The 57,671-nt window shown below is 35.0% G+C and carries 49 protein-coding genes, 1 tRNA gene and 5 pseudogenes (1 of these 55 cut by a window edge); 26 read left to right on the forward strand and 29 right to left on the reverse strand.

Annotated features, from left to right (window positions below):
• Together ABWU47_RS00565 and murJ are read right to left on the reverse strand one after the other, a co-directional pair.
• Nucleotides 1–2,317 carry the 5' portion of an AsmA-like C-terminal region-containing protein gene (locus ABWU47_RS00565; RefSeq protein ID WP_077188342.1) on the reverse strand. The gene continues 227 nt to the left of window position 1, outside the view, so 2,317 of the gene's 2,544 nt are visible here — the first part of the coding sequence; it begins with the start codon at nt 2,315–2,317; the stop codon falls past the left edge of the window.
• A 3-nt stretch (nt 2,318–2,320) separates the two neighbouring features.
• On the reverse strand, nt 2,321–3,808 hold the full coding sequence (gene murJ / locus ABWU47_RS00570) for a murein biosynthesis integral membrane protein MurJ (protein ID WP_353285699.1): 1,488 nt from the start codon (nt 3,806–3,808) through the stop codon (nt 2,321–2,323).
• Between the two features lie 150 nt (nt 3,809–3,958).
• Here murJ and ABWU47_RS00575 point away from each other — a divergent pair.
• From ABWU47_RS00575 to ABWU47_RS00590, 4 genes are all read left to right on the forward strand, one after another.
• A tRNA-His gene (locus ABWU47_RS00575) sits at nt 3,959–4,034 on the forward strand.
• Between the two features lie 187 nt (nt 4,035–4,221).
• Nucleotides 4,222–6,144, forward strand: a complete 1,923-nt coding sequence (gene mnmG / locus ABWU47_RS00580) for a tRNA uridine-5-carboxymethylaminomethyl(34) synthesis enzyme MnmG (protein WP_353285701.1) — start codon at nt 4,222–4,224, stop codon at nt 6,142–6,144.
• A gap of 8 nt (nt 6,145–6,152) precedes the next feature.
• Nucleotides 6,153–7,820, forward strand: coding sequence for an aminopeptidase P family protein (locus ABWU47_RS00585; RefSeq protein ID WP_353285702.1), 1,668 nt, complete (start codon nt 6,153–6,155; stop codon nt 7,818–7,820).
• Nucleotides 7,821–7,941: 121 nt separating this feature from the next.
• Entirely contained in the window at nt 7,942–8,307 is a 366-nt protein-coding gene (locus ABWU47_RS00590) for a hypothetical protein (RefSeq protein WP_353285703.1), read from the forward strand.
• Between the two features lie 37 nt (nt 8,308–8,344).
• On the opposite strand, the gene ABWU47_RS00595 is transcribed toward ABWU47_RS00590, so the two are convergent.
• Entirely contained in the window at nt 8,345–8,506 is a 162-nt protein-coding gene (locus tag ABWU47_RS00595; RefSeq protein ID WP_353285704.1) for a hypothetical protein, read from the reverse strand.
• Nucleotides 8,507–8,540: 34 nt separating this feature from the next.
• On the opposite strand from ABWU47_RS00595, the gene ABWU47_RS00600 reads away from it, so the two are divergent.
• The 6 genes from ABWU47_RS00600 to dnaN all read left to right on the forward strand — a co-directional run bounded on the left by ABWU47_RS00600 (nt 8,541) and on the right by dnaN (nt 12,435).
• Nucleotides 8,541–8,870, forward strand: coding sequence for a transposase (locus ABWU47_RS00600; RefSeq protein ID WP_049973609.1), 330 nt, complete (start codon nt 8,541–8,543; stop codon nt 8,868–8,870).
• Nucleotides 8,854–9,489, forward strand: coding sequence for a transposase (locus ABWU47_RS00605; protein ID WP_082246250.1), 636 nt, complete (start codon nt 8,854–8,856; stop codon nt 9,487–9,489). Before ABWU47_RS00600 ends, ABWU47_RS00605 begins: the two co-directional genes overlap by 17 nt.
• The gene (locus tag ABWU47_RS00610) at nt 9,486–9,632 is read left to right on the forward strand and encodes a hypothetical protein (RefSeq protein ID WP_353285705.1); all 147 of its coding nucleotides are present in this window, start codon (nt 9,486–9,488) and stop codon (nt 9,630–9,632) included. Before ABWU47_RS00605 ends, ABWU47_RS00610 begins: the two co-directional genes overlap by 4 nt.
• A 138-nt stretch (nt 9,633–9,770) precedes the next feature.
• Nucleotides 9,771–10,664: an RNA polymerase factor sigma-32 gene (locus tag ABWU47_RS00615; protein ID WP_010963019.1), complete on the forward strand. Its 894-nt coding sequence runs from the start codon at nt 9,771–9,773 to the stop codon at nt 10,662–10,664.
• Complete coding sequence (locus ABWU47_RS00620) at nt 10,657–11,154, forward strand: invasion associated locus B family protein (RefSeq protein WP_006279310.1); 498 nt, start codon at nt 10,657–10,659, stop codon at nt 11,152–11,154. The genes ABWU47_RS00615 and ABWU47_RS00620 overlap by 8 nt, the downstream gene beginning before the upstream one ends.
• A 123-nt stretch (nt 11,155–11,277) precedes the next feature.
• Nucleotides 11,278–12,435 carry a DNA polymerase III subunit beta gene (gene dnaN, locus ABWU47_RS00625; protein WP_077188385.1) on the forward strand — a complete coding sequence of 386 codons (1,158 nt, stop codon included), beginning with the start codon at nt 11,278–11,280 and terminating at the stop codon, nt 12,433–12,435.
• A gap of 79 nt (nt 12,436–12,514) precedes the next feature.
• On the opposite strand, the gene truA is transcribed toward dnaN, so the two are convergent.
• Both truA and ABWU47_RS00635 read right to left on the reverse strand, forming a co-directional pair.
• On the reverse strand, nt 12,515–13,252 hold the full coding sequence (gene truA / locus ABWU47_RS00630; RefSeq protein WP_010963021.1) for a tRNA pseudouridine(38-40) synthase TruA: 738 nt from the start codon (nt 13,250–13,252) through the stop codon (nt 12,515–12,517).
• A gap of 71 nt (nt 13,253–13,323) precedes the next feature.
• Nucleotides 13,324–13,446: pseudogene (locus ABWU47_RS00635) on the reverse strand (IS630 transposase-related protein); the annotation flags it as partial.
• A gap of 167 nt (nt 13,447–13,613) precedes the next feature.
• Between ABWU47_RS00635 and ABWU47_RS00640 the strand changes: the two are divergent.
• Together ABWU47_RS00640 and ABWU47_RS00645 are read left to right on the forward strand one after the other, a co-directional pair.
• Nucleotides 13,614–14,398, forward strand: a protein-coding gene (locus ABWU47_RS00640; protein ID WP_238513981.1) for an IS5 family transposase whose coding sequence is annotated in 2 segments (ribosomal slippage) — nt 13,614–13,935 and nt 13,935–14,398 — 786 coding nt in all. Because the reading frame shifts where the segments join, the coding sequence is not laid out codon by codon here.
• Nucleotides 14,391–14,636 (forward strand): hypothetical protein, encoded by a 246-nt coding sequence (locus ABWU47_RS00645; protein WP_353285706.1) that lies wholly within the window; start codon nt 14,391–14,393, stop codon nt 14,634–14,636. Before ABWU47_RS00640 ends, ABWU47_RS00645 begins: the two co-directional genes overlap by 8 nt.
• 69 nt (nt 14,637–14,705) lie before the next feature.
• On the opposite strand, the pseudogene ABWU47_RS00650 reads toward ABWU47_RS00645, so the two are convergent.
• Nucleotides 14,706–16,000, reverse strand: a pseudogene (locus tag ABWU47_RS00650) (IS4 family transposase).
• Between the two features lie 119 nt (nt 16,001–16,119).
• On the opposite strand from ABWU47_RS00650, the gene ABWU47_RS00655 reads away from it, so the two are divergent.
• Nucleotides 16,120–16,446, forward strand: coding sequence for a transposase (locus tag ABWU47_RS00655; protein ID WP_338482649.1), 327 nt, complete (start codon nt 16,120–16,122; stop codon nt 16,444–16,446).
• Between the two features lie 116 nt (nt 16,447–16,562).
• On the opposite strand, the gene ABWU47_RS00660 is transcribed toward ABWU47_RS00655, so the two are convergent.
• Complete coding sequence (locus ABWU47_RS00660; protein ID WP_353285707.1) at nt 16,563–19,379, reverse strand: WPE palindromic element domain-containing protein; 2,817 nt, start codon at nt 19,377–19,379, stop codon at nt 16,563–16,565.
• A gap of 108 nt (nt 19,380–19,487) precedes the next feature.
• Here ABWU47_RS00660 and ABWU47_RS07055 point away from each other — a divergent pair, with 108 nt between their 5' ends.
• From ABWU47_RS07055 to ABWU47_RS00695, 5 genes are all read left to right on the forward strand, one after another.
• Nucleotides 19,488–22,595, forward strand: coding sequence for an AIR synthase-related protein (locus ABWU47_RS07055; RefSeq protein ID WP_006279732.1), 3,108 nt, complete (start codon nt 19,488–19,490; stop codon nt 22,593–22,595).
• Nucleotides 22,596–23,828: 1,233 nt separating this feature from the next.
• Nucleotides 23,829–26,624, forward strand: coding sequence for an excinuclease ABC subunit UvrA (gene uvrA / locus ABWU47_RS00680; protein WP_006279734.1), 2,796 nt, complete (start codon nt 23,829–23,831; stop codon nt 26,622–26,624).
• A gap of 54 nt (nt 26,625–26,678) precedes the next feature.
• On the forward strand, nt 26,679–26,891 hold the full coding sequence (locus tag ABWU47_RS00685; RefSeq protein WP_006279735.1) for a hypothetical protein: 213 nt from the start codon (nt 26,679–26,681) through the stop codon (nt 26,889–26,891).
• A 329-nt stretch (nt 26,892–27,220) separates the two neighbouring features.
• Nucleotides 27,221–27,946 (forward strand): ComF family protein, encoded by a 726-nt coding sequence (locus tag ABWU47_RS00690; protein WP_006279736.1) that lies wholly within the window; start codon nt 27,221–27,223, stop codon nt 27,944–27,946.
• A 64-nt stretch (nt 27,947–28,010) separates the two neighbouring features.
• Nucleotides 28,011–28,904, forward strand: a complete 894-nt coding sequence (locus ABWU47_RS00695; protein WP_077188329.1) for an ankyrin repeat domain-containing protein — start codon at nt 28,011–28,013, stop codon at nt 28,902–28,904.
• A 1-nt stretch (nt 28,905) separates the two neighbouring features.
• Here the strand turns inward: ABWU47_RS00695 and ABWU47_RS00700 are convergent, their stop codons facing one another.
• The 5 genes and pseudogenes from ABWU47_RS00700 to ABWU47_RS00720 all read right to left on the reverse strand — a co-directional run bounded on the left by ABWU47_RS00700 (nt 28,906) and on the right by ABWU47_RS00720 (nt 35,793).
• Nucleotides 28,906–30,450: a UDP-N-acetylmuramoyl-L-alanyl-D-glutamate--2,6-diaminopimelate ligase gene (locus ABWU47_RS00700; protein ID WP_077188330.1), complete on the reverse strand. Its 1,545-nt coding sequence runs from the start codon at nt 30,448–30,450 to the stop codon at nt 28,906–28,908.
• A pseudogene (metC, locus tag ABWU47_RS00705) lies at nt 30,425–31,658 on the reverse strand (cystathionine beta-lyase). The gene ABWU47_RS00700 and the pseudogene metC overlap by 26 nt, the downstream one beginning before the upstream one ends.
• 7 nt (nt 31,659–31,665) lie before the next feature.
• Nucleotides 31,666–31,950, reverse strand: coding sequence for a BolA family protein (locus ABWU47_RS00710; RefSeq protein WP_077188332.1), 285 nt, complete (start codon nt 31,948–31,950; stop codon nt 31,666–31,668).
• Between the two features lie 70 nt (nt 31,951–32,020).
• Nucleotides 32,021–33,943, reverse strand: coding sequence for a molecular chaperone DnaK (gene dnaK / locus ABWU47_RS00715; protein ID WP_077188333.1), 1,923 nt, complete (start codon nt 33,941–33,943; stop codon nt 32,021–32,023).
• Between the two features lie 86 nt (nt 33,944–34,029).
• Nucleotides 34,030–35,793: a ribonuclease E/G gene (locus tag ABWU47_RS00720; RefSeq protein ID WP_353285708.1), complete on the reverse strand. Its 1,764-nt coding sequence runs from the start codon at nt 35,791–35,793 to the stop codon at nt 34,030–34,032.
• 149 nt (nt 35,794–35,942) lie between these two features.
• Here ABWU47_RS00720 and rpmG point away from each other — a divergent pair, with 149 nt between their 5' ends.
• Together rpmG and ABWU47_RS00730 are read left to right on the forward strand one after the other, a co-directional pair.
• A complete protein-coding gene (gene rpmG, locus ABWU47_RS00725; protein ID WP_006279743.1) occupies nt 35,943–36,143 on the forward strand; it encodes a 50S ribosomal protein L33 in 201 nt (66 codons plus the stop codon).
• 25 nt (nt 36,144–36,168) lie between these two features.
• A complete protein-coding gene (locus ABWU47_RS00730) occupies nt 36,169–36,444 on the forward strand; it encodes a helix-turn-helix domain-containing protein (protein ID WP_077188335.1) in 276 nt (91 codons plus the stop codon).
• A 56-nt stretch (nt 36,445–36,500) separates the two neighbouring features.
• Here the strand turns inward: ABWU47_RS00730 and ABWU47_RS00735 are convergent, their stop codons facing one another.
• Nucleotides 36,501–37,382: a zinc ABC transporter substrate-binding protein gene (locus ABWU47_RS00735; RefSeq protein WP_012673303.1), complete on the reverse strand. Its 882-nt coding sequence runs from the start codon at nt 37,380–37,382 to the stop codon at nt 36,501–36,503.
• Here ABWU47_RS00735 and ABWU47_RS00740 point away from each other — a divergent pair.
• Nucleotides 37,374–38,114, forward strand: a complete 741-nt coding sequence (locus ABWU47_RS00740; protein ID WP_006279528.1) for a metal ABC transporter ATP-binding protein — start codon at nt 37,374–37,376, stop codon at nt 38,112–38,114. The genes ABWU47_RS00735 and ABWU47_RS00740 overlap by 9 nt on opposite strands.
• Complete coding sequence (gene ubiB, locus ABWU47_RS00745) at nt 38,111–39,541, forward strand: 2-polyprenylphenol 6-hydroxylase (protein WP_077188336.1); 1,431 nt, start codon at nt 38,111–38,113, stop codon at nt 39,539–39,541. Before ABWU47_RS00740 ends, ubiB begins: the two co-directional genes overlap by 4 nt.
• A gap of 416 nt (nt 39,542–39,957) precedes the next feature.
• Here the strand turns inward: ubiB and ABWU47_RS00750 are convergent, their stop codons facing one another.
• From ABWU47_RS00750 to ABWU47_RS00765, 4 genes and pseudogenes are all read right to left on the reverse strand, one after another.
• Nucleotides 39,958–40,293, reverse strand: a complete 336-nt coding sequence (locus tag ABWU47_RS00750) for a transposase (RefSeq protein ID WP_049973597.1) — start codon at nt 40,291–40,293, stop codon at nt 39,958–39,960.
• A gap of 167 nt (nt 40,294–40,460) precedes the next feature.
• Nucleotides 40,461–40,808: an IS630 transposase-related protein gene (locus ABWU47_RS00755; protein WP_022626382.1), complete on the reverse strand. Its 348-nt coding sequence runs from the start codon at nt 40,806–40,808 to the stop codon at nt 40,461–40,463.
• Nucleotides 40,809–40,985: 177 nt separating this feature from the next.
• A complete protein-coding gene (locus ABWU47_RS00760; protein ID WP_010962938.1) occupies nt 40,986–42,599 on the reverse strand; it encodes a hypothetical protein in 1,614 nt (537 codons plus the stop codon).
• 157 nt (nt 42,600–42,756) lie between these two features.
• Nucleotides 42,757–43,164 (reverse strand): annotated as a pseudogene (locus ABWU47_RS00765) (IS4 family transposase); the annotation flags it as partial.
• Between the two features lie 216 nt (nt 43,165–43,380).
• Between ABWU47_RS00765 and ABWU47_RS00770 the strand changes: the two are divergent.
• Nucleotides 43,381–44,328, forward strand: a complete 948-nt coding sequence (locus tag ABWU47_RS00770) for an IS110 family transposase (protein WP_209472550.1) — start codon at nt 43,381–43,383, stop codon at nt 44,326–44,328.
• Nucleotides 44,329–44,536: 208 nt separating this feature from the next.
• On the opposite strand, the pseudogene ABWU47_RS00775 reads toward ABWU47_RS00770, so the two are convergent.
• The 4 genes and pseudogenes from ABWU47_RS00775 to ABWU47_RS00790 all read right to left on the reverse strand — a co-directional run.
• Nucleotides 44,537–45,519, reverse strand: a pseudogene (locus tag ABWU47_RS00775) (IS4 family transposase); the annotation flags it as partial.
• A gap of 26 nt (nt 45,520–45,545) precedes the next feature.
• A complete protein-coding gene (locus ABWU47_RS00780) occupies nt 45,546–45,698 on the reverse strand; it encodes a hypothetical protein (protein ID WP_353285709.1) in 153 nt (50 codons plus the stop codon).
• Between the two features lies 1 nt (nt 45,699).
• A complete protein-coding gene (locus ABWU47_RS00785; protein WP_353285710.1) occupies nt 45,700–46,605 on the reverse strand; it encodes a transposase in 906 nt (301 codons plus the stop codon).
• 12 nt (nt 46,606–46,617) lie between these two features.
• Nucleotides 46,618–47,629, reverse strand: a protein-coding gene (locus ABWU47_RS00790; RefSeq protein WP_410530063.1) for an IS630 family transposase whose coding sequence is annotated in 2 segments (ribosomal slippage) — nt 46,618–47,148 and nt 47,150–47,629 — 1,011 coding nt in all. Because the reading frame shifts where the segments join, the coding sequence is not laid out codon by codon here.
• A 192-nt stretch (nt 47,630–47,821) separates the two neighbouring features.
• Between ABWU47_RS00790 and ABWU47_RS00795 the strand changes: the two genes are divergently transcribed.
• Nucleotides 47,822–48,606, forward strand: a protein-coding gene (locus ABWU47_RS00795) for an IS5 family transposase (protein WP_238513981.1) whose coding sequence is annotated in 2 segments (ribosomal slippage) — nt 47,822–48,143 and nt 48,143–48,606 — 786 coding nt in all. Because the reading frame shifts where the segments join, the coding sequence is not laid out codon by codon here.
• A gap of 100 nt (nt 48,607–48,706) precedes the next feature.
• On the opposite strand, the gene ABWU47_RS00800 is transcribed toward ABWU47_RS00795, so the two are convergent.
• The 4 genes from ABWU47_RS00800 to ABWU47_RS00815 all read right to left on the reverse strand — a co-directional run bounded on the left by ABWU47_RS00800 (nt 48,707) and on the right by ABWU47_RS00815 (nt 52,046).
• Nucleotides 48,707–48,910 carry a hypothetical protein gene (locus ABWU47_RS00800; RefSeq protein WP_236717754.1) on the reverse strand — a complete coding sequence of 68 codons (204 nt, stop codon included), beginning with the start codon at nt 48,908–48,910 and terminating at the stop codon, nt 48,707–48,709.
• A gap of 86 nt (nt 48,911–48,996) precedes the next feature.
• Nucleotides 48,997–49,392 carry an EndoU domain-containing protein gene (locus ABWU47_RS00805; protein ID WP_236514435.1) on the reverse strand — a complete coding sequence of 132 codons (396 nt, stop codon included), beginning with the start codon at nt 49,390–49,392 and terminating at the stop codon, nt 48,997–48,999.
• 167 nt (nt 49,393–49,559) lie between these two features.
• Complete coding sequence (locus tag ABWU47_RS00810) at nt 49,560–50,747, reverse strand: phosphoglycerate kinase (RefSeq protein ID WP_077188326.1); 1,188 nt, start codon at nt 50,745–50,747, stop codon at nt 49,560–49,562.
• A gap of 287 nt (nt 50,748–51,034) precedes the next feature.
• A protein-coding gene (locus ABWU47_RS00815; protein ID WP_410530061.1) for an IS630 family transposase occupies nt 51,035–52,046 on the reverse strand; the annotation gives its coding sequence in 2 pieces (ribosomal slippage) (nt 51,035–51,565 and nt 51,567–52,046; 1,011 coding nt in all).
• Between the two features lie 192 nt (nt 52,047–52,238).
• Between ABWU47_RS00815 and ABWU47_RS00820 the strand changes: the two genes are divergently transcribed.
• Nucleotides 52,239–53,023, forward strand: a protein-coding gene (locus ABWU47_RS00820; RefSeq protein WP_238513981.1) for an IS5 family transposase whose coding sequence is annotated in 2 segments (ribosomal slippage) — nt 52,239–52,560 and nt 52,560–53,023 — 786 coding nt in all. Because the reading frame shifts where the segments join, the coding sequence is not laid out codon by codon here.
• Nucleotides 53,024–53,609: 586 nt separating this feature from the next.
• Here the strand turns inward: ABWU47_RS00820 and ABWU47_RS00825 are convergent.
• The 4 genes from ABWU47_RS00825 to rlmB all read right to left on the reverse strand — a co-directional run bounded on the left by ABWU47_RS00825 (nt 53,610) and on the right by rlmB (nt 56,870).
• Nucleotides 53,610–54,596 carry a quinone oxidoreductase family protein gene (locus ABWU47_RS00825; protein ID WP_077188593.1) on the reverse strand — a complete coding sequence of 329 codons (987 nt, stop codon included), beginning with the start codon at nt 54,594–54,596 and terminating at the stop codon, nt 53,610–53,612.
• A gap of 170 nt (nt 54,597–54,766) precedes the next feature.
• Entirely contained in the window at nt 54,767–55,303 is a 537-nt protein-coding gene (locus ABWU47_RS00830) for a cytochrome c oxidase assembly protein (protein ID WP_006279376.1), read from the reverse strand.
• Nucleotides 55,304–56,026, reverse strand: coding sequence for a Bax inhibitor-1/YccA family protein (locus ABWU47_RS00835; protein WP_006279377.1), 723 nt, complete (start codon nt 56,024–56,026; stop codon nt 55,304–55,306).
• A 79-nt stretch (nt 56,027–56,105) separates the two neighbouring features.
• Nucleotides 56,106–56,870: a 23S rRNA (guanosine(2251)-2'-O)-methyltransferase RlmB gene (gene rlmB, locus ABWU47_RS00840; protein WP_077188594.1), complete on the reverse strand. Its 765-nt coding sequence runs from the start codon at nt 56,868–56,870 to the stop codon at nt 56,106–56,108.
• Between the two features lie 92 nt (nt 56,871–56,962).
• On the opposite strand from rlmB, the gene ABWU47_RS00845 reads away from it, so the two are divergent.
• Complete coding sequence (locus tag ABWU47_RS00845; RefSeq protein WP_077188595.1) at nt 56,963–57,463, forward strand: Smr/MutS family protein; 501 nt, start codon at nt 56,963–56,965, stop codon at nt 57,461–57,463.
• Nucleotides 57,464–57,671 lie beyond the last annotated feature (208 nt).

The following is a 57,671-nucleotide window of genomic DNA, read 5'->3' on the forward strand; positions in this document are numbered from 1 at the left end:
AACATATACCACTCTTAATACTTGCTTTTCCGCTAATATTTTCAAAAAATGTTTTACCATTATATATATCAATATAAGCAAGTGTGGAGATTTCAGACTTATTATTACTGCTTAACAAATTAGTGATAAATGAATTGAAATCTACATTAGTAACTTCTATTCCTTGCGCTTGTAAGTTTACATCTCCTGATAAGTTACTAGCCCAATCATGAAAACTTTTTCCTTGAGTTTTGATTTCACCATTTAAGCTTACCTGACCATTTACATTGTCAATTCCTATAACCTTACCAATCTTTTTAGTGTCCAAATTTACAATAGAAAATCTTGTATTTATTGAGTCTGATCTTAAATAACCCTGAAAAAACACTTGCCCGCGTTCTAATACGTAACTTGCCTGCCTGATAGTGATAGTGTTGTTTCTCATTACCGCATCCAAATTAAAATCTTTTAAAACATTCTGCTCGGTTTTAAATTCTGCAGTATTGATTTGCACATTTGCATCAAAGCCTTCTTTATCATCCAAAAAATCAAGCTGCTTTGTTGACCATTGAATTTGATCTATCTCATTTCTTGAATTTCTTTTCGTCTCTACTAAATTTGGTAATGTAATAATTTTTCCATTAAATTTACTGCCCGTAAGGTTAACATCTAATAAAGGTTTGGCGTATTTTTGATCTGCTAATATTTTTGCATTACCGGTAATATCGAAATCTTCTCCAGATAGTTTTATTTTATCTGCAACTAGCTTACCTTTTTCCATTTTCAGCAAAAAATCCAAATTTTTAATTTTCGTATCATTCAATGTAAGGTTATTAACACGGGCCTTTATATTTGTATCATACTGAAAATTTTTCAGCCATTGCATTTTAGGTAAACTGCTAAATAATGAATGATCATATTTATCTGCATCAAGATTATGCATGCTAAATTCACCATTGACCACATTGTGTTTTTTTGTATGGCTTACTCTAATTGACCCTTGCAAGGATTCCTTATTATTTAGCAGTCTAATGTCTGAGATAGATAATATTCTTGGTGCAAGGTGCAGTTTAGAACTTAGTGTAAATTGATTTTTCTGGTTTTCTTTCATCTTTATAGAAGGGAAAAAACATGAAATGAATGACTCAAAATCATTTCCTTCGACTAATAAATCACCGTTGAATTCAGATAGGACATTATTGTTTGAGATCTCTCCTGATAAGTAAGATATATTATTGATTCCAGGAAATTTAAGAAGCGTATTAACTTTTACTTTGCCATCAGTGGATTTTAGTACAGCACGGAAATTGTCCAATATTTTGTTTTGATATTGAATGTTAGAAGCTTCTATATTAAAATTTAAGCTCAAGTTCTTTGGCACAACTGCTCTAAAGCATTCCAGAAGGTCTTTTATATTTGTTGTTTTTTGTGAATCATTTTGTATGGAATCTAAGTCAACTTTACTGAAGCTAATATTGAGATTAGTGTGATCGCTTTTTCTATCGTTTTGTATTGTACCACTGGCTTGCATGCTTTTGGAATCAATTTTTAAGTCAGTTACCGTAAACTCACTTTCGTTAAGACTTATATTGGATGATATCTTGATATTTTCGCTAGGAATAACACAAGGGAGAAAGCTAAGATTAATGATTTTTGCTAAATTACTCACAGAACCGGAACTATTATTAATCGTTAGTGTTAAATTACCCTGGAGTTCTTCTTGATTTCTATTACCTGTAAATAGCAAATTTACAAAATTTGATTCAACACTAATGTGTACGTCCCTTTTTGTGATATCAACCTTTCCTGAAAAATCGTAATTATTATCACCTACCTTTACTTTACCAGAGAATTGCCTATTTTTTTTTACAGCAACCTCCTTTATGTTAACAATATCAGCGAAATCACTCTTAAAACTTACTTGGCTGTCTTTTATTACTATATCAACTATGTTACCACTGGCTTTTGCATTTATAATATTAAGTAAATTTTCTTTATTGCTTTTCATGCCAAACAATGTGATTGACTTTGGTTGCAATGAGAATAAAAGCAACGATAGGAACGATGGCCTTATTTCAATTTTTCTTACACTAATTAAATCTGATAACTTTTGCTCTTTATTTTCGTTGTATTGTATATATACATTATAGATAGTGAGCTTTGGGGTAATCAACGAAACTTTAATTTTTCCTCCAATATGCACTTTAGCATCATACGTCTTCTCCAACTCTTTTATAACATATCCTTTGTAGCCACTCCAATCCTTAAAAGTTGCAGCAACATGCATGAGAATTAATAGCAGCGAGATTGATAATATAGCATATAAAGAAAGTCTCATAATTTACACATGCTTAAAGTTTCCCTTAAATATTAAATAGAGAATACCAAAATAAACAATAACACTCAAAGCTATTAAAGTCGTTAAATAAACAATACGAGCCAACATTTTATCAAAAAATAATCCTGCCAACAAAGAATTAAAAATATAAAGGGCTATTGACATGACTGCCGTTGCTACAAAAATTTTCATGACATTTAACAATAACGCTTGGCTAACCTTATACATTTTATTTATTGTTAAATAACTAATTAATAGAATGGAGTTTATCCAAGTGGAAACGGAAGTAGCAATAGCAATCCCCGTATGCTGATACTCGTTCATTAACAAAAGGTTTAGCACTACATTAATTCCAAGACACATTAGCGAAAATATGGTTGGCATTTTCAGATTGCCTTTAGCAAAAAATGTAGGTAGCAATACTTTATTTATAGTAAATGCAGGTAAAGAAAGAGAAAATGCTATTAAAGTGGGAACAGTTTGCTGCACTGCATAATGATCAAACCGGCCGTAAGAAAAAAGCGTAAGTAAAATTATGTCGGGAATAATGATAAAGGCAGCAGTTGTTGGCATAATTAACATTAATCCTATGTTGAGAGCCTTGTTCTGTATTTTGACTATATTTTCAGTATTATCCACCTGTTTTGAAATTAAAGGAAGAAGCACTGTACCAATTGCAGTACCGATTATTCCCTGCGGTAGTTGATTTAGTCTATCGGCATAATATATATAGGACACCGCATTTGGTATAAAACTCGCCATGATTGTATCAATCCATAAGCTTATTTGAGTTACACAATTATTGATAATTGCAGGTACCACACGCTTAAAAAATAACCTTACTTCATTGCTTAATTCAAGGCTAAAAGAAAAAGCTGCCTTTAATTTATATGCACTAAATAGCATCAGCAACAACTGAAAAACTCCTCCTATCAGCACAGCTATAGAAAGGTTGTGCGCTGAGGTTTTTACGTAAGGCACAAACAAACTGATGATTAAACAAAGATTCAAAACGATTGGTGCAATAGCTGTTGAAGCAAAATGCTGCTTTACTTGCAGCATTCCACCAATAAGTGATGCAATTGAAACAAAGATTATGTAGGGCATCATAATTCTTGATAAAGTAACAGTAAGGGTAAACTTACTTTGGTCAAATCCAGGAGCAAAAATTTGAATCATATAAGGGGAGAAAGTTTGCATAATAAGGCAAAAAATTACTAAGATAATAAACGTAATGGATATTACACTACTTGCAAAATTAAATGCCTTTTTATCATCGTGTGATTCTGTTGAATATAACGGTATAAAGGACGTGGTAAATGCTCCTTCTGCAAAAAATGCTCGAAATAGATTGGCAAAGCGAAACGAAGAAAAAAATATGTCTGCAAGAGAGTTTGCGCCAATAACCGTAGCAATTAATACATCCCTTATTAACCCTGAGATCCTTGAAATAGCCGTAAAAAAACTAAATGTGAAAATACTTTTAAACATACCACTACTTCATTAGTGTCAATACAATTAACTATAATGGTAAAAGTATCAATGAAAATATTTATTGGCTAAACTTAAAACCCTCTGCAAAAAGAGAGTTAAATAATCAATTGACTATTTGCGCTCTTATGTTAGAAATTTTATATCTTGGCGGGCGTAGCTCAGTTGGTAGAGCGTCAGTTTGTGGTACTGAATGTCGCCAGTTCGATCCTGGTCGCTCGCCCCACTAAAACCCGATAATTTGAAAAACCTTCATCCCGCTGCTTGTTAGCGGGATCTAGAGATACCGTGACGGTATGACGTGAGTTAGCTATACATTGGCCACTGATGATTGAAATAGTTAATTACTGTAAAATTTGACATTAACCGCTAATAGTTAGAATATTAGTAGAGTAAGAATTACTCAAGAAGGCATGCATAAATATGATGTAGTAGTAGTAGGTGGTGGTCATGCAGGGTGCGAAGCTGCTGCTGCTGCAGCTCGCCTTGGTGCAAACACGCTGCTTATAACTCATAAAATTTCAACTATAGGGGAAATGTCCTGCAATCCAGCAATCGGAGGAGTTGCAAAGGGCGTTGTAGTCAGGGAAGTTGACGCTCTTGATGGAATAATGGGAAGAGCAATCGATCAAGCAAGTATACACTCAGTCATTTTAAATAGCAGCAGAGGTGCAGCAGTATGGGGCCCGCGTGCACAGGCAGACCGAAAATTATACAAGCAAGCAATACAGGAAATTATTCTAAATTATAATAATTTGACGGTAAAAGAAGAGTCGGTTGACGATTTTCTTATAGAGAGTAATAACAATGGAGAATTGTGCATTAAAGCTGTAATAACAAGCTCAGGGGAGCATATACTGACAAGTAAAGTCGTTCTAACTACAGGGACTTTTCTGCGGGGTGTGATTCATATAGGAGAGCAGGTAACTCCTTCAGGGAGAATGGGAGATAAGCCTGCAGTAGAACTTGCAAATACGTTGAAGAAATATAATTTTAAATTAGGTAGATTGCGCACCGGAACTCCGCCAAGGCTTGATCGTGGCACTATAAACTGGTCAATATTGCAAGAACAAGTGGGTGATAATCCACCTGTGCCGTTTTCTTATCTCACAGAAAAAATTAACCAACCTCAGGTATCATGCTTTATTACCCATACTAATGAAAACACGCATAAAATAATTCGAGAGAACCTTCACAGGTCAGCTTCTTCATATTTGGATGATATTATAGCACCAAGATACTGCCCATCAATTGAAGTTAAAGTTAAAAAATTTGCAGAAAAAAGTAGCCACCAAATATTTTTAGAACCAGAAGGGCTGGATGATGATACTGTATACCCAAACGGAATTTCAAATTCATTGCCTATTGAAGTGCAGCGTGAAATGATAAAGAGTATCAAGGGACTTGAAAATGCAGAAATACTAAGACCTGGATATGCAGTTGAGTATGACTATATTGACCCACGAGAGCTGTTTCATACTCTTGAAACCAAGAAAGTCAAAGGCCTATATTTTGCTGGCCAAATTAATGGCACCACTGGATATGAAGAAGCAGCAGGGCAAGGAATTATCGCCGGAATTAATGCAGCACTCTCTGCATTTGAAAAAAAAGAAAGCTTTGTTCTCCATCGTACAGATTCGTATATCGGTGTAATGATAGACGACCTGGTCACCAAAGGGGTGATCGAGCCTTATAGATTATTTACCTCACGTGCAGAATATAGGCTAGCTATCAGGTCAGACAATGCAGATAGAAGATTAACACAAAAAGGTTATGATATTTCCCTTGTTTCGCATGAGAGATACTCTGTTTTACAGAATAAACTTGAATCCATTAAGCAGCTTGAAGAGAAGTTAGGGAGTCTGACGATTACTCCTGAGCAGCTTGGGTCTTATGGTATCAAAATATCTTATGATGGGATAAGAAAAACGGCACTAGATTTACTTAGCTATCCAAACATCGACTGGAATAAATTACAAGAAATATGGCCGGAGTTAAGCAGCATCACGCGCTGGGATGGCACCGCAATGGGTAGCATAACTAAGAATGAAATATGCGAAGCGGTTGAAATTGAAGCAAAATACAAACCTTATCTAATAAGACAAGAAGCGGATATGAAGTTTTTACGAGAGGAAATTAACACTCAAATTCCAATTGATTTCAACTATTCACAAGTTAAAGGCCTGTCAAGTGAAGTAATAGAAAAGTTGCAGACGATAAAACCAGCAACAATTGGCATTGCAAAGCAAATACAAGGCATCACTCCTGCAGCGATAGTTGGCATATTAGTGTATTTGAGAAACAGGAAAACGAAAGTGGCTGCTAATTTTGTATGAGGTGTTCTATGTCAAAAATCGAAGAATTTCGTTCTTTTATGCACGAGATAAACGTTGATGCATTTATGTTGCATACTAAAGATGAATATTTAAATGAGTATTCAGAGGAGCTAACAAAGCTGTGTGGCTTTACAGGAATAAATGGGCTACTTATCGTTACAAAAGACAACAAGTGCCCATTTTTTACGGATGGACGCTATATCACACAAGCTCGCAATCAGCTCGATCGGGGCAATTTTCAAGTATATAATATACAAGAAGAGGATCCACGCGAATGGATAAAAGCAAACTTAACATCGACTGCCTCACTAGGTTATTATTTGCAATATTTTACCATAGAAGATATAAGAAAGTATGAGAATATCTGTAAATTAATACCCTGTTTAGCTGGAAAAAAAAGTGACTATCGAAAACAAGCAGTGGTTTTACATTCTATTGAATATGCTGGTGAAAGTAGTAAGGACAAATGTGAAAAAGTCGCTAAAAGTATAGATAAAGAAGCTGAAGTAGTGCTTTTAACTGATCCAAATTCAATTTCATGGTTATTAAATTTAAGAAACGAAAATGCTAAATATACTCCATGTATATTGGGCCGTGCTATATTGTATAAAAGCGGTAATGTTGATTTGTTTATTCAAGATAAAGAACATTCAACTATAGAAGCAAATTTAGGCAATCATATAAATATTTTTGATATTAGTGAGCTAGAAAATTCGCTGCACAAGCTAAATTCAATAGTTATAGATCCAAACACAACTCCAATGAGTATCATGGCTGTAATAAAAGATAAACAGGTAGCTGAAAGAGAGGATCCTTGTTTAATTCATAAAGCAGTAAAAAATCAAACTGAAATAGCTGGGGCTATAAATGCGCACATCAGAGATGGAGTGGCAGTTACAAACTTTCTACATTGGCTTGAAAATAATGTTGGTACAGAGCTTGAAGCTGAAGAGAAACTCTTAGAATACAGAAAAGAGCAGAATTTGTTTAAGCAACTAAGTTTTCCAACAATTTCAGCATTTAATGAGAATGGAGCAATAATTCACTATCGTGCAAGCAGTAAGACGAATAAAGTAATTCAGAAAGATGGACTGTATTTGATTGACTCTGGTGGCCAGTACCTTGACGGCACAACTGATGTGACAAGAACTGTAGCAATTGGCAATCCAACTGATGAACAAATAACCCACTATACAATAGTACTCAAAGCTCACATTGCTATAGCAAGTGTCATCTTTCCTCCTGGCACTACTGGTGGAGAATTGGATATATTAGCACGTACGCATTTATGGAAATTTGGAATGGACTATATGCATGGTACAGGGCATGGAGTAGGAAGTTACCTATCAGTACACGAAGGACCACAAGCAATATCAAAGGGAAATAAAGTGAAACTCACGCCAGGCATGATACTATCCAACGAACCTGGCTATTACATTCCGGGAGAGTATGGAATAAGGATTGAAAATCTGATGTATGTTGATAAACATAAAAATGGTTTCTTGGGATTTAAACAACTAACCTCTATTCCATATGATAGAAGGCTAATAAGTGTGCAAATGCTTACTAAGGATGAAATTGAATGGATAAATGGCTACCATCAATTTGTCTATAAAAACTTAGAAAATAGCGTAAAAGATAAGGAATGGTTAAAGAAGGTATGTGACCCTTTATAAGCAAAGGAGCATTTTTTATTATTTAAAAAGTATTAATGCAATTGTGACAGGTATTTTGTATTGTTTTTAATTTTAAAATAATATATAATAAAGAACACGTATTTTTAGGTAGGTTATAATTATGATGGACAAAGGGCAAGAAGATGGATTTATGAAGCAGTATATGGATACTTGCAAAGAGCAAATAGAAAAATTAGCCAAGGATCCTGAATTGCTTAATCAGACTTTAAAACCATTTGTGCAAATGTTTCAGCAGCTTATGGCTGGCGGTATGTTAGAAGGGGCTATGCCTGGCACGATACCTGATTTGGGCAGTATGGATGTTAACAAGATGATTGCTCAGATGAAGGAAATGATTGACTACATAAGAGGTAACTATAAGGAACTAATGAAAGAGCACAGCTCGCAGATTCAAGAGCTTGATGAATCCAGTAAAAAGCTAAGAGGCTTAGTTAAAAAATTGATAGAAAAGATCGAAAGTAAGTAAATAACATCTGGATTTCTGTCATTCTATATACAACTTTCTAGTTGGACGGTAAGTCGAGGTCAATTATTGATGTCATGAAAGTAGCTGACACTGGTTCCTTTATGACGGCAGTGCCCAGAGGTGTCATCCCAGTGCTTGACACTGGGATGGCTTTGTTGCATAGCAACTGAAAAATCTGGTGGCTACTGACAAAATTCATTATAAAATAGCCATTTAACCTTGAAAGAAAAAATATGCCACAAAAAATGAGGGTCAGTAACCATAGCGAATATAACAAATTTCTAGAAAAAAGAGGAAATATTTTTCATTATACCAACGAAGCCATAGAAAAGTGGTACGAGAATGGTCCAAAAATACCAGGTGGCAACAATATTTATAGCGATAAAGTTGTAATTTTGGTGCACATAATAACTTGTTTATTTAGAATAGGCCTGAGGCAAACAGTTGGGTTTATAGCAGGATACCTTGAGCAAATTGGGAAAAATTTGCAAGTTATCAGCTATTCACAATCATCAAGAAGGTTTAAGAAACTCAATATTAAGATCAATGATTGCAGAAAATAATATGGAAGATATCGAAATTGCTATAGACAGTACAGGAATTAGTATATACAACAACACTCCTGGTCATAGCAAAGAAAATAGCGAAGATAGAAAGTATCGCAGCTATGAACAGACAAGAAAATTGCATGTAATGTTGAATACAAACAGCAAAAAAGCCATAGCTGTAAAATACAGTAACGGTGTCTACTCTGATCACTATGGAGCTTGTGATTTGCTAAAAGAAGTCGATTTTCAGTATGTCATAAAAGTACTATATGCAGATAGGGCATATGACAGAGAAAAGCTCTATAAGCTGTGTAATCAATATGGTATAAAAACGAAAATTCCTCCGAAAAACAACGCAGCAGAGCATCCAAAATTGGATTATATGCTTGATAGAAATGCCGCTATTCAGTTAATGAAATTACATGGTGAGAATGGTATAAAAAGATGGAAAGAAGAAGTAAATTACGGAAAAAGATCGTATATTGAAGGATTTTTCTCAAGGTTGAAGCGAATATTTGGGTTTAGTTTTAGGAGCAAATCTGAAATTAATCGTGAGAAGGAACTGCTACTCAAGTGTTATTTGCTTAACAAATTTACTGAAATAGGCATGGCTAAGTTTGAGATAGCTTCATGAATTTATTGTACGTTACCTACTATCCGAAGAGCGATGCAACAAAGCCATTCCAGTGTCAAGGCACTGGAATAACACTATTTGCTATGTGTTTAAGCTATAACGTTTACCATTGTACTGGTAGAATATCATCTAAAGTTACATGATGTTATCCAATTAGCTAACACTGCGGCCTACTGTCTCCAAGAAATTAGATGGAAAATTTGTACTTTTTTCAAATCAAAGCTTGAATTTTTGCTCGAAAATCAATATATTATATGCATGAAGTTTTAATTTAAGTTGTTATGTTGACCTCAATGGCAAACTTATGTGTCGATAGCAGAACCAATCTCATGCAATATATTGCTAGGGTGCAAAAATTTCCTATGCTGTCTCAAGAGGAAGAGGTACGATTAGCAAAAAATTGGAACCAATATAAGGATGTTTCTTCTGCTCATAAATTGATTACCAGCCATTTGAATTTGGTAGTGAAAATTGCAATGAAATTCAAAAATTATGGACTATTGTTGATGGACCTGGTCATGGAAGGAAATATGGGTTTAATGCATGCAGTGAAAAAGTTTAATCCTGATTTAGGGTTTCGTTTTTCAACTTATGCGGTGTGGTGGATTGAAGCTTCAATAAAAGACTTTATATTGAAATCTTGGTCGTTTGTGAAAATAGGCACAACGCAAGCACAAAGAAGATTGTTTTTTAGTTTACGTAAAATAAAAAAAAGAATTTTACAGTATACAAACAGGGAAACCTTAAATAATGAAGAAATAAAAGCAATATCTAATGAGCTTTCTGTATCCGAAGGAGACGTTCTGCAGATGAATTACCGTATGGCTTGTAAGGATCAGTCGCTAAACGATTGCATAAAAATAGGTGATGACTCTAAAAGGGAGCTACAAGATATGATCCCATGTAACTTGGTTAGTCAAGAAGTAACCTATCAGAATCATGAAGAAAAAGAATTAAAAGAAACAATTTTAAACAATGCACTAGCGAGCCTCAACGAAAGGGCAAGAGACATTTTTATCAGTAGATATTTGTCTGAAAACATTCAAACTCTGGATGAACTTAGTAAAAAATATTGTGTTTCAAGAGAAAGAATAAGGCAGTTGGCTGAGCAGGCGATGGCTAAGGTAAAACAATATATACAATCTGAAAGTTTGAAATTTGGTTTGCATGCGTAGTTTTTTTATATTTCTAATATTTTTTTCGATAGGCGCTTTTGCATCGGTTAGTGATGTACAATTGAAGGAAAAATATAAAGATTGGCTCGTGTATACTGCATTGGAAGATGGAGAGAAAGTATGTTATATTGTATCCTATCCTAAAAAAAAAAGCGAATATTATACAACCAATCGCAAGCCGTATGTAATGGTTAGTTATGTTGATAAAAAAGCAGATGAGGTAAGCGTTACCTCTGGTTTTCAGTATGATAAGGAGCCTGTAGCTCTCAATATCGACAAAAAAATTAAATATACACTGCCCATAATACAGGGAAGTTTTGCGTGGGCAGAGCATACAAAAATAGATCAAGATCTCATTCTAAAAATGAAGCAGGGATTATCAATGGTAGTTAATGGAAAAACAAAAACAGTGACCATTGATGATACTTATTCCCTACTTGGTTTTCAAAAAGCGTATCAAAAAATGCATGATTTATGCCATACAAAGTAAATTATTGTAACAGAATAGGTAATTTTCCAGTTGTAGTATAAAACAGACTGCCCTTTCGATAAATAGCACTTTACTTTATATGGGATGTGGATATCATTTAAAATATATTTTTGAGAGTTAGCAATGTCAGAGGTTGCAGGTGTAGATACAGAAATCAAAAAGCAAAATTCTGTGTGCGAGCAGATGCGTTTTAGCGTGAGCCGCACAAGTCTTTTAAATACATTATCCAGAGTAAGTGGAGTGGTTGAAAGGCGTAATGCAATAGATGTTTTGGCGTGTATAAATATCAAAGCACAACACGGCAGCATAAAATTAATGGCAACTGATCTTGACATTTCAATGTTTGCCTCACTTGCTGCAACCGTATTAACAGAAGGAGAAGTAAAAATTTCAGCGCATACTTTACATGACATAGTGAAGAAGTTACCCGCTGATTTGGATGTCAATTTTGAAGTAAACAACCAAGGAAAATTATTGATGTCTTGCGGAAATGCAAACTTTTCTTTACCGAATGTAGTTTCAAGCAGCTTTCCTGCTCTTGAAGAAGACAATTATAAACATGATTGTACTCTACTAAATACAGACCTGATAGACTTATTAACTAAAACAAAATTTGCTGTATCACTAGATGATACAAGGTATAATTTAAATGGAATATATCTACATACAGATGAGCAATTTCTGTACTGCGTTGCAACTGATGGCCATCGTTTATCATGTATAAAGAGGCCAAAGCCTGGGAACATCAATGGCGAATTTGGTGTGATCATTCCACGTAAAACTGTTATGGAGCTGTTAAAAATATTGGACGATTGTAATGAAATTAAAGTAAAACTCTCAGACAGAAAAATCAAGTTTACATGCGGTGAATATATTCTAATATCAAAATTAATAGATGGAACTTTTCCAAATTATAAAGCAGTTATTCCAGCATCTCAAGATAAGCATATGATTATTGAAAGTAAAAAACTTTCAGACGTTATAGATCGAGTTTCCGTTGTTGTATCTGATAAAGTAAAATCTATTAAATTCTCACTACAAGAAAAGCTGCTAACTCTGCATTCAAACTCCCAAGAGTGCAGTGATGCAACTGAATCCATAGAAGTGGACTACAATGAAGCCACTATAGAAATAGGGTTCAACTCGCGTTATTTACTTGATGTTCTATCCTGCATAAAAAATAAATGTAAGTTTAGCTTAGCCGATGGTAATAGTGCTACAATTATCACTGATGAAGACGATTCAAGTGCATTATATGTAGTAATGCCAATGAGAACTTAAACTCGTCATCTCGCTGCTTGTTAGCGGAATCTGGAGATACCGTGGCGGTATGGCACTTATTTCACTAGCTTTTATTAAATTAGTAATCTATCTTTACCAAATATAAGCCAAAAGGTGGTGCAGTAACTCCAGCGGCACTTCTTTTGCATTGGTTTAATATATTTAGCATTTCTTGCGGATTGGTTCTATTTTTTCCAAATTCAACTAAAGTACCCACAATAATCCTCACTTGGTTATGTAAAAAGGAAATAGCAGATATTTTGATGTGTATATGATTCCCATTTTGTATTATATCGATATCATCAATTGTTCTTATCGGATTTGCGGCTTGACAATCTTTTGAACGGAAACTTGAAAGGTCATGTTTTCCAAGTAGATGTTTAGCAGCTTCACGCATAATATTTACATCAAGTGGGCTAAACACTTGCCATACATAACCCGTCTCCAGAGCGGCAGGAGCATAGCGATTAACTATTCTATATTCGTAATATCTTTTTTTTGCTGAAAACCGTGCGTGAAACGCATCATCTACAACTTCTGCATTAAGCACGACTATAGGAATTGATTTTAAATGATAGTTTATTGCATTCCTTATTCTATAAAGCTCAAATTCCTTTTCCATATCAAAATGAGCAACTTGTCCTAAAGCATGAACTCCTGCATCAGTCCTGCCACCACAGTACAAAGTAACTTTCTCACCACTAAAATTAAATATAGCATTTTCTATCTTCTCCTGGATTGAGTTAGCAGAGTGTTGCTGTTTTTGCCAACCAGAGAAATTACTACCATTATATTCTACCGTTATTTTGTATCGCACTGCATTACATCAAGCTCTATCTAAAATAGTCATTTTCTATCTTAACATAATTTATGGTCAAGCCTACAGTGCTGCCACTCCCATAAAGTAGTTCGTCCAATCTTAAATCTTGCTGCCACTGCTTCTCTGCTTTCTCCTTCGTCTAGCGCCTCCATTGCTTTTTTTCTTAAATCATAACTATATGCTGCTGGCATTCAACCTCCTTATCATTATCTATCCTTATCACATCCGGACTTCTATGAAAAGAGCTATAAGAGGTTGTCCGGAAACAAGTAAAAGGCTATAATATCTGAAATTTTAGTACGGGGTAAAGATGAGAAAAAAGTATCCAACAGATCTAAGCGAAAGGGAATAGGCAAGAATAGAAAAACACTTCAGAGTATCATACAAGAAAGGAGGAAGGCCGCCAAAGTATAGCAAAAGAGAAATATTAGAAGCAATTTTCTATGTATTGCGTACAGGGTGTCAATGGCGGTATTTACCAAATGATTTTCCGCTATGGAAGACTGTGTATGAGCAGTTCAGGCAATGGAAGAAGCAGGGAATTTTTGAGAAAATGAATTATGAAATTACAAAATATAGTAGAAGAAAAATAGGAAGGAATGAGCAGCCGAGTGCCTGTATAGTAGATAGTCAATCTGTAAAGACTACAGAAAAGGGGGGATCAAAGGCTATGATGGAAGTAAAAAAGTAAAGGGTAGAAAAAGGCATATAATTACAGACACTCAGGGTTTTATACTAGGTTGTTACGTAGGCGCTGCTAACGAAAATGATAGAGATGGTATTAAAATAGCATTAAACAATATGAGAACAAAATATACTAAAGTTAAAAAAATGTGGGCTGACATGGGATACCAAGGAAGAAATTTAAAGAATCACATAAAGGAAGAATATGACATAGATATTGAAATTGTTACAAGGCCTCCATGTAGATTTTGGGTGCACAAAGATACGCCACCTGAGCTACTACCAACAAGAGAACAAGGGTTTAAAGTACAGCCAAGAAGATGGGTTGTAGAAAGGACTTTTGCTTGGGTTAATAGGAATAGAAGGCTATCGAAGGAGTATGATTTACTCACAACATCCACTGAGAATTTCATATACCTAGCTATGAGTAGGGTTATGTTAAAGAGGGAATATGCTTGAATTTACTTGTTTCCGGACAACCTCTAATATGGAAGATATCGAAATTGCTATAGACAGTACAGGAATTAGTATATACAACAACACTCCTGGTCACAGCAAGGAAAATAGCACTGACAGAAAATATCGTGGCTATGAGCAAACGAGAAAATTGCACGTAATGTTGAATATAAACAACAAAAAAGCCATAGCTGTAAAATACAGTAACGGTCTGATCACTATGGAGCTTGTGATTTGCTAAAAGAAGTTGATTTTCAGCATGCCATAAAAGCACTATATGCAGATAGAGCATGTGATCATACGCGTCAAGTTAAGAGATTGTGAGCAAATTTAGAGAGGTTAAAGTGGATACTCTAGCCCTTCTACGTTTGTCTTTTAATGAAAATCGCGACCAAGTTATAGTGAGTTTTTTAAGAAATGCTTTTAAACTATTAATCTTGGTTAATACTAAAAATAACTCTCTAACCCGTCTTTTTAGCTCAATAAATGCCTTTGTTAAGCTAAGTTCTGTATTCTTTTTCACTTCTGTGCAACCAACTATGCCGTGAAATATAAGAATTGCGCACAATTTAGCATATAGTTCACATAATACTCTGCATGGCTTTCCTTTTAGCTTATCAAGTCTGATATGGCTTTTATACAATTTAAATAATTTGCCACCTTACTCTGTAAATCGTTAATACTTGCTCAGCACTAATTTTATTTTCTGGAACATTAGTTATACCAATTCAACAATTTTTGATTTCTTTTAGAGGATCCTGCGATCTTGCTAATCTATTAGCTTTCCTTCTTCTGGCTATAGACTGTTCTTCAGTTAGTTTCTGACATATAATTCTTACTCTAATTTTTGCTTCTTTTCCTAACAATACCTCGTTTTCTAAAAATAACTTATCCTCTAAACATTCTAATAACTCCATTTTTTGATTTGTTTCTACATCATATACGTTGGTATCGACGACTTATGAAATAAGCTCCTATTTCATTGATTTGTTTAAAAGAACTTGGCACAAAATAACCGAGATCAGATATTAGCAAATCATTGCTTGATATATTACTTAAATGTTTCCTATATCCCTGGTCTGATCTTATTCCCTCCGTTAAATTAAGTTGGTCTATTATCTGATTCATGTAATCGAAAACTAATTGTAACTTTATTCCAGACTTAGTATTGCTTTCATAGCCACTGTAGCTAGTACCATAACCTTTATACATCTCTTCCATACTGTTAGGTAGAGTAATATAGCTACTGTCCAATAATTTAACACTATTAAATTGCTGTAAGATTTTGCAATCAACTTGCAAGATATTTTTAAAGAGAACCACAGATTCATTATACATCCTTTTCATAAATTCCACTGCTTCTTCAGTAAATCTAAAATCCAAACCTTGTTTTGTTATATCTATCGAGTCCTCGTTTAGTAATTGACACATTGTTTCTACGCTACAATTATCAACTCCTATATTACCCAAGACCATGGCTTTTACGAATGATGAACCTTTTAGCTTTCTCTTTCTTTTTATAAACCTTGTTGTAATTGAGATTTTCTCTGCTTTTTCATTAAAAAATTCTTTGAGCTTTTTTGATAAGCAAGTTATTTTATTCATTGGTTCTCTCACTAAAAGTATATCTGGGAGAACTTATACCTTATTATTCTATCTCTTTCATACCTTTATTTCCTTAACTTGACGCGTATGGAGCATGTGATAGGCACAAGTTTTATAAGTTGTGTAACAAATATGATATAAAGACAAAAATTCCACCAATAAACAATGCGGCAGAACATCCAGAAATAGATTATATGTCTGACAGGAATGCTGCTATTAGGTTAATAAAATTATACGGTGAAGATGGCATGAAAGAATGGAAAAAAGAAGTAAATTATGGGAAAAGATCTTATATTGAAGGGTTTTTCTCAAGATTAAAGCAAATATTCGGATTTAGTTTTAGGAATAAATCTGAGATAAATCGAGAAAAAGAACTGCTAATCAAATGCTATTTGCTTAATAAATTCACTGATATTGGTATGGCTAAATTTGAGATAGTTACATGAATTTACCATAAATCACCATCTCATAAAGTGTGATGCAACAAAGCCATCCCAGTGTCAAGCACTGGGATGACACCCTTTTGGATAGAAACCAGTGTCAGGTACTCGGATGACACCATTTACAACCACTCTCCTACCCTTTCTAGCTGTTTATAGCTGTTAAATCTCAAGAATTTATCAAAATATGGAGAGGCAATAAAGGGTGTGGAATCACTTAAATAGTTAGATAAAAAACCAGGCAGATCATTTTTTAATTCTTGCATTTTGTATCTATAATTTTGTATAGAAATAACTTTTATTTTATCATAATCAAGTTTCCAATAAGCAAGTTCTGAGACTTCTCTTTTTGTTATATGTTCTACCGCTAAGGCTTGTAAAATTAATTGCGGAAAAAACCCCGACATCACTTCTTCATTGGAAGGTGGTGTACCAAGCTTATAGTCTATAATTGCTACTTGCCCACTTGGTAGATACTCAACTCTATCACATCTTGCTGTCAGTAAGATTTCTTGTGGGATCAGATCTCTATTCGTCATCCAAGCAGTTTCATACTGATCACAAGAACCAGTTTCACGCGCTGGAATATGAAATATCGGACAGGAAAAGCTCTTTTCCAACTCAACATAATTGCTTCGAGTTTCATCAAATTCGACAAAAGATTGAATTATCTTTTGTAGTCTTACCCACCACATATTTGAAAAATTAAACTGACTAGTCGAGAATGCTTCTCGTGCAATGCTCATTGGAGATTTTTTGTTGCGTAAATATCTTGCAAGAATGTTGTGTACCATAGTGCCAAATTCCAATATCGATGGCTTAAAATTCAAGTCTCTTAATTGTTTAAGGCCCAGTATATACTCAACGTAAAATGAATAAGGATTACGAATTAGCTTTTCTATTGCACTGCAAGACATCACCTGCATTTTTTCTTTTCTAACTTCGGTTTGAGGTTTTGGCATAGGCTGAGTACATGGAACAGTACATTCAGGCGTATTTAATATCCTTAGCCAATCACGATAAGGATATTTTGACCCCTGCAACAGAATTTCCAAACGCTGCAATAGCATTGGTTTTCTATGGCTTAGCGATCTTGTAATATAAACCTTACTTGCACAAAACAAATTGTGTAAAGTATAAAAAAAATACCCCTGCTCTTCTTGCGCAGAAGGAAGATTAAATTTTTCTCTCGTAAGTGCATTCAAAAGCGGACTTTGAAAGCTTGGCGCTTCATTAAATCCAGCAAGTATCACAACTTTGTTGTGATATAAGCTGAATTTATTCAAGTCACTTGCTACAGAGAAAAACTCTTTCTCTAAAAATAAGGTCAGAATTTGGCTATATAACTCTAAGGAGCATTTAATTTCTACACCCTCACATGCATTTGAAAAATTACAGGTAAAATTACCTATTTCACTATTTAGCTCTGAAAAATTTATACCAGATAATATATTAATACACTGCAAATGAGTTGCTACCACATCAAAAATAGAGCAATTTATAGAACGAAGTAAAGGATTAAATATAACTTCTAACTTACTGATAATAAGTAATATATCTTCTTTGTATTTTAGCTTTTTATGGGCATTGATAGCATTTATAATATCGCTCAGGCCATTTGTACTAAAGTTGCGTAATATCTCTATTTCAAATTCAGATAAAATCCGAGTGTACTCTTCTTGAGTGTAACCAAAAGTCACTAGCCTATGTTTAAGGAGCGAAAGTAATGACACACTGCTCCAATTTGAGGTCAAAACTTCGATACTATAAAGCAGAAGCGTTATATAAGGGTAATTTTCCGGTATGGCACTGTGTTGCCTTGATAAACATGCTATACGAGCTGCAAGTAATTTATCAAAGACGACCAAAGAAATGTTTTCATAACCTTCATTTTCTATAATTAATGATGTCACTTGTGCTTCTTCCTCTCTGGAATCACAAGTGATGACTTCAATATTGCCAACATGTCCACTACTAACTTTGCTTAGATCGGCAGTTGTATCAAAGACGTAATCTAGATATTCCTCAGGACTTCCTGTTATCCCAGCCCTTTCTTCTGTCATCCAAGTAGCTGACACTGGGATCCAGTTTTCATTATACAGCCACCTGGTGCGCTCATTTAAAGTTAAGTTTTCTGGATCCCAGTGTCTGGGCACTGGGATGACACCAGAACACGCTTCTGGCAGAAAACTAACATCCCTTCTATCCACTTTTAAATAATCGAGTAGATCTTTCAGGCAATATTGATAGTGTTTTTTATCAAGCAATTTCCAGTCTTTCTCTTTAATTTTCAAATTCAGGTTAGGCAAAATTATTTTTCCAAATGGCAGATCATATATAGCCTTAATTAACGACTTATCCTTTCCAATTCCAACAAAGATTATATGTTGGTCTTTTTGTAAAGAGGTTATCATATTGTTTATGTAATCACTCTTATGTTTTAATATATCTACTACTTCTAAATCTTTTAAAGTTTTACTCCAAGTCTCAGTGAGTAAGCTTATGAAATTCTCTATTTTTTTTGAATGTTCATCAAATTGATAACAATCCGTTGTTTGGGTAGATTGAATTTTATCAAGCAATGATGGCAGGCTATAAGCTAAATCAATTGGGAAATTATCATTATTTTTTCTATTCCATTCCAATATGAATTGAATGAGTAGCAGCGTCCTTTTTATTGGACTTATAACTTTAACTCTATCAAGATTTAATATTAAATCTTCCTCATCAATGTTCTCTAGCGAAACTATCTCTGGCAAAATTATGCATTTTTCAGCGTTATAATTCTTGAATGCACTCAGCAGCGCTATCACATCCCTCTTGCAAGGAAGTATGACCTTTATCTCGGGAATTTTTTCTCTTTCATATTCAGAAAATATGTGCTGAACCAGCACATCAAAAAGGGATTCATCCACATTAACAGTAAAAACTCTTCCCACTAACAGTAACAATTAATACAATACTTTTATTGTATAGAAATTATTTAAAATATAAATGTGCTCGCAGTTTCTTATGCTATGATATATTAAGGTCTTTCACAATATTACATGGCAAACATCAGAATAGAAGTTTTAAATAAATGTGAACAATTTGGCCGCAGAAGGGTAGTTAATGTTTACTTGATTTACATAAGCAAAGAATTACCATCAAAATTACATGAAGAAATTTGTGGGCTATTTTATAATAAAGTCATACAAGACTGCCGTTATTATTCCTACAATGAAAACCTTGAAGAAGTTCAATATAACTTCATAGAACCACAAGCAAAGTGGGGCTTGGAGATAAGCTTTTTACCTGGCATGACTGACAATGTAGGCAACACAGCGAAACAAATTGTTAGAGAATATTTAATAAACAAGGACTACATTGATGAAAATGTTTGTATAAAAGCAAGAAGTTCAAAATTGATTCTAAGTCAAGCAACTGAAGATGATATAAAACAAGAATTTAATCCTATCACTGAGTATTGCATTCTTGTTCATAAAGAAAACGGCAATTTCTATTGGAGGCATTACGGTAAATTAAAAGGTGTCATCCCAGTGCCCAGACACTGGGATCCAGAAAATTTCAAGCAATTGTATAATGAAAACTGGATTCCAGTGTCAAGCACTGGAATGACAGAAGGTAGGGTTGGGATGACAGAGGATAGTACTAAGTCCGTTGACCTCAATGTAAGTGACCAAGAGCTTGAAAAGATCAGCAGAGATGGAATCGATGGTAATGGCACTTTAGGGCTCTCTCTGGCAGCAATGAAAGCTATAAAGGATTACTTTAAAAAACTTAATAGAAATCCATATGATATTGAACTTGAGTCCCTAGCACAAACTTGGTCTGAACATTGTAAGCACAATATCTTTTGCTCTCCCATTGATGAAATAAAAGATGGCCTATACGCACATTATATCAAGCGTGCAACGCGTGAGATAAATTCTGACATATGTGTGTCAGTTTTCTCTGACAACGCAGGAGGAATAATTTTTGATGACGATTACTTGATTGTAGATAAAGTTGAAACTCACAATAGCCCTTCAGCTCTTGATCCATTTGGTGGAGCAATGACTGGAGTGCTTGGAGTAAATCGTGATATAGTTGGTTTCGGTAAAGGCGCAGAGCCTATAATGAATACCTATTACTTTTGCTTTGCCAAAGAAGCAAAAGGCAAGTTTTATAGGGATAAAGAGCGCACTGATGAGATCTTACCGCCAAAATATATAATGAAAGAAGTGATTCACGGTGTTAATGTTGCTGGTAATTGCTCTGGTATTCCAACACAACTTGGATCGGTATATTTTGACGATAGATTTTGTGGAAAGCCGTTAGTCTTTGTTGGCAGTGTCGGAATTATTCCACGCAACATAAATAACGCACCTTCACACATCAAAGGGCCTAAAAACGGCGATAAAATCGTAATTATTGGCGGAAGAGTTGGAAGGGACGGAATTCACGGTGCAACGTTTTCCTCAGAGGCTTTGTCGGGAAACAGCCCTTCAACAATTGTGCAAATTGGTGACCCTATAACACAAAAAAAATTATCCAACGCCGCCTTGGAAGCAAGAGATCTTGATCTTTATAATGCAATAACGGATAATGGAGCAGGCGGTCTATCATCATCTATTGGTGAAATGGGAAAAGACGGATTTGAAGTTGATTTGAGCAAGGTTCTCCTTAAAAACGATGGTATGGCTCCGTGGGAAATATGGATATCAGAATCACAAGAGAGAATGACCTTAGCAGTGCCAGAAGAAAATCTCCCTATGTTTAAGCAAATCATGAAAAAACATGATGTGGAGGTTTGTGTGATTGGAGAGTTCAATGAGAGTGGTAAAGCTGTTGTTAAATGTCCTAAAGGGAAAGTAATAATGGATATCGGAACTGAATTTCTGCATGATGGTAATCCTAAAGTGCATTTACAGACAAAGCCGTGGTCTAAGGAGTCTGCTGTATCCTTTCCTGTCATCCCAGTGCTTGACACTGGGATCCAGCAGGTAAAGCCTGCAAACATTTTACGCCAAAACTCATCTAATGGTGGAATTGAATGTGAAATGGATTCCAGTGTCAGCTACTTGCATGACACCCTTTGCGTGTCAGCTACTTGCATGACATCAAGCCAAGAAACTGAACTAAAAGAAATGCTGAGCAGACCAAACATTTGCAGCAAAGAGTTCATAGTGGTGCAATATGATCATGAGGTTCAAGGATCGTCAGTGTTAAAACCACTGCAAGGCAAGGGAAGAATGTGCAGCGAAGCTATTGTCTCAAGGCCTGTTCTTTCTTTAAATAAAGGTGTTGTAAAATCGCAAGGATTTGGCTCAAGTTATGGAGAAATTGACACCTACCACATGGCAGCATGTGCAATTGACACCGCGATACGCAACTATGTAGCCGTAGGAGGAAATATAAATCATCTAGCGTTGCTCGACAATTTTTGCTGGTGTGATGCTTATAATCCAGAAAGGCTATGGCAGCTAAAGAGAGCTGCAGAGGCTTGTTACGACTTTGCAACTGCATTTAAAACACCATTCATATCCGGAAAAGACAGTATGTTCAATGACTTCAAGGGATATGATGAAAATGGCGAGAAAGTGATAATCTCCGCACCACCTTCATTACTCATCTCAGCAATTGGAATTATAGAAAATATTGAAAATGCGGTATCGCTTGATGTGAAAATGCCGGGAGACTTGATATATGTACTTGGAGAAACACTTGATGAACTTGGTAGATCTGAATATCAGTTATATAGTGGAATAGGTAATAACAACGTACCAAAAGTTGATGCAAAGAGCGCTAGGAAGTTGTATGAGCGTTACAACCAGGCAATAAAAGATGGCATAATTGCCTCTGCAATTGCACCAAACTTAGGCGGATTAGTTATTGCTCTGGCAAAATCGCTAATTGCAGGAGACCTTGGTGCTGAAATCGATCTTTCACTAGTGCCAATAGGAAAAATACAAAATACAGACATAATAAACAAGATAATAATGTTTTCTGAATCGCAAAGTAGAATTTTGGTTACTATTGCACCACAAAATCAGAAGAGGTTTGAAGAATTGTTTGAAGGTGCAGTTTATTCATGTATTGGCAAAGTAACAGAGAAAAAGGTGCTAAACATAAAGGATGTTTTAAAAGTAGATCTGAAAGATGTGGCATGCTAATATAAAATATTTTTCTTATTATGCTAAATAACTCTTTTACTATATGTAATGTTTATTTAGAATGAATGTATGTTATTAATTTTGGGTAGGTAATTATGTCTATTTTATCGATACTCCTGTTTATCAGTCTTTCTTTACTCAACACTTCAAATAAATTGATGATATGTGCTGCCTTATTTGTGGGAGCTGCTTTAGTTGTAAATTCAATGGTTGAATTTTATGGCAGAAGCAAAGCTACGTACAACTTAATAGTGTGTACAGCGCTATGTTGTGTTTTTAAATGGCAAAGTTTTAATTTGATGATATTGATTTCATATACTGCAATTTTAGTATCTCTTCTCTCAAGCATAATTATTTTTGAAAAATTGAAGTCCAAGTTGAATTTTCATATGGCAAATTTCATTACTTTAATTATAGCATCAGTGGTTGATAGTGCCGTTGTATGTGTTGGATTACTATACAAATTTTCTGCAGGTAAATGCTTATCAATATACATTAGAGATTTAATTTTTAAGTTTTCTTATGTGTCAGTATTGAGCATCTGCTTGTTTGTAGGAATGTATTTATTTTGCTTGGCGAACAAGAAGTATTTTAAGATTTCCACATAACCTGTTTTCTGATATAGCTAAACTGACTTTGGGTCCTGGGGGTGTATTTGGTGGTCCTAATACGTAACAACAGTTTAGAATTTATAGGTAGCCTAAACTCACAACTGTACAAACACTATGATTTGAGCCTATCAGGGGGGTGTCATTCCAGTCTGGAATCCAGAAAAAAGAATGGTGTCATCCCAGTGCTTGACACATAGCTGTACGAACATTCATTTTTGAAGGTAAATTGCACAGCAAATGGTGTCATTCCAGTCTGGAATCCAGAAATTTTGCTTATAACTGAGCTGATGAGCTAAAGGTAGTTGTCTTACGCTAAAACAAACGTTTTTAATTAAGTTGCATAGAACCAGTGTCTGGGCACTGGCCCACTGGTGGGAATTGCTCCTAAACTACAACGTTCGTACAGCTATGTGCTTGACACTGGGATGACATCATCAGGGCACTGGCCTACTTAACCGTCATACCGTCGCGGTATCTCAGCCGCTAACAAGTAGCGGAATGACGATTTATCAAACGCTGCCTAATTTTCCGTAACAGTTGAAAAAATCAATAGAAAATCAATATATCACTATAAATTCACGTATTTTGAGGCTATAATGGTTAATACGCTATATGGTATAATATGGACGATTTTATCAGAGTTAAGGGCGCAAGGGAACATAATCTGCAAGGTGTAGACGTCAATATACCGAAAAATAAGCTAGTTGTTATAACTGGGCTAAGTGGTTCTGGCAAGTCTAGCCTTGCATTTGATACGATTTATGCAGAAGGCCAACGCCGGTACGTTGAAAGCCTGTCAGCTTACGCGCGTCAATTTCTCAACATTCAGGATAAACCAGATGTTGAGTCGATTACAGGTCTCTCTCCTGCAATATCTATCAACCAGAAATCGATCTCAAAAAATCCAAGGTCAACAGTTGGAACTGTTACCGAAATTTACGATTACTTGCGCTTAGTATATGCACGAATAGGAGTTCCTTATTCACCTGCAACTGGATTACCAATAACAAAACAAACGGTGTCTCAAATTGTAGACACTATAATTGCGTTACCTTTAGAAACTAAGATATATATACTTGCCCCTGTTGTGCGTGGTAGAAAGGGAGAACATCTTAAAGAGATATTGGAAATTAAAAGACAAGGTTACGTAAGGTTCAAAATAGATGGTGAAGTGTACAATGTAGATGACTTGCCTAAACTCGATAAGAACAAGAAACACGACGTTTTTGTGGTTGCAGATAGAATATCAATATTGGGCGATATAGGAAATCGACTGCCAAGTAGTATAGAATCCGCACTAAAACTTGGTAATGGTCTAATGTATGTAGAAATAGTAAACCTACCTGACAACCATAATTCCGAGTATAAAAATGGTCAAATTCTAACTTTTTCAGAGAATTTTGCATGCCCCGAGTCTGGTTTCACTCTTGAGGAAATAGAACCAAGATTATTTTCTTTTAACAGCCCTTACGGTGCATGTGGTTCGTGTAATGGGCTTGGTAAAAAACTAAGTGTTGATATAAAGCTAATAGTACCGGATGAAACTCTTTCAATATCTGAGGGTGCTTTAAAGCCAGTGGGATCAATGTTCCGTCAAGTGCACACAGGTTATGGATTTCTAAAAAGTGCAATTCTATCACTGGCTGAAAACTACAAATTTAACCTTGATATTCCGTGGAAGAACATAGATCAAGAAGTAAAAGATATGATACTCTTTGGCTCTAATAAATTTCAAGGTTTGATCAGTATCTTGGAGAACCAGATGGATTATGATGAAACACTTGTTGAGCGATATTGCTCTGTCACTCACTGCAGAGAATGTACTGGCTATAGATTGAAAAAAGAAGCGCTTACAGTGAAAATTGATAGCAAACATATAGGTGAAATATCAAGGCTCAGCATCGATGAATCCCTTAAATGGTTTGAAAATTTGCCAGACAAGCTCACAGAACAACAGAAGCAAATCTCAAGTAAAATATTAAATGAAATAATCAAGAGGCTAGCATTTTTAAAGAATGTAGGGTTGAATTACCTAACGCTTGATCGAGAATCTAGCACTCTCTCTGGTGGCGAGAGTCAGAGGATCAGGCTTGCTTCACAAATTGGCTCTGGTTTAACAGGAGTGCTGTACGTGCTTGATGAACCCTCGATAGGCCTTCATCAATGCGATAATGATCGGTTAATTGCTACACTGAAAAACTTGAGAGACATGGGTAACACTGTAATCGTTGTTGAGCATGATGAAGATACAATAATGGCTGCTGATTATGCGATTGATATTGGTCCTGGAGCTGGCGTAAATGGTGGAAAAGTTGTTGCAGAAGGAACACCAGACCAGGTGCAAAGAAATTCAGGGAGCATAACAGGGCAATATTTGAGTGGAGAGAAAAAAATTTTAATTCCAAGAAGAAGAAAGCAAGCAACTCAGTTCATAAAAGTAATAAATGCATGTGAAAATAACTTAAAAAATGTGAACGTTAAATTTCCTATAGGGAATCTTATTTGTGTTACTGGAATATCAGGAGGGGGAAAATCAAGTTTAGTCATAGAAACGTTATATAAATATTCAGCACATAAGATACATCATTCGTCTGCACGGTATGGCCAATGCGATAAGATAGAAGGCCTTGAATATATAGATAAAGTTATAGAAGTTGATCAGTCGCCAATTGGTAGAACTCCTGCGTCAAATCCAGCAACATATGTCGGTATGTTTACTCATATAAGAAATTGGTTTGCAGGTCTTTCGGAGTCAAAAGCAAGGGGGTATAATATAGGCCGGTTTTCATTTAATACCAGAGGGGGAAGGTGTGAGGCTTGTAAAGGTGATGGGCACTTAAAGATAGAGATGCATTTTCTACCGGACGTTTACGTGAAGTGTGAGCAGTGTAAAGGACGAAGGTATAATCGGGAAACATTGGAAGTTACTTATAAAGAAAAATCAATCTCTGATGTGCTTGATATGACGATAGATCAAGCTTGTGATTTTTTTGAAAACCTTCCAATGGTAAAAGAAAAGTTGGTTTCTTTGCAGGAAGTGGGGCTTGGCTATATAAAACTCGGACAGTCGTCAACAACGTTGTCTGGGGGTGAAGCACAACGAATAAAGCTGTCCAAAGAGCTATCAAAACGATTTACCGGAAGAACATTGTATATTCTTGATGAGCCAACAACTGGATTACACTTTGAAGATATAAATAACTTACTAAAAATACTCCATAGATTAGTCGATCTGGGAAACACTGTTATAGTTATCGAGCACAATTTGCACGTTATAAAAACTGCAGATTATATAATAGACATCGGACCAGAGGGCGGAATAAAAGGCGGAGAAGTGATTGCTACTGGAACTCCAGGAGAAGTGGCAAAAATTCCAGAAAGTGTTACAGGCAGGTATCTTAAAACGTATTTATTATAAACTATTTCTTAATTATATTAGGCTAGGTTGCATATTTATGATTTGGAGATAAGAATGTCAGTATATCGATACTTTAGAAGGTACGTTGAATATGGAGTTGTACCTGCTAAGAAAGCAGAAGATAACACACTAGTTCCAGAAAATAGTTTCTATAAATCTGTACGTTACGTTGATAATGTGCTAGGACCTGTGAAAGATGTAATTTGTGGAGTTGAGAGTAAAGACAATTATAACAAGTATTATCAAGATAATGATAAACGTGGGTAACAGGGCAGAGAAAGTGTATTCATTGTGTGCACTTGGTGCTATTTTAGCAGCCAACATAATATTGCAACCTTTATGTTTGATACTATAACTAAAGTGACTTAGGTTTACCGACGATTTGATAAACGACAAATTCGTCATCCCGCTGCTTGTTAGCGGGATCTAGAGATACCGCGGCGGTATGACGTAGGAAAACCTGACTTGCACTAGCTACAGCACTCAGCAGTGGCTCAGTTTGAACTATATTGAAATGAAATAAAAAGTGAAAGAGTGTAAGCTTAAGTTACTTTAGCTATACTATATAAATTATTTTATAATATATTTAATGAGTTGTGAACCTTCTCTTACTAAAAAAAGCTACAAATCTCATATTTCCAAGCGTATGCGTAAGTTGCGAATGTATCATTGATGAAAATCTTAATCTGTGTAGTGAATGCAACAAAAAAATCAATTTTCTAACTAAGCATTACTGCAATGTTTGTGGCGTAGTAATCTCAGACAATATTTATACGTGTGGTAAGTGCATCATCAATCCTCCACCGTTTAAAGTATTAAGATCAGTTTTTGCTTATGATCAACATAGTAGAAACATGATTATAAATTTCAAATTTTTTGATAATTTGAATTACGTAAAAATCTATGCAAAGTGGATACACCAAGCTAATCAGGATACATTTCAGAACGCAGAGGTCATAATTCCTATACCGTTACATAAAATGCGCTTGTTTAAACGTAAATATAATCAAGCAGCGTTGCTTGCAAAAGAGTTGAGTAAGTTGTCCAATTTATCCTATACGCCATTTGCAATAAAACGCCTTCGCCATACTGTGCCTCAAGCTGGTCTTTCACTTAAACAGCGTGAAAAAAACTTAAAGAAGGCTTTTAAAACAAGCAACAAGAAAATTATCAAAAATAAAATCGTGATATTAGTTGATGATGTGGTAACAACCGGAGCAACTGTAAGATCTTGCTCTCAGGAAATTTTAAACTCCGGTGCAAAAGAAGTGAGAGTGCTATCACTTGCAAGAACGGTAAATGATTGTGAAACTATTACGTAAAAATCTTGACTTGTTTTTGTTTTATCTATAAAATAACTTATAGCAAATAGTTGTTGGAGAGCTTATGAGTATAAAAGAGCAAGAAATTGATGCCATATTCCAAGAAATAGAGCAAGAATCAAAAGAAAGTGACATAATTGAAGAAATTAAGCAAAAGCTGCTCGTATGTAACCAAGATACATACAATCAGTGGAAAAGACTTAATTTTCACATAGATCATTTATTTGAAATACGGCAAGAGATTACCCATGCTTCTAGGCATTATACTACTGCGTTAAATATTGCTGCTCATAAAGGCTTAGTAAAAACAGTAAGACGTCTACTGGAGAAAGGTGCAGAGGTTAGTACACGCGATGGTGGTAGACACACTGCTCTGCATTGTGCCGCTAACAGCGGTAATACGGAAATAATAGAATTACTACTGGAGCAAGGAGCATATATTCACTCATGTTCTAAACTTGGCTCAACACCGCTGCATTTTGCTGCTACTAATAATCATATAAATGCAGTGAGGTGCCTGTTAAATAAAGGAGCTAGTCCTTTAGCACTAGATAATAATAATTCCATTCCCAGTATGTTTGCTACAGACAAAGAGGTGATTGCTGTCTTGGAGAAAGCAGAAGAAGAGAAGCCTAAGGAAAATGCTGCAAAGGAGGCAGAGGAAAAAAAACATCAGGAAGAGGCTGCTGCTTTAAAGAAAGCAGAAGAAGAAAAACATAAGAGAGAAATGGAATGTAAGAAAAAAAGGCAAGCAAAAATGATTGCTGTAGGTGGTATTGCAACTGCATTGATAGTGGCGGGTATTGGATACATTGTTGAATTACCTATACTAGTAACTATTGGTATATCTGTATCCATTGCATTAGTATCTGTTTGCATTGCGTACGTAATGTCAAAACCTAACACTAAAATGGAAGAAACAGAGAGTTTTGTGCAGAAAGTTGGCCAGAATATATAGGTCAAGATGCAACTTTATTTTTAATAACCTCAACATCGCTAAATTCAAAAGTTTGGTTGCCTATAATTTGAAATTTCTCATTTCCCTTTCCTGCAACTAGCAGAATCATACCCTCGTTATAGGCAATATCTACGCCTTTCTCTATAGCTTTTCTCCTACCTCCTATCTCCAGTGCATCAGGGCAATGTAGCAAAATATCGTGGCGAATTTTTGCCGGATCTTCATCACGCGAATTATCATCTGTAATTATTACTTTATCTGCATACATTTGTGCTATTTTGCCCATTTCTGAACGTTTCGTCTGATCGCGATTTCCACCGCATCCAAAAACTAGAATTATTTTTTTGTTGATATGCCATTTTAAAGACAATAGGGCTTGTTTAAGCGCACTTGGAGTATGAGCGTAATCCACGAATGCAAAAGGTTTCACTTTTTCCATTCTTCCTGGTGGAGAAACGAGTTTTTCTACGCATATTTCTCTGTAATTTAATCCAGATATACCAATTGCACATAGCAGACTATATGCTTGAAATTTTCCTAAAACTGGGAAAAATGTATTGTAAATTTGGTTATCAATTTTTACTGTAAGATGTTGACCATTAGGGGTTGATGTTTGCTCTAATAAAGTAATATCAGAGCCTTTTTTTCCATAAGTCACAACTTTATTACTGCGTTTTTCAGCTATTTTAAGCAATGCGCCATATTCATCTATATCCGCATTTAAAATCGCTGTTTTTCCTTCTGGTAATACTTCGTAAAATAACCTTTTTTTAGTTTCTAAATATCCACCAAGACTTTTATGGTAATCTAAATGATCTTGCGAGAAATTAGTAAAAGCTGCAGCACTCAACTTTAATCCATGGATTCTGTATTGATCAATCCCATGACTTGATGATTCCAACACTAAGTGTTCTACACTTATACCACGCAATGTTGCGTAAAGGTCTTCTGCACCTGGAGTGGTAAGGCTGTTGCTATTACCTTTTCTGCCATTATTGATGCATGTTCCAAGTGTTCCAATAGACGCAGCATTATAGCCAGAGTTTTGCCAGATCTGGCGGCAAAATTCTACTACTGAAGTTTTACCATTTGTACCAGTTACAGCAGCAACATATTTGGGCTGTTTGAATTGATAAAACCTGCTGACTATTTCGCTGTATATTTCTTGAGGGTTTAGGTGTTCAAGCACTGCAAAACCCGGAGTATTTGTCATGCAAGTAGCTGACACTGGAATCCAGTTTTTATTATACAATTGCTTAGTGTGTTCATTTACAATTAAATTTTCTGGATCCAAGTAGTCAAGCACTGGGATGACATCTTTCTTGGCCCCTTGTATCACAACGTCTACACAGTTGTGTACGTAACACTGTGATTCAGTAGGAAGGATATGGATTCCAGTATCGCATGTTGCGTATTCTTTACTCCTTTCTGACACACAAACAAAAAGATAACCTTCCTTGACTCTCTTGGGATTACATGTAACGCCCTTGATTTCAATATCAAAGTTAACATCAATAATGTTATGCAGTAATTCTCTCAGTTTCATCTGCCAGCTTTGATATTCAAACATGGCAGTCTTGCTAGTGCAGCATTTAAATCAGAGATCAAATCCTCAGAATCTTCTAGTCCACAAAATATCCGCATGAAACTTCCACCATAATCTGAATTCATTACAGATCTTGACATAGATCTACGATCTATTGGTAATATCAAACTGTCACACCCTCCCCAAGAAGCACCAATACTAAAAATTTTCATATGATCAACCATGCAGCTTAGTTCTTCACATGAATATTCTCTATCCAGTATTATACTAAATACGCTACTTGCTCCTTTGAAGTAACTTTTCCATAATTCGTGTTGAGGATGGGAGGGAAGTGCTGGATACAAAACTTTTTTGATTTTTGAATGTTTTTCTAGCCACTTTGCCACTTCCATTGCTGTATTTTGGTGCCTTGCCATACGTGCATGCAGTGTTCTTAGTCCCCTATGTGCAAGGTAGCAGTCGTGCGATTGAATGGTTACTCCATAATTTTTATAGCTCTCATAAAGCAATTTAAAAGTTTCACCTTCAGCAACCATAGCTCCCATCACTAAATCTGAGTGACCGGCTAGATACTTTGTCACCGCATATAGTGCAACATCAACTCCATAATCAAGCGGCTTAAATAACAAAGGAGTGGCCCATGAATTGTCACAAACGGTTACAATTCCACGTTCTTTAGCAACTTTTACTATATGCTCTATATTCGAAATCTCAAACGTTACAGAACCAGGAGTCTCGATCATTATCAATGAAGTATTACTCTGAATTAAATCAGTTATATCCTGTGTTGGATCATAAAAAGTTACTTCTGTTCCTCTTTTTGGTAGCTCATTTTCTGCAAACCTCCTAAGCCTATAATAACTATTATCTTGAATTAAAACGTGCGAGCCTGCTTTAGCGAAAGTTAGAATAGCAAAAGTAAGTGCAAATAGTCCGGAAGGATAAATAAGCGCTTGTCCACTCCCTTCAATTTCAGCCAGTGCATTTGAAAGATAATGAACAGTAGGAGTACCAACATTACTGTAGCTATAATCCCTTGCAACACCATCGTTGATTACATCGTATATACTTTCTCCATTTGCTGCATTTAAGTAGTCCTTGTAAGTAGGGAATAATATGGTAGAAGAATGATAAACTGGCGGGTTCATGGAACCTTTATAGTCATTAAATTTTCTTCCTGCTTTAACTAATATAGACTCTTCCTTCACATTTTTATTATTTATTTTTTAAATTGTACTCATCTTGCGTATACAAGTGAAGAGAAATTGCATGTATTAGCTCTATCTCACCCTTCAATAACTCATAAATCAACTTGTGTCTTTTTAGAACGCTCATTCCAATAAAGCCGTCAGATATTAATATTAATTTAATGTGCGAAGGTAATGTTGAAGATGAAGCAAAATAATGATCAGCATGCTTTGCTGATTCATCGATAATGTTGATATCAATTACATCTATCGAATCGCGTATCTTTTCTTCTATTGTTTTAATAATATCCATAATGGTTTCTTTAAGCAACAATATGCTCTTCTTGTCATCCCAGTATCAGCTACTTGGATGACAATCGCAATTACTTATTCTCTTCTTTATTATCTATGTCTTGATAATCAGAATCTACTACTTTTTCCTCTTTATCATTTGGATTTCCTTCTGATGAAAAGCCATTTTCAGCACTATTTTGTTGAGATGCTTGATACATAGCTTCTCCAAGTTTCATAGATAATTGAGAAAGATTAGTGACTTTCTGCTGTATTGAATCAGCGTCATCAATGTTATCAGATTTACTAACTTCTTTTAATTCGTTAACTGCATTTTCAATAGCAGATCTATCTTCTGGTGAAACTTTATCACCATACTCTGTCAGAGACTTTTCTGTAGAATGGACTAAGCTATCCGCTTGATTCTTCACTTCAATAAACTTTTTGCGCTTTTCATCTTCTTGCGCTTTTTCTTCAGCTTCTTTTACCATGCGATTTATTTCATCATCAGATAAACCACCTGAAGATTGAATGCGTATTTTTTGCTCTTTTCCAGTAGCTTTATCTTTTGCAGAAACGTGTGCTATTCCATTTGCATCTATATCAAATGTCACTTCAATTTGTGGCCTTCCGCGCGGAGCAGGAGGTATCCCTTCCAAACTAAACTGACCGAGTAGCTTATTATCAACTGCCAGTTTTCTTTCACCCTGATGCACCTTAATTGTAACAGCTGTTTGGTTATCTTCTGCAGTTGAAAACACCTGAGATTTTTTAGTAGGAATTGTAGTATTACGCTCAATAAGTGGAGTGAATACTCCTCCTAGAGTTTCAATACCAAGAGAAAGTGGGGTCACATCAAGTAGTAACACATCTCTTACATCACCTTGAATGATCCCCGCCTGTATTGCAGCTCCAATTGCTACAACTTCATCAGGGTTAACTCCTCTATGTGGATCTTTGCCAAAGAATTCTTTAACTTTCTCTATGACTTTTGGCATACGAGTCATGCCACCAACAAGAACCACTTCGCCAATTTGACTAGCAGATAAACCAGCATCCTCAAGAGCTTTTTTACAAGGAGCCATAGTTCTTTCGATTAAATCATTCACTAAGCTTTCAAGTTTTGCTCTCGTTAATTTCATATTTAAGTGTTTTGGACCACTTGCATCAGCTGTAATAAACGGTAGATTTATTTCCGTTTCCATTGCACTTGATAATTCAATTTTCGCTTTTTCAGCAGCTTCTTTGATTCTTTGCATAGCCATTGGATCATTTTTCAAATCAATGCCATTACTTTTCTTGAATTCATCTAGTAAATAACTCACTACTCCATTATCAAAGTCTTCACCTCCAAGATGGGTATCACCGTTTGTTGCTTTCACTTCGAAAACTCCATCACCTATTTCAAGTATTGAAACGTCAAATGTACCACCACCAAGGTCATATACTACTATTGTGTGCCCATGTTTCTTATCAAGACCATAAGCAAGTGCTGCAGCAGTCGGTTCATTTACTATTCTGAGTACATTTAATCCGGCAATTTTTCCTGCATCTTTTGTTGCTTGACGTTGAGAGTCGTTGAAGTATGCTGGCACTGTTATCACAGCATCTTTTACTTCCTCTCCAAGATAAGCTTCTGCTGCCTCTTTCATGTTTTGCAGTATAAATGCACCAATTTGACTAGGAGAATATTCTTTATTATCAGTTGTTTTAACCCATGCATCACCACTTTTTGCTGCAAATACTTTGTATGGTACACTTAGATTTTTCATCTCAGGATCACTATATTGACGGCCTATTAATCTCTTAGTAGCAAAAAAGGTATTACTTGCATTGGTGGTTGCTTGCCTTTTTGCTGGAGCACCAATCAACCTTTCTCCTGAAGAAGTAAATGCAACTATAGATGGAGTAGTTCTTGCTCCTTCTTTATTCTCTATTACCTTTGTATCTTTGCCCTGCATTATTGCAACACAAGAATTTGTTGTTCCGAGATCTATGCCTATTGCTCTTCCCATAATGAGTACCCCATTGTAAATATTATCTGATATAAGAATATATAAGTATAGGGCTCATTAATTACAAGCCCAATTTAGGTTTCTAATTAGTTATTAGAACTTAAAAGGCGCGAAAGCCACTTAGTCAGCCAAAAATTGCCTCGTAGTTTATTTGAATTATCAGCTTCTTCATTGCTGCTATCCCCAATTTGGTATCCAGAGTTCTGTAATGGCTTATAACCGTTTAAATTAACATCATCTCCTTGTTTTAAAACAAATGTATTTACATCTAAACTGTTATCAATACTAACGTTCAATGTAATATTAAACTCTTTTTCGATTGTAGAAACTGTATTGCGTTTGTTATTAAAAATGTGCGCTATAACTGCACTGTGTGCTACTAAATCAAAAGACTTATTTCGATTCTTGTTAGCAATATGTTGTAAGTCCCTTAGTATTGATGAAACAATTACTTCGTTTGATTTTATTCTTCCAGTACCTTTGCAGTGTAAACATTCTGTAGTATTAATTTCTTGTATGTTTGGTTTAATTCTTTGTCTTGAAAATACCATTAAACCAAAGTCATTTATGTAGCTAAATTGAACTTTAGCTTTATCGTCTTTAAACGCTTGCTTTATAGCAGACTCAACAGCTCTGCAATACTGATATTTCAACATATCAATAAAATCGACTACTATTAATCCTGATAGGCCCCTAAGATTCACCTGTCTTGATATTTCAGGTACTGCTTCCATGTTGGTTCTATAAGCTGTTTCTTCTATGCTATCTTCTCCTGTCATCTTTCCTGAATTTACGTCTATTGAAACAAACGCCTCAGTTAAAGTTATTATCAAAGACCCACCAGATGGCAATTCTACTCTATTGCTATATAACTCAGAAATTTGATCTTCGATTCCGTAGTAAGTAAAGATCGGAGCATAACCTCTATACAATCTATAGCGCAACTTACTACCTTTTAGTGCATTGTTAGCATATTGCTTAACTGCTTCAAAAGATTCCTTTCCAGACACTATAACTTCTATACCATCGCTACAAAAATCACGAACAGATCTCATAATTACATCTGCTTCGTTGTAAATTAATGATGGAGCATTTACAGAGAAGGCATTTTTTTGAATGCTCTGCCATAATGAGGATAAGTAATTGTAATCTTGCTCAATTTCTTTCTTACTTTTTCCTGAACCAACAGTTCTTACTATTAAACCTGATCTTTTTGGCAAGTTTATTAAATTTAGTATATCCTTTAACTGCTTTCTGACATTAGCATCTTCAATTCTGCGGGACACTCCACCTTTGCTCATGGAATTTGGCATGAAAACACAGTATCTACCCACTAAAGTTATGTATGTTGTAAATGAAGCTCCTTTATTGCCTCGTTCCTCTTTAGTTAGCTGAACCAATATTTTTTGATTTACTGAAATAACATCTTGTAATTTGTATTTTTTATATAAAGGTACCTCTCTTACAAAACCACTACCTGATTCGTTGACATTCTTACTAGCTGCAGAATCTGAAGAAACATTTGCTGAGGCTTCCTCTATACAATCGTCATTTGAGTAGCCCTCAAAGATAGTTTCCTTTTCTTTTTCTGGAATGTTGAAGTAATCTAGAGATATCTCGGAAAAAGACAAAAAACCTTGCTTATTTTTTCCATATTCAATAAATACGGCTTGCAAAGAAGGCTCTATACGCTTTATATAAGCAACGTATATATTACCTCTTAATTGTTTTTTTTCCTTGAATTCTTGTTCAAATTCTACAACCTTGTTATTAATTGACAAGGCAACTCTTACCTCACTAGAACAGATAGAATTTTCTATCAATAATACCCTTTTACCACTATTTATCACTTATTTACCGTTTGCTTTTTATTCTGAAGTTAACTTTATGCTACTTAATGCACTGTTGATTGTCAAGGATTTTGCAATCTGCATTATTCGATTGACTTTTAGTATTTTGCGTAATAAACTCGCATAGAATTTATTATATCATTATAAGTATGGCGAAAAAAAATGCTTCTTTGCTTGTTAAGTTAGTCAGCACTGCAATCAAGACAACAAGAGCTGGTGAAGAAAAATCAACAGGCTATTTTTATGTAAAAAAGCGTAATCCAAAAAAGCTCACCAGAAAACTGGAGTTTAGAAAGTATGACCCAGTAGTCAGAAGGCATGTGCTATTTAAAGAAGAAAAATTAAAGTAGTTTTTTTATAGGAAAGTTTATTATTATGCAAAATTTACAATTAAGTTATCCTGTAATAGTAGAGTTGGACAATGTAAAGGATACAAAACTGAAATTAATAAAGGTCATTGCACAATTAATAGGTAAGAGATACACAACACAGAAAAAAGCAGCAAACGCTCTAAAGATTGATCAGCCTAAAGTATCTCAAATCAATAGGTCAAAAATCAAAGGGTTCTCCTTAGAATACTTGCTTAACTTATTGATTGTATTGGGCCAAGACATAAACGTAAGAATAAAGCATAATTCTAAACCTGCATAATATGTAAAGGACAAATAAATGCAGAACAATAAAACAGTAAGCTAAAAGGGAACTTATTACTCAACAAAACAAGACTTAAAATTTTGTGCAATGTTATTGATTATAGCTAGATATGCATCTTTTCCAGGCTCTATGTCTGATCCAATAGGATCAAGAACTACCATTTTTGCGTCATTAGAAAGAGCATTAGGCTTTATGCTGTCTTCCTGTGAATGAGCAAATATACATTTAACGTTTTCTTCCTTCATTATCTTTTTTAGCTTCATTAAACTCCTCATACCTATGTAAGAATCCTCTTCTATGGAAAGAATGGCGCTTGGGTGATTTAAACCAAAATATTTTTCAAAATATTGATAAGCATCGTGAGTGACGATATATTTTTGATTTTTAAAATCATTCAGTTCTTTCATGATTTCTTTTACTTCTTGGTCTATTTTTTTTATAGCTTTTGTTGCATTAGAGTTGTATCGATGGGAATTTTCTTTATCTATGTTAGACAATGTTGCACTTACAGAAAGTATCATGCTCTTTGCATTTTCGGGACTCAGCCAAATGTGTAAATCTTTTTCATCTTTAATGTGAGTAATTTTTCTAGAAAATGAATGTGGCCGAGTAGGAAGTAGGTTGATTGCCTTTGACAATTGCACTAGTTCTTTATTATTTTTGGCGAAAGTTTGAACAAACGTCTCTAAGTTATCGTCAACATAAAATATAACGTCACTTGATTCTAAATTACTCGCATCAGATGGCTTTAATATATAATTATGCGCAGATGTTGCATAGCCAAGCAATTCCGGTTCTAAAATCCCTTCTGTAATAGAAGCTACAAGTGAGTGGATAGGTTTGATTGTAGCTACAACTTTTAAATTGGATGAAAAGGCGATATTATAGTATAGTGTAAATGAAAGTAATAGAAAAAAAGTCAGTAAATGTCTCATATAAACGTTGAGAAGAAGTTAAATTTTGTCAATAAATTGAATAATGTCAATAATCGTGTTCTAAAAATAGAAAATCTTGCTCTCACATATGATGGTAAAAGAATCCTTGACAATATCAATATGTTCATGGAAAGAGGAGACATAATTACAATACTTGGTCCAAATGGTGGAGGTAAAACCTCTTTAGTGAAAGCAATTGCTGGCATAAATAAAAGCTGTACCGGTAATATCGTATTTGCTGACAACATAAAAATTGGCTATATGCCGCAAAATTTTAGTATTAGTAATTTGATGCCAATAACAGTTGAATATTTCCTTTTAAATAGCTCCTTGAAAAGACTAAAGAAAAATCAATCCATTATTACAGAAACGATAGAGTTGGTTGGTATCGGTAACATTTTGAAGAATCAAGTGTTAGAAATTTCTGCAGGGCAAACACAATTATTGCTACTTGCACGTTGTTTAATTGCAGAGCCTGACTTGATCATTCTAGATGAACCAGTTAGTGCAATGGATATTAACGCGCGGGCTAAATTTTATGATATTATAAATAAAATAGCAAAAAAACGATTGGTATCGATTCTTATGACTTCTCATGATCTTAACTCTGCTCTACCATCCTCAGATTACATAATTTGTATAAATAATACTATCTATTGCCAAGGCAAGCCTGATGAGATTATGAAAAATAGAACCCTAAATGAAATATTTAGCAGTTACGCAGCGAAATGATTCAAAATATTTTGCGTCTTCTGCACATAACTACGGTGCTGACGCGTTACAATATATTACCTTATTTACTTCCACCATCAAAAAAATCAATAAATAAAATACAAGGCCACAAGCTAAAGTGTGCTCTTGAAAAATTAGGTCCGGTGTTCATTAAGTTTGGGCAGTCTATCTCATCACGTACTGATGTTTTAAATGAAGATATAACAAATAACTTGTTATTGATATGTGATAGATTGCCATCATTTTCACATAAAATAGCAGTTAAAACTATAGAAAGTGAGTTTAATTGTAAATTGAGCGACATTTTTTCAAGCTTTTCTGAAAAGCCAATTGCAGCAGCATCGATTTCTCAGGTGCATAGAGCGGTTACAACTGAGGGTAAGGAAGTTGCTGTGAAGGTTTTAAGGCCAAATATTGAGAAAACATTCTCAAGAGATATAAAAATGCTTTCTTGGCTTGCAGAAATTGCAGAAAAATTTAGCGAACAATCAAAAAGGCTGAGGCCAATTGAATTAGTTAAAACTTTTGCTGAAATTTGCCGATTAGAGTTAGATCTACGTTTTGAAGCTGCTCACTCTTCGGAACTAAAGAAAAACACAAAAAATGACAGAGGTTTTTATGTACCTGAAATAGATTGGAATAGAACTGCAAAAAAGGTTTTAACATTAGAATGGATAGAAGCAACGCCAATATACGAAGTTGAAAAACTGAATAATCATAAGCAAATAGCTATCAATCTTATAGAATCGTTTTGTAATCAGGTATACAGGGATTGTTTTTTTCATGCTGATATGCATCCTGGAAATCTAATGGTTGATAGTAATAACAATATTATTGCTCTGGATTGTGGAATCATGGGTAGAATAGATCGTGAGACATGCTATTACGTTATAGAGATACTCAAAGGCTTTTTAAATCGGGATTATGATCACGTTGCAAAAATGCACTTTAAAGCTGGTTACGTTTCATCACAGCATAGAAATTTTGTCACAGCTTGCAGGGCAATAGGTGAACCCATTATTGGGCAGCCTATACAGAAGATTTCATTTGCTAGTTTACTTGCTCAGCTATTAAAAATAACTGGTGATTTTGATATGAAAGTTCAAACACAATTGTTATTGCTGCAGAAAACTATGATTTTACTGGAAGGGACATGTAGAAAGATCTACCCAGAAATCAATATGTGGAAAGTAGTTGAAGCGTGGATAAGCAGTCAACATGAAAGTAAAGTAGGGTATAGGGAAAAAATTAGAAGTTCTTATCCTGTAAAAACAATCCAAGGGATATTTAGCCTTATAGAAAAATTAAACCTAATAGCTGATAAAAAATTAGAAAACATCCAAATTAAAAATAAATCAAATGGAAAAGTCTATTTTTTATTGTGGTTTGTAATTATAATTCTAATCGTTAAACTTTTAATTTCTTAAACTATGGGAAAAAACTGCGTCAAATCCAATTTTTATTCAACTTAATTTTTAATCTGCAGGAGCCGAGTTGAGAATGTCCAATTTTCCACTTTCTTTATGTATCTGTTCAGCAGAGTGGCAAAATAAGGTAGACGAGAAAAGACAACTATAGGAACAAATGGGTGTCATGCAAGTGCGTGACACGGGCCTCTTGTTTCAATGTTAAACAAAATACCATAGAATTCAAAAAGACAATTCCTAGAAAATTTCTACATCTAAAAAAGGCATAAGTTATGTTAATGCTGTTTGAATGAGATGATATAAAGATAAGCCAAATTTTTACAAAGAAAACATTTCAAGCAGCAAGACACCTTTGATTGAAAGAGAGCACCAAATTTATGGGGTGAGTAACTGTGCTATTTCAACTATAGTATTTTCTAAAACGAATGATAAACGTCTAAAATGGTATTACCAACTAAAAGGTGTAAGTCTGTACATTGATGCATTAGAGGTCTGAGGCAACTTTTGATGGTGTGCCAACAATGCTCTATCGGATTTAGATCAGGTGAATATGTTGGAAGATAAAGCAAATGACAGCCAAAAGACTCTATTAATGACTTTGTTTTGGGAGTTTTATGGAATGTAGCATTATCCATAACTATGGTTGTATCACGCTGTAATTGTGGAAGTAATCTTCGCTCTAACCATACATTAAATATATCTTTATTACACCCTCCTGTGAAGGTCATTGGTGCAATAAACTTCTCATCCACCTATTATACTCACTCTTTCCCGCTTTTTTCCTGGAACATCAGCATATATTTTTTCTCCTCTTGGAGCTCGTGCATATTCTCGGTATAGTCTATTATCAACTCCTGCTTCATCTATATATAAAATGCTACAGTGGTCTATTTTTGAGACTTTATCGATAAATTGCTGCCTATCTTCTTGATTGCGCTCTTGATAGAATGTGACTTTTTTTAAAGGTTATTTTTAGCTGTCTTAATCTATACCAAATTGCACTTATCCCAAAGCCAAGGTTTTGTTTCATTTCTGCTAGTGTGTGATCTGGGTGTTTTTTGACATATTCTTTGAGTATTTCTGGATCTATTTTTCGAATAAAACCAGTACTTTTTACCGCTTTGAGACCTTGGCCAGTAGCTTTCTTTTTTAGCCATCTATATAGTGTTGCTATCCCTATCTCAAAAACCTCTGCAACTTCAACCTTTGACTTTCCTTTTTCTACCAAAGACACTGCTTTTTCCCTTAAATCTACACTATATACCATCGCTTTCCCTACTTTAAAAAAACATATTATACCTTTATCATTCGCTTTCGAAAATACTATAGTTAGCGGAATGACGGTTTTTCAAATTGTCGGTAAATCTAAGTCAGTTTAGCTATAATTTCCTAAATTTGCTCACAATCTCTTGACTTGACACATATGTTTTTTTCCCAAATGTTACTATCTTCCTCCTTTTCCTTTCTCAATTTGTGCAACCATTTCCTTTACATTTGCATGCGTGAGAAGGGAATTTTTGCTGACATGAGATTTTGGATCAGATTTTGCTGTTACGTGTTTCGTTGCAGATCTTTTATTCTCTGTTAGAAATGAATGAGATTGTTTTTTCTTCACACCGATATCCGCTTGTGCTGCTGGAGTGGTTTTGCTTTCAGCAAGCTGTACATTAGCATTTCCTTTTGCTTGATTTTGCTCAAATTTTTCTTTTAATGCCTTTACTTTACTGCCCATCTCGCGATTAGCTCCTCCTTTCATAGTAGCTGCTGCTACTTTTGGTATCGCCTTACCAGCAGCTTTTTGTGCTGATTTCCTATTGTCTTGATTTTCAGATTTTAGTGGTACTCTTTCAGCTGATTTTTTAAGAATTACTCCTACTACTTTTGGCTCTGTGCTTACTTTTTGATTAGCACGGCTTAGATTTTTAGGCTTTGGCGGTACTGCAGGTTTATCTTTGATTACCACTTTCGATTCTTGTCTAACTTCTTGACCAGTAGTAAACATTTTTTTTGGCACTTGCGGTGGTTTTGGTGGTACGAGGGATTGAGGTTGTTGTTTCTGCTTACGTTCTCTTTTTGCTTCTATATGTTCTTTAGGAACTGTTGCATAAATTGGCTCTTCTTTGGGCGATTTTGAACTCTGCGAATTTTCTATTAAAATTTTACTCTTCTTCTCTTGATAATTTGATATCTCTTTGTATACAGACTCTTCATTTAATGAACTTCCATAGCCTGAATCTTCTCTCTGCTCATATAAAGGATTTTCCTTTTGCTTTTTCTCTTGATAATTTGATATGTCTTCATATTCAGACCCCTGATCTAATGAACTTTCATAGCCTGAATCCTCAGAAGGATTTTCCTTAGCATCAGGCATACTAAAACTATTAGCTCCTTTTAGTAAAGAAGATGTAGACTTTGCCTTGCTTTCTCCATCTGAGGATATTTCTGATTTAAAGCGTACCTTCCTCGAATCTGGAGCAGCCGGAGGTGCTGTTGTTGGTCGCTTTATTTGCCTCATGCGATTACCACCTAATTTTTCTTTCGGCTGTTCTTCTTTTCGCAGCTCAAAAGTACCTTCCTTTTGCTTTCTACCTTCCAAACTCACTTCGTGTGATCTATCTTTTCCTTGACTCTTTTCACTTTGTTCTAAATTTAAAGAATCTTTTAAAATATTATTTTTTCTGAAATCTTTTTCTAATTGTTCCAAGAGATCAATTTTTTTTAAAATTCTTGTATACTTAGCTGCTGTTTCTAAAGTGAAACTTGACAACTCATCATTTACAAAATTACTTATACTACTGTTCTTGGTTGGAAAATTTTTTCCCAAAATTCTATTCATTAATGTTTTAAAAAGACCTAATGGCTGTTCTACATAATTGTTCAAGTCAGTATATATAACAAACTCAGCTATACCTTTTGCCTCACCTGTAAAACCTTCTAATGCATGAGATAAATCCCTTAACGTTTTGTTATATTGTTTCTCTGCATTTCCTAGCTTTACAGCTTTGATCAGAGAATCGAGATTTTTTTTATAGTTCTCACTTTTAAATGGATTATTCATACTAATTACAGCTCATTATTTATTAAAATATAGATCTAAAATATTAAGATCTAGTAAATGTTACTTTTGTAATTCATGTAGAACTATAGCTATAATAAGTAAGATTTCCCTACGTCATACCGCCGCGGTATCTCCAGATACCGCTAACAACTTACTATTACCAACAAATATGAGGTTCGTGAGCAAGTCGCCATCCTTCTGCTAAATCAAAGAGACGTTTATATCCTTTCCAAAGAGTAATTGGTCCTGGTTTTGGGTCGCTTTTTCTTGCTAAATGACCTCCAAGTTCACGAAACGGCTTCTTTTATAGTAGGGGCTATATTTGGACATGGTTTCCTGTGTATTTTAACATATAAAACTTTCCATTCTTCCTCAGCTAATAAGGCAGTACATGGTAATGTTGGGTTAGTTCTTGCAATTGATGTAATAAAGAAAATTCTCCAAGCAATAATGCTCATGACTGTTAAATACCTCATTAATCTTTCTGCTGTTCCAAGTCTACATTCCTCAACTTTGAGACCGGATTTAAAATTTTATGTAATATCTCTATTTTCCATCTAAGGCAATTGTAAGTTAAAAACGTGATATAAAAGAGATAAGAGAGAAAGATAACCCTGCTCACTAGGAATAGCGGGCGTGCGCGACCGAAAGGAAATTGGTATTACAACCGTTGGTATCAAGGTACGCTAGCCCTATCTCTCGATACGTTTGAATAGTTGCTTGGGACATATATATGCACCCGTTTACAATCTTAAATTAACTAAAATTATCGAGGTTTATTATGGTTACATCTTATCAAAATTTTATTGGCATTGACATCGGAAAATTTAAAAATGTCGTTGCAATTCACAAACAGAAGAATGCTGTCGAATTTGATAATAATGCTTCTGGTTGGCAACAATTATTTCAAGAGTTTTCAGATATTCTACCTAATGCTTTAGTGACTTTAGAAAATACAGGGAAATATGAGCTTGGCTTATCACATTTTCTTACCGACAAAAATATTGCCGTGCATCGAGCTAATACTCGTAAAGTAAAAAGCTTTATTTTATCTCACGGAACTTTAGCAAAGTCTGATAGATCAGATGCAAGAGCTCTTGCTCAATATGGATTTGAACGCCATAGAACTATCTCTCTATTTGTACCTACCTCTACAGAACAATCAACTTTGGCTGCACTTTGTCAACGTCGTGATGATATTACGCAAATGAGAACTCAAGAAAAATGCAGACTTGAAGCACCGGAAAATGATCATATAAAAGAAAGCTGTCAAAAGACCATTGAGTTTTTCGATAGTCAAATAAACGAACTCAATGATACTATACAAAAGATTATTGATGAAAGCCGCGAATTACAACAACGCCAAAAAATTCTTAAAACAGTTCCTGGAATAGGTAAAAAGTTATCACAAGATTTTTTGTGTTTAATGCCAGAGCTTGGTTACTTAAATAGAAAAGAAGTAGCAAGTCTTGCCGGAGTTGCACCGCATCCAAAAGAAAGTGGTAAAGCTGTTGGTTACCGAAGGATTACAGGTGGTAGAAGTAACGTTCGTTCAAAGCTCTTTACAGCCGCTATGGCTGCTACAAGGTCAAAATCTATACTTGGCGCCTTTTATTCTAAGCTTGTTGAAAGTGGTAAGAAGAAGATGGTGGCTATAACAGCCCTAATGCGTAAAATTATAGTAATTGCTAATACAAGACTTAAAGAAGCAATTAATTTGCATACTTAAAAATCTTCACAACGGTAACTGAAATTGGCTAATGAATATGTGCGTCCACACAGACTTAAAGCACATATTCATTAGCTTAAGCAGAAATTGCTGTGGTAGCTGTTTGATATAAAATTCTATTTCTATGACAAACGGGTTTTTATTGCCCATATAATTTGCAAAATTACACAAATAAAAAAATTTTTAAAAAACATAGTTGATATCAACTAATTTTTTCAACAGCTTCATCGAAAGTATTAACTGAAAGATTCGTTAATAGCATCCATTCTAGCGGTTTTTTTTTAAGGGAAGGGGAGTTTTCTCAACAACATAAACTGCATAAAGTGGTAATTTAGGTAGTTCTTCCGTCTTATGCCTAATATTATTCTTAGATGGATTCATCATAAACTTTCCAAATCTAACTTCCAAACGTGCTGTTCTTTTTGGCTTATTATCTTTTACAGGAACTTCAACTTCTACCGTACCTGCACAATGAGAGGATTTAATAAATGCCCATAACTTCTGCTCACCTTTTTCAGGATATCGAGATTTTCTATTTACTGCTCTATCTCTGCATGCTCTAACTAGCACTGCCGAATTAAGACTATGTGCAAGCTCAAAAAAGTCATATATATCTGCTTCTCTATCGCATACAGTTATAGTCTCAGTTTGAGTTGGATCAATAATATTATTTGTTTTTCTTAAAGTTTCCAACCACTTTACGCTTTCTTTATCTTCAATGCGATCGCTCTTTTTTTTAAGGTTCTCAGTTTCTTCAGGTCTTGAATAAACTTTTTGATCTAGTATCCCTAGTACCAAACCTTCTATACTAACGGCAAGAGCTGTACGCATTATAATACCTTTTGCAGTATCATAACTGGACAAATTTGCTAATCCGCTTGTTTTTTTATGGTTATTATATACAATGTAACTGGTATCTTGAATGACAAGAACCCTCTTGTGAGCTTTTGTTCTCTCAACTGTTTTATCAATGTGTGAAGCTAGAATATCGACTTCTTTTACGTTCTCATTTTAAAAAAAACGATATGCTGCTTTTGCTTCTGACCAACTTCCGCATGCCTCATTAATTGAGCTTTCAGGTAAACTTATCATACTGTCAGCAATATTTACTAATCGGTCAGTTAATCTTTTATCTCCAAGTACAGCATCTCCAAATTCATTTTTAGCCCATTCATTACTCTCGTTTGCCATTTTTATACCCTCAATATTTGCAAACTCTAATATTGTAATACTTTATTTATAAGTACATTTATATTTGTGGGTAATAGTAAGGAATGACACCGTCTTGGATGGAAACCAGTGTCAGCTACTTTCATGACACCATCACAAGGTGAAACTGGATCCCAGACACTGTCTCTGCTGTCAAACAAATTATCCAACAAAATTACAATTAAATGGTTGATTATTTTTAAGAATACCAAAAAAGACATGCATTAATTTTCGCATTAACGCAAGAACTATGACTTTTGGACATTTGCCTTTACTTGCTAGACGCTGACAAAACTTTTGAAAATGATTATTATGGTTTTTGACTACTATAGCTGGCATATAAAGAGCTTTTCGAATACGCTCAGATCCTATTTTGCATATGCAACTTCTCTTACTTACTGACGATCCCGATTGATAATGTCCTGGATTTAGACCAGCAAAAGCTGTAAATTGTTTAGCATTGTCAAAGTTATCAACTGATGGCATTTCTGCGACAACAGCAACAGCAGTAAGATATCCTATACCTTTTATAGTCTTAAGGTTTTCCACCATATTTTTTAGATGTGGATAGTTATTTATATGCTCATTAATTTCTTTTTCGAGAACAATAATTTGCTCCTCTATTGCCAAAATTACTTTAGATATAGCTTCTTTGCAACTGGAATGCATATTTTTGTTTTCCAAGCGATTTGTCTGTTGCACCTTATCATCTTTTAGCGATTGCATGCAACGGTAAAGCTCCCTCAAATGCCTCATTTCAGGTGTAATGGGCTTCCAAAGAGCAGGTTTGTTGGCGATACAAAATCTAGCTATCATAGCTGCATCTGATTTATCTGTCTTATTTCTGAGCAGCTCACTTTTGCCAAAAGCTTTGATTTGGGCTGGGTTTACTATACTGACATTATGTCCTAAATCGTGCATAAAAGTAGCCAAATCTTCTCCATACCAACTAGTTGCTTCAAGACATAAATGAGTAAGATTTGCTCCATGGCCATTGCACCAAACTACAAGTTTTGCAAAACTATCTTGATTATTTTGAAAGACTTTGTGTCGTTTTTTACTGTCCACTAATACCAATTCTCATTGTTGTCCAGTCAAATAGGAAACATTGCAGAGTTGTTTAGTTGTGGAGCTGGCAAGAGAAGTAATAAATTTGCACAAAGCACCCTCAAGTAGAGCAATTGTATCGTATATTTTATTGCGCAAAATGTTCTGTTTTATATATAACCAAAGCCTCTCAACAGGATTTAGCTCAGGTGAGTATGGAGGTAGGTATATAATGTCGATATTTTTAGGTACCTTTAAATTTTTTGACCTATGCCAACTAGCACAGTCCATAACGAGAAAAGCCTCTCGTGTTTCTAGATATTGCGAAATTTGCTCAAGAAATATGTTCATGCAATCAGTGTTGACATTTGGTGCAAATAAGCTAGAACTCTCTCCATTTCTAGGATTAACTGCACTATAGAGATAGAAATTTTGCCTACCTAATTTTGTTTTAACCTGTGTTCTAATCCCCTTTTTAAACCACCCATGTCCAACTTTTGAATGTGTGCCAAACCGTGATTCATCAAAGAAAAATAGCTCTTTTTCTGGATACTTGCTAATAGCTCAATTGAGATTTTTTTTTGAATTCCTCTTGTTTGCTTTTATCTTGTCCATTATGAACTGGTCTTGGTGTAATATATGAGAATTTCATCTTTTGCATATGGCGGTGTACTGTAGATTTGCTGATATTTAATCCGAACTTTTCCTGGATTCTTATTCTCATTTCTTTAATGGTGATATTAGGATTTTCTTCTATCCACTCTTCAATTTGCTGTAGTTGAGCCTGATTTAATTTAGTTTTTCTACGACGTTGTGAAGGAGCAAACAGTTTTTCTTCTCTGCCAATTTTCAAGAGTTTTACCCACGAAGTTAGTGCGCTTCTTGAAATGCAATATATTTTTGCTACAGCCGTTATACTGTACTTTTTTGCTGCAATTACAGCATTTAGTTTTTTTGAAACATATGCATTATTCCTTACTTTCTTCAGCATTTCTTTTGCTGATTCTACTACTTTTTCATCCAATAATTTTGATCTTAATGCCATTTAAACCTCGCTATTTTACTTACTTCAGTATGGCTTTTCTTCCATCATTGTCCATCTGTTTGCCCTGTAATGGGAATTGGTATTAGAGGTTGTCCGGAAACAAGTAAAAGGCTATAATATCTGAAATTTTAGTACGGGGTAAAGATGAGAAAAAAGTATCCAACAGATCTAAGCGAAAGGGAATAGGCAAGAATAGAAAAACACTTCAGAGTATCATACAAGAAAGGAGGAAGGCCGCCAAAGTATAGCAAAAGAGAAATATTAGAAGCAATTTTCTATGTATTGCGTACAGGGTGTCAATGGCGGTATTTACCAAATGATTTTCCGCTATGGAAGACTGTGTATGAGCAGTTCAGGCAATGGAAGAAGCAGGGAATTTTTGAGAAAATGAATTATGAAATTACAAAATATAGTAGAAGAAAAATAGGAAGGAATGAGCAGCCGAGTGCCTGTATAGTAGATAGTCAATCTGTAAAGACTACAGAAAAGGGGGGATCAAAGGCTATGATGGAAGTAAAAAAGTAAAGGGTAGAAAAAGGCATATAATTACAGACACTCAGGGTTTTATACTAGGTTGTTACGTAGGCGCTGCTAACGAAAATGATAGAGATGGTATTAAAATAGCATTAAACAATATGAGAACAAAATATACTAAAGTTAAAAAAATGTGGGCTGACATGGGATACCAAGGAAGAAATTTAAAGAATCACATAAAGGAAGAATATGACATAGATATTGAAATTGTTACAAGGCCTCCATGTAGATTTTGGGTGCACAAAGATACGCCACCTGAGCTACTACCAACAAGAGAACAAGGGTTTAAAGTACAGCCAAGAAGATGGGTTGTAGAAAGGACTTTTGCTTGGGTTAATAGGAATAGAAGGCTATCGAAGGAGTATGATTTACTCACAACATCCACTGAGAATTTCATATACCTAGCTATGAGTAGGGTTATGTTAAAGAGGGAATATGCTTGAATTTACTTGTTTCCGGACAACCTCTAAGAAAGGGTTACCTGATTTTTGAAGTATAAAATCAACGGCATCATTGCTGGTATATATCTTTGGCTAAAATAAATTAAGATTTACTGCAACTACAATAAGTGCTCTTATCATCACATTTTGGTGTTAAGTCAGGATAGAACGTGAGTATAGCATCATTCTTTCTTATAAATACTGATTGATAATTGTCATCCTCCATTTTATACAGGCACATTCCATCTTTTCCCAATTCCTTAAACGCCTTAGTTGCAGAAATTATCGGCATGAAGGTTATATGCATATCCATTTGGGCATTTAACTTTCACTTCTCCATCCTTGCCCAAATATTTCATTCCAAATGTATAAACTGGCGGCTTAATATCTGATTTATTGCACAGGATTCCAAATCGCACCTGCCCATTTATCTTCTTGAGCTTCAACATATCTGCCTACAAAATGCATGCCACCTAATTTATCGTTTGGCTCACCACAAAAAATATGTCCAAACCCTATAGTTTCTTTTTCACTTCCACTATTTGTAAACCAAATGTTAGCCAGTTCATCTTTAAATAGCTCCAAATCCGCATCTGGTGTGACAATTTGATGATCAAGCTCATCATATATTTCTTTCACTACTTCTTGATGCTGCAGACAACTAAGTAAAATTTTGAAATCTTCTTTATCTGGATGCGCTCCCCAATCTCCACAAACTTTCAACACTCCTCTATCGAAGTCAGTTAATTCTGGAAATGGTGGCTGGTTGTGAACTGAAAAATGGTTCAAAATTATTTTCTTCTACATAGTCAGTGTGAAAATAATGATCCCTAATATAAAAAATAAATCCTATTATTGGTATCATTAAACACAAAATTAGTTTAACTGTCTTCGACATAATCACGTTCACAAAAAAGCTAGCCTATAAGAAATAATTTAAAAAAGTTTTAATCTAATCATTTTTGCAGAGCAGCAACTCCCGGCATTTCATCGCCACTTAACCAATCTAAAAATGCTCCTCCACCAGTGGAAGCATATGTAAAATCCTTATCGGTAAAGCCTGCAGCACTTATTGCAGATAGACTATCGCCTCCCCCTATTATGCTGGTTAACTTTCCTTTGTGCGTTAAGTCACTTACGATTTTCATTACCCCTATTGTACCACTTGCAAAAGCTGAATGTTCAAAAACACCAATAGGTCCATTCCACAGCAGAGTCTTACTGCTTGCTATTATACTGCTTATTGTACTCAAAGTTTGTGGTCCGATATCCAAAATTATATCACCGTCCAAAATGGACTCAGTTCTTCTTGAAATACTAGTGCTGTAATCAGAGTTTACTGCAACCAGAACGTCTTCTGGCACAACTATTTTGCAATTGTTTTTATTTGCTGTTTCAAGAATATTATGCAGAAGGTCGTCAACACCATTTTGAAAGAAAGATTTCCCTATATTTACTTTGCTAAATGACAAAAAATTATTAGCAATTGCACCTCCGAGAACTAGGTAATCAACCTTTTCTGTTAGCTTTATAAGCATTTTTATCTTAGTTGACATTTTGGCTCCCCCAACTATCGCAGTAATAGGTTTAGCTTTAAACGATACAGCTTTTTCAAGATACTTTAGCTCATCTTGCAAGCAAAATCCCGCGTAGGAAGGTAAAAACTCTGTAATGCGTGAAATAGAAGCGTGAGCTCTGTGAGAGCAAGAAAATGCATCATTGACATATGTATCCGCCAGAGATGCTAATTGTCTGGCAAAGTTTGCATCATTCTCCTTTTCACCTTCATAAAATCTTAGATTCTCTAGTAATATTATATCTCCTGCATCCATAGCACTCACTGCTTTTTGCACTTTTTCACCAACGCAATCATCAATGAATTTCACTTTTTTATTTAGTAACTGTGATAAAGTGTCAATTATATTTTTTAGCGACAGATTATTGTCTCTAGCCTTTGGGCGTCCAAAATGCGATATAATAATAATCTTTGCACTCGCATTCACTAAATACTGAATAGTAGGCAATGCTCTCAAAATACGAGTGACGTCACGAATTTCTCCATCTTTTATAGGAACATTGAAATCAACTCTGAGTAAGACGGTTTTATTGTGAAGATCACAATTTTCTATACTAGGTATATTCATTACAAAATTGAAGCCATAAAGTCACTATACAGCAGTTTGATCTAAAGTAAAGTTTTAAGCTTACGAACGTTTAAGGAAATTTGCATGCCAAACGCTTGACACTGGAACCTTATCGTCATGCCATCACGAACCGTCATACCGCCGGGTATCTCTTAGCCGCTAACACGTAGCGGGATACTTGACCTTTACAGGGATGACGATTGTCGTTTAGCCATAAATATTTAAGAAATTTACTAAACAGAAAAAAAGGCAAAAGAAGCCCCGTGGTTGGCTAATTATACCAATTCTCATTGTTGTCCAGTCAAATAGGAAACATTGCAGAGTTGTTTAATTGTGGAGCTGGCAAGAGAAGTAATAAATTTGCACAAAGCACCCTCAAGTAGAGCAATTGTATCGTATATTTTATTGCGCAAAATGTTCTGTTTTATATATAACCAAAGCCTCTCAACAGGATTTAGCTCAGGTGAGTATGGAGGTAGGTATATAATGTCGATATTTTTAGGTACCTTTAAATTTTTTGACCTATGCCAACTAGCACAGTCCATAACGAGAAAAGCCTCTCGTGTTTCTAGATATTGCGAAATTTGCTCAAGAAATATGTTCATGCAATCAGTGTTGACATTTGGTGCAAATAAGCTAGAACTCTCTCCATTTCTAGGATTAACTGCACTATAGAGATAGAAATTTTGCCTACCTAATTTTGTTTTAACCTGTGTTCTAATCCCCTTTTTAAACCACCCATGTCCAACTTTTGAATGTGTGCCAAACCGTGATTCATCAAAGAAAAATAGCTCTTTTTCTGGATACTTGCTAATAGCTCAATTGAGATTTTTTTTTGAATTCCTCTTGTTTGCTTTTATCTTGTCCATTATGAACTGGTCTTGGTGTAATATATGAGAATTTCATCTTTTGCATATGGCGGTGTACTGTAGATTTGCTGATATTTAATCCGAACTTTTCCTGGATTCTTATTCTCATTTCTTTAATGGTGATATTAGGATTTTCTTCTATCCACTCTTCAATTTGCTGTAGTTGAGCCTGATTTAATTTAGTTTTTCTACGACGTTGTGAAGGAGCAAACAGTTTTTCTTCTCTGCCAATTTTCAAGAGTTTTACCCACGAAGTTAGTGCGCTTCTTGAAATGCAATATATTTTTGCTACAGCCGTTATACTGTACTTTTTTGCTGCAATTACAGCATTTAGTTTTTTTGAAACATATGCATTATTCCTTACTTTCTTCAGCATTTCTTTTGCTGATTCTACTACTTTTTCATCCAATAATTTTGATCTTAATGCCATTTAAACCTCGCTATTTTACTTACTTCAGTATGGCTTTTCTTCCATCATTGTCCATCTGTTTGCCCTGTAATGGGAATTGGTATTAGAGGTTGTCCGGAAACAAGTAAAAGGCTATAATATCTGAAATTTTAGTACGGGGTAAAGATGAGAAAAAAGTATCCAACAGATCTAAGCGAAAGGGAATAGGCAAGAATAGAAAAACACTTCAGAGTATCATACAAGAAAGGAGGAAGGCCGCCAAAGTATAGCAAAAGAGAAATATTAGAAGCAATTTTCTATGTATTGCGTACAGGGTGTCAATGGCGGTATTTACCAAATGATTTTCCGCTATGGAAGACTGTGTATGAGCAGTTCAGGCAATGGAAGAAGCAGGGAATTTTTGAGAAAATGAATTATGAAATTACAAAATATAGTAGAAGAAAAATAGGAAGGAATGAGCAGCCGAGTGCCTGTATAGTAGATAGTCAATCTGTAAAGACTACAGAAAAGGGGGGATCAAAGGCTATGATGGAAGTAAAAAAGTAAAGGGTAGAAAAAGGCATATAATTACAGACACTCAGGGTTTTATACTAGGTTGTTACGTAGGCGCTGCTAACGAAAATGATAGAGATGGTATTAAAATAGCATTAAACAATATGAGAACAAAATATACTAAAGTTAAAAAAATGTGGGCTGACATGGGATACCAAGGAAGAAATTTAAAGAATCACATAAAGGAAGAATATGACATAGATATTGAAATTGTTACAAGGCCTCCATGTAGATTTTGGGTGCACAAAGATACGCCACCTGAGCTACTACCAACAAGAGAACAAGGGTTTAAAGTACAGCCAAGAAGATGGGTTGTAGAAAGGACTTTTGCTTGGGTTAATAGGAATAGAAGGCTATCGAAGGAGTATGATTTACTCACAACATCCACTGAGAATTTCATATACCTAGCTATGAGTAGGGTTATGTTAAAGAGGGAATATGCTTGAATTTACTTGTTTCCGGACAACCTCTAACAAACATCAAATTTCTTTTTTGAAATATCCACACCCAAAATAGCATTTACTTGCATAAAATTGCCTCCAAGACTATAAATAAACTGAGAGTTTAGACTAACCTTGTAATACGGGATATAATTCCAAAAGATACTGTTCAGTCTTTAACTCTATGGGAGGGAAGCAAAATCTGGGATTCGGCCTTAATGGCATTAGTGTCGCATCAGCTTCACCCTCCCTGTGAGGTATTTTAGCTCTAATGCCTCACATCATAAAGATACAAGTGTCTGGGCACTGGGATGACAAGAAGAGAGCACTGGAATGACAGGAGAAGGGGGGCTACTACCGTCATAAAGGAACCAGTGTCAGCTACTCGGATGATACCTCTTTCTACTTAATTTGGGTTATGCAAGAAGTCTATTCGCGGTATAGATTCCGCTAACGAGTAGCGAAATGATGGTTTTTCAAATCGTCGGTAAGCCTAAGTCAGTTTAGCTATATGCTTTTAATTCCCCCAAAAGGAGAATTAAATATGTGAAATTCTAGTTGATATAATTTAATGAATGGTTAATTTTAACTATTAATTTATTTGAGAGATTTTAATAATATTTAACCCACTCGTTTTTCTATTTTCCATATCGTGATGTGCTTGAATTATTTCATCAAATTTATATTTTTTATTGATCCGTACAGTTAAAAGTTTTTTTCTTATCATCTCGAAGATTTCCATTGTGGTAAGCACTAATGTGAATCTATCATGCTTATAATGGTATATTGAGGTTCCAGTTGCAAATAACGAACGTGAACTAAGTAAAGAAAAACTAATAGGAGCGTTACCTGATATCTGCCCATAGGAAACGTATATGCCGAACCTGCCTAAAGATTCAAAAGAGAGCTTACTTGTAGCGTAACCTATGGGGTCATACACTGCACCTACTCCTCCGTTTTGCGTAATCTCCATAATTTTAGAAACGAAGTCTTTATCATTGTAGTTTATTGCGTATGTGCAGCCACTTTGTAAAGCTATCTTCATTTTTTCATCAGAGCTTACAGAACCTATCACTACACCTTTTTTATCCTTTGCCCATTGACATATTATTTGCCCTAAGCCACCATTAGCTCCATGAACTAGCACGAAAGCACCAGGCCTGATTTTATAAGATTGATTAACTAAATAGTGAGCTGTCATACCTTTAAACAGCACTGCAGCAGCAACTTCATCAGATATGTCATCTGGAATTTTTATCAGATATTTCTGGTGTATAATGCGCTTTTCACAATATGCCCCTGGAGGAGCTGTGCAATATCCAACTCTGTCTCCAACTTTGAATCCATCACTGATTTTTTTACCAAGTTTTTCAATAACCCCAACTGCTTCCACTCCAAGCACTGATGGTAAATTTTTAATTTTGCGTGTACCTTTTCTGTGCTCTAAATCATAACGATTTAAGCCGATAGTTGTGTGACGCACTAAGACTTCCTCGCCTTTTGGCTCACCTATGCTCTTATCTACAAATTCTAATACTTCTGGTCCCCCAGTTTTTTTAATTTGTATAGCTCTAACCATGATGAATATTAAGACAAAAACTTTGATTATGTTATCTAACAATTAATATTTTGCAAAGTTATTGTTTTCACAATCAATAGACTTCTTGCGTTACCTCCTGTCATTCCAGTGTCAGCTACTTGGATGACACCCTATTGATTACTGAAATGACATGGTTTGCAAACATTCTGTTACTTAAGCTTAAAAAACGTGTATGACAGTGTTATTTCGCTCAAATCTTTTGTATTGTTATCAAGCATTATCTCAGGATCTATATAAAAAGATACGGGCATAGCTGCTTTTTGTTTTGGTAGCAACATTTGTTCTTCAAAACAAAAGCATGCAATTTTATTGAAATACTTACCTGCTTTGAAAGGCGTAACGTTATACACCGCCATTCCAAATGAAGGCTGATCAGATAGATTTTTTGCGTAATAAAACGCTAAACTTTGTTCTCCTATGTTTACGTCAACGTAGTTAGTTTCTGATTTAAACTCCCAAGGTAGATCGGACATTATATCAGCATTGAAATGGACCCTGATCTTTTGGTTAGTTATATTTGTTGTTGTGTTAGTTACTTTTCTTATTGTGCCACCATACCCAGTAGCTTTACAGAAAATGCTATATAGAGGTACCGATGCATATGCAAGACATATCATCGACACAACTAAAGATACTAAAAAGAAAACTATAGAATTCTTACTGCCTTTCCTTAAAAAGGAAAACATCTAATCCCTATTGTTGAACAAGTTAAGTAACCTGAGTAGATTGAGAAATATATTAATAAAGTCAAAATAAAGATTAGTTGCACCGAGTATTGCCAATTTAGTAGTAGCAACTTCTGATCCGTCATTATGTTTATAATAAACGTCCTTGATTCTTTGAGCATCATACGCAGTCATTAAGGTAAAGACTATTACTGATATGAACGATATTGCAAAGTGGAGAGGACTACTTCCAAGAAATAAATTTACTATAGACGCAATGATTAACCCCCAAACTCCCATAATCAAGAAAGAGCCCATACTTGTAAGATCTCTTTTTGTAGTATTGCCATATAAAGCCATAGAGCCAAACATGATTGATGTAATGAAAAACGCCCTTGCTATATTTTCTGCAGTATAAACTATAAAAACATAAGATAAGGAAAGCCCCATTAACACTGAGAACGAGAAAAATATAGCAACGGCAGACTGAGCACTTAGGTGTTGAATTCTATAAGACATGTAGAACACCAATGCAACCGGAGATAACATCACCACAAGCGATAGAACGGGATTAGAATAAATTACTTGAAAAAGACCAGAAAATACTGTTAAAAATGCAACAAGCCCTGTGACGCCCAAAGCTAAAGCCATGTAATTGTATACTTTAGTTAGGTAACTTCTAAGCCCAGCGCTATAGTAAACGCCTTGAGAGCGAATATCCTGTTCATTTCTCATATAAGACATAATATAACTCCTTTTGTCCATTATTTAACACATTATAATATAAAACCACATTTTTATCAAGTGTTTTTATTATAAACAGCTATGCGCTGGCATTTGTTTTAATATAAATAGAATATAGGCCTATTGCTGCTGCATTTGAAACATTTAAGCTGTCAATTACGTTTGATATTGGGATCTTTAAAAGATAATCACAATTTTCTTTAACTAACCTCCGCATTCCTTTCTCTTCAGAACCAAAAATAATTACTCTTTTTTTCTCAAGACTCTTTATTTCATCTATATTTTCTTTAGCATTGCAATCAAACCCGTAACACCAGTAGCCGACCTTTTTTAAATACTGCATAGTTTTTACTATATTTGTAACGTATATTAGCGGAACAATATCTAAAGCCCCACTTGCTGCTTTTGCAATAGATGCATTTTCACTCGGTGAATGGTTATGTGGTAAAACCAATGCGTTGACATTAAAACAAGCTGAAGTTCTTAAAATCGACCCAATATTGTGCGTGTCAGTGACTTGATCTAAAATGACTATAGTAGAGCTGTCGTTTGAGCTTTCAGCTATTTCTTCAATGCTTAAGTTATAAAGAATAGGGGCAACATTTAAAGCAATTCCCTGATGGTTAGCACCTTTGGGTACAACGTCATTAAGTATTTTGTTTTCTACTAATCGAACTTTAATGCCCTTACTGTCTACACATTGCCTAATTTCTTTTTTGTGCTCTCTATAGAAATTTTCTGTTGCTAACAGTTCTATACACCGCCTATTTTTATTCTTCAGTGCTGACATGCAGGTGTGCTTTCCATACAGCCAAAAATTCTCATTAGTTTTTGACGATTTCATCGTATTATTGAAAATCGGGTTTTTATAGAATAAGCAACATTTTACTATGTTTGGATATTGTTGTAAAATTATACAATTCGATTAATGCGTTTATGTCGGACGATGAGTTGGATTGGCAAAAAAATGTTAAGCCAATAGAATGTGGAAAAGTTACTTTGAAAGTTGATCATAAAGTAAATATAAAGTCTATGGTTGATAAAGGTACCTCCGACTTACAAGGGAATTTTCTTAATACCAATAATAGTAACTCATCATTTTGTCTTGACTACAACACAAAATCAAAGATTGATAGGGGTAAATGTTTTATAAGCGATAAGCTCGATTTGCACGGCTATAATATAGAGGATGCTTACTGTAAATTGATAGATTTTATTATCAAAAATTATCGAGCAGGAAATAGATGTTTATTGGTAATTACGGGATACGGCAGTGCAACAAATAAAACAGACACTATAAAGAGTAACTTAAATAAATGGTTAAATGACACTAAAATCCAGCATATGGTTCTATACTACCAACAAGCTACGAAAAAACATGGTGGTAAAGGGGCTTTTTATGTTTTATTAAGAAGGAATAAAAACCTTGAGTCCTGATACTTAAAATTCCTTTTAAGCCTTAATTTTTCTTGTATAACCATACAGTGTTCGGCAGCGCGTGACGCACAACTGTGCGAACATTGTGATTTGGGTCTACCAGGAAGGATGTCTCCCAGTACCTCTTTTCCCGTCATCCCGCTACGTGTTAGCGGGATCTCATTTCACTTTATGAGGGTGTCATCCGAATAGCTTGACTACTTGGATC

The sequence above is a fragment of the Wolbachia endosymbiont (group A) of Gastracanthus pulcherrimus genome (genome assembly GCF_964028265.1).
GTDB lineage: Bacteria > Pseudomonadota > Alphaproteobacteria > Rickettsiales > Anaplasmataceae > Wolbachia > Wolbachia pipientis.

What these genes read in the sequence shown, in the direction of transcription:
- ABWU47_RS00605 (WP_082246250.1), top strand. Translation starts at nt 8,854, where the DNA reads ATGATTGCAGAAAATAATATGGAAGATATCGAAATTGCTATAGACAGT.
- ABWU47_RS00590 (WP_353285703.1), top strand. Translation starts at nt 7,942, where the DNA reads ATGATGGACAAAGGGCAAGAAGATGGATTTATGAAGCAGTATATGGAT.
- dnaK (WP_077188333.1), bottom strand. Translation starts at nt 33,943, where the DNA reads ATGGGAAGAGCAATAGGCATAGATCTCGGAACAACAAATTCTTGTGTT.
- ABWU47_RS00620 (WP_006279310.1), top strand. Translation starts at nt 10,657, where the DNA reads ATGCGTAGTTTTTTTATATTTCTAATATTTTTTTCGATAGGCGCTTTT.
- ABWU47_RS00700 (WP_077188330.1), bottom strand. Translation starts at nt 30,450, where the DNA reads ATGAAACTGAGAGAATTACTGCATAACATTATTGATGTTAACTTTGAT.
- ABWU47_RS00730 (WP_077188335.1), top strand. Translation starts at nt 36,169, where the DNA reads ATGCAAAATTTACAATTAAGTTATCCTGTAATAGTAGAGTTGGACAAT.
- ABWU47_RS00695 (WP_077188329.1), top strand. Translation starts at nt 28,011, where the DNA reads ATGAGTATAAAAGAGCAAGAAATTGATGCCATATTCCAAGAAATAGAG.
- ABWU47_RS00740 (WP_006279528.1), top strand. Translation starts at nt 37,374, where the DNA reads ATGTCTCATATAAACGTTGAGAAGAAGTTAAATTTTGTCAATAAATTG.
- dnaN (WP_077188385.1), top strand. Translation starts at nt 11,278, where the DNA reads ATGTCAGAGGTTGCAGGTGTAGATACAGAAATCAAAAAGCAAAATTCT.
- ABWU47_RS00810 (WP_077188326.1), bottom strand. Translation starts at nt 50,747, where the DNA reads ATGAATATACCTAGTATAGAAAATTGTGATCTTCACAATAAAACCGTC.
- ABWU47_RS00755 (WP_022626382.1), bottom strand. Translation starts at nt 40,808, where the DNA reads ATGGTATATAGTGTAGATTTAAGGGAAAAAGCAGTGTCTTTGGTAGAA.
- ABWU47_RS00610 (WP_353285705.1), top strand. Translation starts at nt 9,486, where the DNA reads ATGAATTTATTGTACGTTACCTACTATCCGAAGAGCGATGCAACAAAG.
- uvrA (WP_006279734.1), top strand. Translation starts at nt 23,829, where the DNA reads ATGGACGATTTTATCAGAGTTAAGGGCGCAAGGGAACATAATCTGCAA.
- ABWU47_RS00760 (WP_010962938.1), bottom strand. Translation starts at nt 42,599, where the DNA reads ATGAATAATCCATTTAAAAGTGAGAACTATAAAAAAAATCTCGATTCT.
- rpmG (WP_006279743.1), top strand. Translation starts at nt 35,943, where the DNA reads ATGGCGAAAAAAAATGCTTCTTTGCTTGTTAAGTTAGTCAGCACTGCA.
- rlmB (WP_077188594.1), bottom strand. Translation starts at nt 56,870, where the DNA reads ATGAAATCGTCAAAAACTAATGAGAATTTTTGGCTGTATGGAAAGCAC.
- ABWU47_RS00595 (WP_353285704.1), bottom strand. Translation starts at nt 8,506, where the DNA reads ATGAATTTTGTCAGTAGCCACCAGATTTTTCAGTTGCTATGCAACAAA.
- ABWU47_RS00845 (WP_077188595.1), top strand. Translation starts at nt 56,963, where the DNA reads ATGTCGGACGATGAGTTGGATTGGCAAAAAAATGTTAAGCCAATAGAA.
- ABWU47_RS00825 (WP_077188593.1), bottom strand. Translation starts at nt 54,596, where the DNA reads ATGGTTAGAGCTATACAAATTAAAAAAACTGGGGGACCAGAAGTATTA.
- ABWU47_RS00735 (WP_012673303.1), bottom strand. Translation starts at nt 37,382, where the DNA reads ATGAGACATTTACTGACTTTTTTTCTATTACTTTCATTTACACTATAC.
- ABWU47_RS00585 (WP_353285702.1), top strand. Translation starts at nt 6,153, where the DNA reads ATGTCAAAAATCGAAGAATTTCGTTCTTTTATGCACGAGATAAACGTT.
- ABWU47_RS00615 (WP_010963019.1), top strand. Translation starts at nt 9,771, where the DNA reads ATGTTGACCTCAATGGCAAACTTATGTGTCGATAGCAGAACCAATCTC.
- ABWU47_RS00600 (WP_049973609.1), top strand. Translation starts at nt 8,541, where the DNA reads ATGCCACAAAAAATGAGGGTCAGTAACCATAGCGAATATAACAAATTT.
- ABWU47_RS00835 (WP_006279377.1), bottom strand. Translation starts at nt 56,026, where the DNA reads ATGTCTTATATGAGAAATGAACAGGATATTCGCTCTCAAGGCGTTTAC.
- murJ (WP_353285699.1), bottom strand. Translation starts at nt 3,808, where the DNA reads ATGTTTAAAAGTATTTTCACATTTAGTTTTTTTACGGCTATTTCAAGG.
- ubiB (WP_077188336.1), top strand. Translation starts at nt 38,111, where the DNA reads ATGATTCAAAATATTTTGCGTCTTCTGCACATAACTACGGTGCTGACG.
- ABWU47_RS00645 (WP_353285706.1), top strand. Translation starts at nt 14,391, where the DNA reads ATGCTTGAATTTACTTGTTTCCGGACAACCTCTAATATGGAAGATATC.
- ABWU47_RS00830 (WP_006279376.1), bottom strand. Translation starts at nt 55,303, where the DNA reads ATGTTTTCCTTTTTAAGGAAAGGCAGTAAGAATTCTATAGTTTTCTTT.
- ABWU47_RS00770 (WP_209472550.1), top strand. Translation starts at nt 43,381, where the DNA reads ATGGTTACATCTTATCAAAATTTTATTGGCATTGACATCGGAAAATTT.
- ABWU47_RS00710 (WP_077188332.1), bottom strand. Translation starts at nt 31,950, where the DNA reads ATGGATATTATTAAAACAATAGAAGAAAAGATACGCGATTCGATAGAT.
- ABWU47_RS00685 (WP_006279735.1), top strand. Translation starts at nt 26,679, where the DNA reads ATGTCAGTATATCGATACTTTAGAAGGTACGTTGAATATGGAGTTGTA.
- mnmG (WP_353285701.1), top strand. Translation starts at nt 4,222, where the DNA reads ATGCATAAATATGATGTAGTAGTAGTAGGTGGTGGTCATGCAGGGTGC.
- ABWU47_RS00800 (WP_236717754.1), bottom strand. Translation starts at nt 48,910, where the DNA reads ATGCATATAACCTTCATGCCGATAATTTCTGCAACTAAGGCGTTTAAG.
- ABWU47_RS07055 (WP_006279732.1), top strand. Translation starts at nt 19,488, where the DNA reads ATGGCAAACATCAGAATAGAAGTTTTAAATAAATGTGAACAATTTGGC.